We start from the raw sequence: 56,372 nt of genomic DNA on the forward strand, positions 1-56,372 counted from the left end.
GATGTTCGGACCGATGTCGGCCTTGGTCAGACGCCCGTCGTGCAGGCAGGCGCGCAGGTAGTTGTCGCGGCAGCTGTGCATGTAGCGTTTTTCCAGGGCGTAGCGCACGGTGTTGCTCTCTTGCGCGCATGCGCCACCGAGCGTGTCGTGGCGACCGCAGGTGTCATCGACAATGGTCAGCATCGGCTGACCGAGGTTGGAAAACAGCACGCTGCCGGTGGTCAGGTACACGCTGTTCTGGCGGCGCAAGGTGCGTTGTACGTCGTAGCGTTCACGCGGGTTGGCGAGGCTGAAAAACAGCGTATCGACAGCCTGGTTGCCTTGCAGATCGAGGATGCGCACGGTCTGTCCGGCCTTGACTTCGGCCAGGAACGGCTCGCCTGCCGGTATGGTTGCGTCGCAGCAAATGTGAGTGTGTGAATTCATGAAAGGGCTCCTCAGGCGAACAGGCGGTCGGTGTTGATGAAGCCGCGCTCGTTTTCCGGGCGCGAGGTGCGGCAGTGCTCGGCAACGCTGGCGTCGGCCTTCATCCAGCTGAGTCTGAGCGGTTGTGGGGCGTATTGCGGGTTAGGGTCCATCGGATGTTGCAAGGCGGTCAGCACCACCAGCGTGTCCATCGGTGCGTACAGCTCGATGTAGTCACCGGCTTTCGAGTTGTTCGCGGCGAAGTGCAGGATTCCTGCCTCGTCGACATCGACTCGGCTGAACAGGTTGAGGGTCATCAACAGGTCGGACAGCCCCAGCCCCCATTTGCCCAGCTCGACCAGCAGGTTGTCGACGCCATTGCGAAAGAAGCCGTTGCGCAGTTCCTGATAGCGGCCCTGACCGTATTTTTCAGCGACTTCCTGAGCATTGAGCACGCCGCCGATGCTGTCGCTCCAGCCGCAGGTGTCAGTGACGATGGCCGCCAGCACGCGGCCCATGTCCGAATACAGGCAATGGCCGTTGCTCAACCTGGCGGTGTGCTGGCATTTGAGGCTGTCGGGCAGGTTCAGCCGCTCGGTTTTTTCGTGAGCGTTGAGCAGGGTCAGGCTGACGTTGGCGTTGCCGTGCAGGTCGGTCAGGCGCAGCAGTTCGCCGCGCTTAAGGATGAACGAACGATGGCCGCCACCGGGCAGCATCTCTTCGGCGAAAACCGGGTACAGCGTGGTTGAGTCAGTCATTGAGCGAGCTCCTCTGAAACGTTGAGCAGCGAATCGATGGCGGCGCGTTCGGCGCGGCGTTCGCTGTTGAGGGGAATGTCGTAAGTGATGCGCGCGCCATACGCGCCGGGTTCGTGCGGGTCGTGGCGGACCTTGTCGAACACCAGCAGGCGGGTGCCGAGGTTGAAACCTTCGGACAGGTCGTGAGTGACCATGAACACGGTCAGCTTCGTTTCGCGCCACAGGTCCAGCAGCAAGTGGTGCATGTCTTTGCGAATGCCGGGGTCGAGCGCGCCGAAGGGCTCGTCCAGCAGCAGCACGCGGGGTTTCATGATCAGCGCCTGAGCAATGGCCAGACGCTGCTGCATGCCGCCGGACAATTGCGTGGGGTACTTATCCAGCGCATGCCCCAGGCCAACCTTGCCAAGCAGTTGCGCGGCGTGCTCGCGTGCCTCGCTTTTTGCCTGGCCGAACAGTCGGCCCAGCCACGCCGAGCGGGGCAGTTCCAGACCCAGCGCCACGTTGTCCAGCACCGACAGGTGCGGGAACACTGAATAGCGCTGAAACACCACGCCACGGCTGGCGTCTGGCTCATTGCGCAGGGTCTTGCCGTCCAGCGTGATCAGTCCACGGCTCGGAGTTTCCTGACCCAGCAGCAGGCGCAGAAAAGTCGACTTGCCGCAGCCCGATGCACCGACCAGCGTGCAGAACTCACCTTCGGCCACGTCCAGATTCAGGCCTTCAAGCACCACCTGATCATCGTATTGTTGCCAGACATTGCGCACACAGATAAAGCTCATGTCCGCACCCCTTCGTACCAAGGAAAGGCGCGTCGGGTCAGGGCTTTGAGGCCCCAGTCCATCAGCCAGGCAAGCAGGGTTATCCACACCACATACGGCAGAATCACGTCCATCGCCAGGTAGCGGCGGACCAGAAAGATCCGGTAACCCAGACCGTCAGTCGAGGCGATGGCCTCGGCGGCGATCAGGAACAGCCACGCCGAACCCAGCACCAGGCGCAGGGCAATCAATAGACGCGGCAGCAACTGCGGCAGGACTACCCGCAGGATCAGCGTCCAGGTCGAGGCGCCGAGGGTCTGCGCCTTGATCAGCAGCTCGACCGGAATTTCCCGGGCACGCTGTTCCAGATCACGGGCCAGAATCGGCGTGATGCCGATCACGATCAGCATCACTTTCGACAGCTCGCCCAGACCAAAGACGATGAACAGAATCGGCAGGATCGCCAGCGGCGGCACCATCGACATTACCGTCAGCAAGGGCGACAGCGGCGCACCGAACAGCGGCAGGATGCCCGCCGCAATGCCCAGGCACAGGCCCAACAGCGCGCTGATCCCCAGGCCGATGGCCAGACGTTGCAGACTCGATGCCGTGTCCTGCCACAGCAGGTAGTCGCCGCTGCGGGTATCGGCGGTGAACGCCATGCGTTTGACAGCATCGGCCATCTGTACGGCGCTGGGCAGCAGTTTGTCGGTGGGGTTTTCCGCAAGCCGGGTGGCCGAGCCCATGAAGTAGGCGAACAGCAACAGGGCGAACGGCAGGATCACCAGAATCAGGCGACCGGCACGGTCCGGATGGCGGTTTATCAAACGCATGGCAATGACCTTTCTACTGAACGTGATTTACAGCTTGCCGTCGACGGCCATCTGCACGTAGCTGGGGTCAAAGTGCAGCTTGACGTTGGCCTTGTCGCCGAGCATCACGCCATTGGCGAACGACATGCCGACCGCATTGGCATCGCGTGCGCCTTCACCGAGCAAACCGTGGGCGAACGAGAAGTCAGCCACCTTGCGCTGGGTGTCTGGCAATTGTTTGCTGGTCGCGAACTCAAGCGCTTCCCTGGGCGTGGCAAACAGCTTGGTGGTGTCCAGTTGCGCCTGGAAGCCGGCCAGATCGGTGCCCGATGCCTTGGCCATGTGTTCCAGCGCTGCCTTGCTCTGGGCGTTTTTGGCGTTAATCAGCGCGACCACTTCAAACCAGGCACCGGTCAGGGCTTTGCCCAGCGCCGGGTTGTCCTTCAGGGTCTGAGTGTTGACGACCATCATGTCCATGATCTCGCCAGGAATCTGACTGGAGTTGAACACTTCGGTCACGCCGGGTTTGGCTTTAATGTCCGACAGCATCGGGTTCCAGGTGGTAACGGCCTGCACATCATCGGTATTGAAGGCTGCCGAGATATCGGCATCCGAGGTGTTGACCACCTTGAGGTCTTTTTCGCTGAGCTTGACGCTGTCCAGCGCACGGGCCAGCAGGTAGTGAGACACCGACAGCTCGACCAGATTGACGTCCATACCTTTCAGGTCAGCGACTTTCTTGCCTTCGCCCTTGAGCACGATGCCGTCATTGCCATTGGAGAAATCGCTGACGATCAGTGCCGTGCTTTCCACACCGCCTGCAGCCGGAATGGTCAGTGCGTCCATGTTGGTCATGGTGCAGCCATCGAACTGGCCAGCGGTGTACTGGTTGATGGATTCGACGTAATCATTGAGCTGGGTGACATCGATCTTGATGCCGTATTTTTTCGCCCACTTGTCGACGATGCCCTGGCTACCTGCGTATTCCCACGGCATCCAGCCTGCGTAGATGGTCCAGCAGACATTGAAGTGATCTTTTTGGGCGGCATTCGCCGAGAGGCTCAACGCAGCAAGCAGGCCTGCCGTGAGCAGGCCGAAGAGACGAGACTTTTGCATGTTGAGAAATCTCCAGTAGTGAAAAAAGGCGGCCAGGAGCAACGTGACACCACTGGTGTCCCTGTCTCCCGGGCTTTTGTCCCGCCGTGTAACCTCTACTGGAGGTCGCCAACTCTCGGACCAGCCACTTGCCTGTCGGCAAGCCGGAACCCTAGTCGGCTATTGCAAATTGTGGTGCCGCGAACCTGTGTTGACTCCTGCACGCCATTCATCAAGCGAGACTTGTGCCAACTCGCCAAGGCCTTTGTTTTTCAAGGCCTGCCCGGACCATCGCAGGTCAGCCCTGAGGGAAACTGCCTTGTGCTGGTGCGTAACCGCACTGTGTTGATGCATGGGTGTTTTGAAATGTTTTGTAGCATCTTTGTAGGAAATCGAAACATGCCTGCATGCCCCGGCTTTAGAGCCCTTGAGTGAAGGATGGCCATCATCTTTCGTAGGGTTTACACGCTGCGCCAACGCACTAGATTCCCTTTTCGGTGTCTGAACTTCTGTCCGTCAACCGCTTTGGCGGACGCCGATCAGCGTCGCTGATTCGTGCCCAATCGCGGTCCAGGAGGCCGCCATGTATCGAAGACCCTTGCTTATCACGTTGCTGACCCTTTTCCTTGCCGGTTGCTACGCAGGCCCTGGTTACTACGAATCCGATGTGTACACGCAGCCGGCAACCGTCGTCGGTGGCGCTTACGCGTACGACAATGGCTACCGCTCCACCTACTATCAGGAGCAGCGCATCTATGTAGCGCCTCAGCCACGCTATTACACCCAACCACGCTACTACGCCCCGGCACCGCGTTATTACGCGCCGCCGCCAGTGCCACGCTACTACCAGCCGGGACGCCCACCGGGTTATGGCTGGAGAAACGACGGCTTTCGCGGCAATGGCGGTTTTGGGCGTAATGACGGCTTTCGAGGCAATGGTGGTTTCGGACGCAATGACGGCTTCCGCGGCGACCGAGGCAACCGCGGCTGGGAGGACCATGGCGGTCGAGGCGGACGCGATGGCCGTGATCATGGACGAGGCGGGCGCGGTGATGGTCGGGGCGGGCATCGGTAGCTGAAACCTGCGCTCACTGCCATGCCAGAGCGGTGAGCTGGCTGCTGCGAACTGACTATCGTGCCGACGCTCCGCGTCGGCACTTCTTTCTGGACGCTCTGCGTCCGATCGTAAAGGCGCATCTAGAAACCGGCATTGACTTTGCTGCCGGGCTTTTCTAGTGTCCGCGCATTGTTTTTACCGGATGTAACCATGACTAGCGACGACCGCATCAAGCTTGAGCCCAGCTGGAAGGAAGCGCTGCGCGATGAATTCGAGCAGCCCTATATGGCGCAGTTGCGCGAGTTTCTGCGCCAGGAGCATGCCGCGGGTAAAGAGATATATCCGCCTGGGCCGCTGATTTTCAATGCGCTGAATTCGACGCCGCTCAACAATGTGAAAGTGGTGATCCTCGGTCAGGACCCGTATCACGGTCCGAATCAGGCTCACGGCCTGTGTTTCTCGGTGCAGCCAGGCGTGCCGACGCCGCCGTCACTGGTCAATATCTATAAAGAACTCAAACGCGACCTGAATATCGACATTCCCAATCACGGCTGCCTGCAATCATGGGCTGATCAGGGCGTGCTGTTGCTTAACACGACTCTTACCGTCGAGCGCGCCAACGCAGCTTCGCATGCGGGAAAAGGCTGGCAGCACTTCACGGACCGGATCATTCAAGTGGTCAGCGAGCATCAGCCGCATCTGGTGTTCCTGCTGTGGGGCGCTCATGCGCAGAGCAAGCAGAAACTGGTCGATGCGACCAAGCACCTAGTGCTGACCTCCGTCCATCCTTCGCCGTTGTCAGCCTACAAAGGCTTCCTGGGTAACGGGCATTTCGGGCGGGCCAACAAGTACCTTGAGCAAAACGGCATCGAGCCAATCGACTGGCGCTTGCCCGTTCTCTGATCAAAGTGCTTCTGATTGGGCTCAGTCAGCGAACCGCTTGTTCCAGCGCCGGTACAGCGGCTCGGCAAGAAACAGCACGAACAGCAGGCGCATGACCTGCATGGCCGTCACCAGGGGGACCGACAGTTGCAGAACTTCTGCGGTCAGGCTCATTTCGGCAATGCCACCGGGCATCATGCCCAGCGTCAGTGAGCGCAGGTCCAGGTGGGTGAGGGCGCTCAGCCCCAGCGCAGCCAGTGCGGCAATCAACATGGTCAGCGCAGTGCCCAACAGCGTACGCGCCAGAAACGATGGCGCACGCCGAAAGAATGCCCGATTGAAATGACAACCCAGCCCGCTGCCGATCAGTAGCTGACCCAGCTGGCTGGCACCGTTGGGCAAGCCGATTTTCAGGTCCCAGACCACGCTCACTACGGCACTGAGCAACAGAGGGCCGAACAGCCACGGGTTGGGTTGCTTGAGACGTTGCCACAGCCAGGCCAGTGCTGCGCCGACCGGCAGCAGGAATGCCAGCCAGCGCCAATCGACCGCTGTGGCATGCAGCGAAGGCGTACCGTCACCCAGCAGGTATTTGAAGATCGCCGGCACGCACAATACTACTGCCAGCACCCGAAGACTTTGCGCGGCTGCGACGCTGCTTAGCGTTGCACCGTTACGTGCGCCAAGGTTGACCATCTCCCCGGAACCGCCCGGCATGCTCGAAAAGAACGCCGTAGGGCGATCTTCTCCGGTGCGCAGCATCAGCCAGACGCCAACCAGACACGACAGACTGGTGACCAGCGCGCCGATGAAAATCAGCCCGAAATGCGCGAGCACCTGCTCGATAACCACTGGCGTGAAATGCAGACCGATGCCGATACCGATGATCAGTTGCCCGCATTTACGACCACCCGGAATCTGCGCCAGTTGCCAGGGTGTCAGGCAGCGCACCAGGATGATTGCCAGCAACGAGCCAACCATCCACGGCAGCGGCCAGCCAACCTGGCTGGCGAGGTAGCCGCCGAGCAGACCGACCAGCGGCGTTGCCCACCATTGACGCAGTGACGAATCAGCCATGCGTTGCGGCAGCCTGCTGTTTTGCGCGCTTGCGCCAGATACGGATCAGCGGAAACAGCAGCATGAACACGGTCACCACCCAGACCCCGAGGGTGATCGGGCTGGCCCAGAGAATCCCCAGTTCGCCGTTGGAGATCGACAGGGCGCGCCGCAGGTTCTGCTCCATCAGACCACCAAGGATGAAACCGAGCAGAATCGGCGACAGCGGGAAATCCAGCTTGCGCAGGATGTAACCGAAGATGCCGATGCCGACCATCAGGAACAGGTCGAAGGTGGTAGCGTGCACTGCATACACGCCGATCCCGGTGATGATCGCAATCACCGGGACCAGCGCCCAGTTCGGCACGGCGAGGATGCGCGTGAAGATACGGATCATCGGGATGTTGAGGATCACCAGCATGATGTTGGCGATGAACAACGAAGCGATCAGGCCCCATACGATGTCCGGTTGCTGTTGAAACAGCATCGGACCGGGCGTGATGTTGTACAGCGACAACGCGCCGATCATCACCGCCGTGGTGCCCGAGCCCGGAACACCCAGCGTCAGCATCGGCACCAACGCGCCGCAAGCGGTTGCCCCGATGGCGGTCTCGGGAGCTGCCAGACCGCGCATGTCGCCCTGGCCAAACTTGCCGCCAGGGCCGGCGATGCGTTTTTCCGTCATGTAAGCGACTGCGCTGGCCAGTGTCGCACCGGCACCCGGCAGTACGCCAAGAATGAAGCCCAGCAGACCGCAGCGAATGTTCACCACGAACACGGCAGCGGCTTCCTTGACGTTGAACATCATGCGCCCAGTGGCCTTGACCGCCTCTTGGCCGCGATGGGTCTTTTCCAGCAGTAACAGGATTTCACTGATTGAAAACAGACCCAGGACCAGCACCACGAACTGAATGCCGTCGGTCAGATGAATGTTGTCGCCCGTAAAACGGTACACCCCGCTGTTGGCATCAATGCCTACCGCAGACAGGAAAAGCCCGATCAGCGCGGCAATGAATGTCTTCAATGGCCTGTCACCGGCCATGCCGCCCAGGCAGACGATGGCGAACACCATCAGTACGAAATATTCCGCCGGACCGAAGGCAATCGCCCACTTGGCGAGCAACGGCGCGAACAGCACCATGCCGCAAGTGGCGATGAATGCACCGATGAACGAACTCCATGCTGACAGCGACAGAGCGACGCCGGCCAGCCCCTGGCGTGCCATTGGATAGCCGTCCAGCGTGGTCATGACGGTGGACGCTTCGCCCGGAATGTTCAGCAGGATCGAACTGATACGTCCGCCGTATTCACAGCCCAGGTACACGGCCGCTAACAGAATCAGTGCCGATTCAGGCGGCAGGCCCAGCGCAAAGGCAATGGGGATCAGCAGCGCCACCCCGTTGATAGGCCCAAGCCCCGGCAGCAGGCCGACGACGGTACCAATCAATGTGCCGGACAGTGCGGTAATCAGGTTGTAAGGGGTGAGGGCGACGCCGAACCCCTGGCCCAGGTAGCTGAAAGTATCCATGTCAGTTCTCCAGAACGCTGAGCAGGCCTAAAGGCAAGGGAACGTCCATGGCCTTGTCGAATAACAGGTAAAGGCCGACGCTCATCAGAATCACCACCACCACGCTCGGCAGCCAGCGTCCGCCATACAGGCGTGCCATGGGAATGCCGATCAGGATGCTGCTGAGGATGAAGCCCAGGGGTTCGAACAGCCCGGCGAATATCAGCAGCAGAATGATGCATGCGCCAATCTTGATCAGGGTTTCACGGTCCAGTGCCGGTTCTTCCTCGGTGTGGACAATGGGTGTGGGCCGAATCAGCAGGTACAGCAGGGCGGCACCCATCAACCCGAGCATCAGCAGCGGGAAAGCGCGTGGTCCGACCGGTTCATAGGAGAACGGCGCTTGATAAGGCCAGGCCATAAGGGCCAGACCTGCGCATGCCAGTAGCAGTACGGCAGCAAAAATGCGTTGTATGACCATGAGAAGCTCCTGAGCCGCGCCCGCTGTGCGGGCGCAACTTAACGTCAGTCAATTGAGTTCAATTACTGAATCAGGCCGAATTCCTTGGCCATCAGTTTGTAGTCGGCAACCTGCTTCTTGACGTAGGTGTCCAGCTCCGCGCCGGTCATGGCGAAGGGGAACAGCTCGCGCTGATCACGCAGTTTGGCGAAGTCTTCAGAGGCCAGGATCTTGTCGAACGAGGCTTTCCACCAGTTGTAGTCTTCGTCGCTGACCTTCGGCCCGAGGTAGAAGCCACGCACCACAGGCCAGACGATGTCGTAGCCCTGCTCCTTGGCGGTGGGGATGTCTTTCATTTCGGGTTCGTCGATGCGCTTCTCGGCGAATACGGCGAGCAGGCGCATGTCGCCACTCAAAATGTGCGGCATGGAGTCGGAGATGTCGGTACTGCCCACCTGAATGTGGCCGCCAAGCAGGGCAGTAGCGATTTCCCCACCGCCCTCCAGCGCGACATAACGCAAGGCGCGCGGGTTGATGTCTGCAGCCTTGGCGATCAATGCGGTCTGCATCCAGTCCTGGCTGCCTACGGTGCCGCCTGAGCCGATGACTACCTTGCTCGGGTCGGCCTTGAGCGCTTTGACCAGATCGTCGAGGTTCTTGTATGGCGAGTCGCTCTTCACTGCAATGGCGCCATAGCTTGTGCCCACGGCGGCGAGCCAGCGTACTGCGTTTTCATCGAAACGGCCGAATTTGCCCTGCGCCAGATTGAGCAGCGAGCCGCTGGACCACGCGACCAGCGTGCCAGCATCTGCGGGGCGCTGAGCTACAACTGCGTTGTAGGCCACTGCGCCGACGCCCCCAGGCATGTAGGTCACGCGCATGGGCGAGGTCAGAATCTTTTCGTTGATCAGCGCGCTTTGCACCAGCTTGCAGGTCAAGTCGAATCCGCCACCCGGTGAAGCGGGTGCAATGCATTCCGGACGCTTTGGCTCGGCAGCAAACAACTGGCTGGCAACCAGCATGCAGGCGGCGGTGGCGGCTATCTGACGCAGAGGGAATTTCATGTTCAGTCTCCAGAGATATTTTTGTTTTTGGAAGAGAGAAGCTGTTCAGCAGATGCTTTTGTCTCGCGCACCACGAGACCTGTTGGCTGACACGCAAGTGCCATCGGTACAGCGGTGGGCGCTGATGTTTTGCAGGAAGGTGGAGCAGGGGCGCGACGGGTGCGGGGAAAACCGCGACGGGCTGTGCTCAATGGACTGGCAAGCCTGGGCTGGCATAGACATGACGTGACTCCGTTTAGCGATTTATTGTTTTTATTGTCCAGACGCATCCGGGCGCCTGTTTTGTACGTACCCTTTTGCCGGGTCGTCTGGCGATGCTAAATGACGAACCTTTCGCAAACCTTTCAGCTACCTTTCATGTCGCAATTGAAGGGCCGCGAATCGTTTCTGTCCTTCACAGGCGGCGGCCTGCCTGTAAACTCCACCGCCACAAGCCTCGATGCCCAGATCGATAACAACAGTGACAATCAGGAGACGGCGATGCGTGTTCTTCTTGTGGAAGATCATCTGCAATTGGCTGAAAGTGTCGCGCAGGCGCTCAAAAGCGCAGGTTTGACCGTTGATGTGCTGCATGATGGCGTTGCCGCCGACCTGGCGTTGAGCAGCGAGGAATACGCCGTCGCCATTCTCGACGTCGGCTTGCCGCGTATGGACGGCTTTGAAGTGCTGGCGCGTCTGCGGGCGCGCAGCAAAAACCTTCCGGTGTTGATGCTGACCGCGCGCAGCGACGTCAAGGATCGCGTCCATGGCCTGAACCTGGGGGCCGATGACTACCTGGCCAAGCCTTTCGAGCTCTCCGAGTTGGAAGCCAGGGTCAAGGCATTGCTGCGGCGTAGCGTGCTGGGTGGCGAGCGGCAACAGCGCTGCGGCGTACTGGCCTATGACTTGGACACGCGGCGTTTCACGCTCGGCGAGGAACTGCTGGCCCTGACGTCTCGCGAACAGGCGGTGCTGGAAGCGCTTATCGCCCGGCCAGGTCGGGTGATGAGCAAGGAGCAACTGGCCGCGCAGGTTTTCGGCCTCGACGAGGAGGCCAGCCCTGACGCCATCGAAATCTACGTCCATCGCCTGCGCAAGAAGCTCGACGGGCATTCTGTGGCCATCGTGACCTTTCGGGGTCTGGGGTATCTGCTTGAAAGCCGCGATGATTAACGACAGCCTGCGCTGGCGGTTATTGTGGAACCTGGCGTTGCTGCTGGTGGTGTTGATGCTGGCCAGCGGCATGAGCGCTTACTGGAATGGCCGCGAAGTGGCCGATACCGCTTACGACCGCACGTTGCTGGCTTCAGCGCGGACCATCGCTGCTGGTCTGACCCAGCGTGATGGCACGCTGAGCGCTGACATTCCCTACGTGGCGCTGGATACCTTTGCCTACGACAGCGAAGGACGAATCTATTATCAGGTCAATGACATCCATCAGAAGCTGATTTCCGGTTATGAAAATCTGCCTTCGCCGCCACCGGGCACCTTGCGTACCGATGATTACCCTGCGCTGGCGAAGTTTTATAACGGGATTTATCAAGGGCAGGATGTACGTGTGGTCAGCCTGCTCAAGCCAGTGACTGATCCGGGCATGAACGGCACGGCTGAAATTCGTGTTGCCGAAACCCAAGAGGCGCGCAAGGGTATGGCGCGCAGCCTGATGGCCGACACATTGCTGCGCCTGGGCATGCTCGGAGGGGGCGCGCTGCTGCTGGTCTGGTTCACGGTCAGTGCGGCACTGCGACCGCTGGAGCGCTTGCGCACCGCAGTCGAAGAGCGTCAGCCGGATGATCTGCGCTCGCTGCCAATGGTTGAGGTGCAGCATGAACTGCGTCCGCTGGTAGGGGCGCTGAACCACTTTACCGAGCGGCTGCGCCTGCAGTTCGAGCGCCAGGCGCAGTTCATCGCCGATGCTGCCCATGAACTGCGCACGCCGCTGGCCGCGCTCAAGGCGCGGGTTGAGCTGGGCCTGCGCGAGCGCGACCCGCAACACTGGCTCAGTACGCTGGAATCAGCCGCACTGGGCACGGATCGGCTCACGCATCTGGCCAATCAGTTGCTGTCACTGGCGCGGATCGAAAACGGTGCGCGGGCCATTGCCGAAGGTGGCGCGCAACAACTGGACCTCAGCCAGCTGGCAAGAGAGCTGGGCATGGCCATGGCGCCGTTGGCTCATTCACGCGGCGTCGCGCTGGCGCTGGAGGCTGACGAGCCGGTCTGGCTGCGTGGCGAGCCGACGTTGCTGAACGAACTATTGAGCAACCTGATCGACAATGCGCTGGCTCACACTTCACCGGGCGGTAACGTGGTGTTGCGGGTGTATGCGCCGGGTGTTCTGGAGGTCGAGGATGATGGCCCTGGCATTCCGGCAGATGAGCGGGAGCGGGTTTTTGAGCGTTTCTACCGTCGCAGTCAGCAGGGCAGCGGTGCCGGGCTCGGTCTGGCTATTGTGGGAGAGATATGCCGTGCGCATCTGGCCAGAATCACCTTGCACGATGGTGCCGAGCGGGGTTTGAAGGTTCGGGTCAGTTTCAGTGCGCCCTGATCCTAGTAAAGCATGCTCTTCGCTTCGTCCATCTGGGCGCTCAGCATGCCTTCAGCCCTGGCAAGCCTCAGTTGGCTGAACGCAGGCAGGTCGACCATCTCGATGAGGCTGAAGGGGTGGTCGGTGTTCCTGTGGATATGCACTGTGGCGATCTGCACCAGATCTGTGTAGTCCGGGCTTTTCGATACGCGCGCGAAGTTCTGGAACTGAATCGGCACGCAGGCCAGCGGCTCGGGAAAGTCCCATGAGCGCAGCAGGCGTTCGCCAATGACCGGGTGAATGCTGTCGATCACGTGGTTGAGGCTGATCGGATCAGCCAGCAGCTCGTAATGGTCTTCGGCATACGTCAGGATCGGCAGAATCCCGATCAAGTGGATCAGTCCGGCGAGCGTGGCCTGGTCGGGTTTGAGATTCGTGTAGTTCTGACACAGGGTGTAACTGATGCCGGCAACCTGCAGGCTCTGCTTCCAGATATCGCGCATCTTCTGCTCGATGACGGGAGACTTCGCGTGGAACATCTGCTCGACCACCAGGCCGATAGCCAGATTACAGGTGTAATTGACGCCCAGGCGCCGAACCGCGGTGGTGACGTCGCTGACTTCAAAATTCGGGCGCAGCAGAGGGCTGTTCGCGACCTTTATCAGGCGTGCGGAAAGGGCTGTATCGCTACCGATGACCTTGCTCAGGGCCGAAATGCTGATTTCGGTGTCTTCGGCGGCAAGGCGAATTCTCAGTGCTACTTCCGGCAGGGTAGGCAGAAACAAGGCATCTCTGTCGATGGCCTTGATCAAGTTTCTCTGCACCTCGTCAGCCATCTTGCTCATGTTGCATCTCGCAGCCGTTGGGGGTGTCCAGAGTTTTCCGCGCGCTCCGCAGAGCGCCAGCATGTGCACTGGAACGCTCTAAAGACACTAGGAACCTGAATGTGTTCGTCTGGCTTAGCGCTGAGTTTCGAGTTTGCTGTCCAGTATGTAGGGCAGATCACTCATTTGCAGCGCTGCGCCTTCTGGCGAGCCAAGATTTATATGGCCATTTTCTGCCGCATCGCCCTGCAATACGGCGAGCAGTTCAACATTCTGGCCGGACTGTGCGGCGATGACCACGTTGCCCACCGCGCTGGCGTGTACCGGCGAAAACAGTGCCGTACCTGGCTCGGGGATTTCTTCGCTGCTCAGCGTCAGGCGGTAGAGCCTGCGTTTGAGTTTGCCCAGGTATTGCATGCGCGCAACGATTTCCTGGCCGGTGTAGCAGCCCTTCTTGAAGCTGACGCCGCCGACCGCCTGCAGGTTGATCATCTGCGGGATGAACTCCTCGCGGGTGCTGCCAAATACCTGGCCGATGCCGGCCCGTATCTGACCCAGCAACCAGTCATTGAGCGGGCCTTCGCTCAACTGCGAAGCCAGCTGCGATTTGACGCTGTCTGCCTGCCCGGCGCGTACCCAGAGTTCGGCGCGGCCCGGGGAGACGCGGATTGCGATGAGCTCATTGGCTCGTACTACCGCATCGGTTTCCTGCGCCAGGTCCAGGCCCAGGCCGACCAGGGCACTGTCGCCATCCTGCAGGCCGAAGCGCACCCATTCTGCGCTTTCGTCAGTCAGTTTCGATTTGGAGAACACTGCGTATTTACGCAGGTCCAGCAGTTGCGGCTCGATCAGCTCGCTGGCCATCGCCAGCAGGCAACCGTCGCCTTCGAAAACGATGCGAAAACTCGACTGCATCCGGCCCTTCTGCGTGCAGCGGGCACCGAGGCTGGATTTGTCTTCATTAAGGTAATTTAGGTTGCACGTCAGCTGACCCTGAAGAAACTTGCTGGCATCCACGCCGCGAACGGCGAGAACGCCCTCATGGGATAGCGTGCAGAAAAAAGCTTTTTGGGTCATGGTCATCGCAGATTGGGAAAAAAGTCCGGGGGCACATCATAGTGCCGAGTCGAGGTTATGCATACGGGGTACGTGAAAACTGCTGCGACCATTGCAAGATTCGCGTGCCCGGCTCACGGCTGTATACTTGCCGCCTACTTTGAGGAGCGCTCCATGGTCGAAGACGTCGAACTCAACCGCCTTTACTGGCACAGCCGCCGTGGCATGCTTGAACTGGACGTGCTGCTGGTGCCGTTTGTCCGGGAGGTCTATCCGCATTTGAATGACGTGGACCGCGATCTGTATCGCCGTTTGCTCACTTGTGAAGATCAGGACATGTTCGGCTGGTTCATGCAGCGCGCCGAGTCCGAGGATGCTGAATTGCAACGTATGGTTCGCATGATTCTGGATCGTGTCCAGCCCAAGTGATCGATTTGAATGTCACTGGCAGGCCTCGCGCCTGCTATTGACGGCGTATCTCGCCGTTCAGCTGCTGGCGCTGATCGCGTTGTTCTGGCTGAACATCGCTTCGTTGGCGTTGGCACTGGGTGTGCTGTTCTGCCTGATGCATGCTGCCTGGACGTTGCCGCGCTCGATCCTGCTCAGTCATCCGGCAGCCTTCACCGCGCTGAAGCGCGATCATCAAGGCTGGCAATTGTGGAATCAACGCGACGGCTGGCAGCCCGTGCAGTTATGTCCGGACAGCCTCGCGTTACCGTTGGTCGTGATTCTGCGTTTTCGCCCGATTATCGCAGGCCGGCCGGGCCGCTCGATAAAAAGCTGCTGCATCCCGCTTGATGCGCTCACGCCGGACACGCACCGGCGTCTGCGTGTGCGCCTGAAGTTCAGCCGACGTAAGTGGGCGGTACCAGAATAGTGTCCAGCGCCTCCGGCAGCATGTCGGGATAGTCCAGCGTGTAATGCAGGCCACGGCTTTCCTTGCGCTGCATGGCCGAGCAGATCATCAGTTCCGCCACCTGCGCCAGGTTGCGCAACTCGATCAGGTCACGGCTGACCTTGTAGTTGCTGTAGAACTCGTCGATCTCATCCAGTAACAAACGCACACGGTGCTGAGCACGTTGCAGGCGCTTGTTGGTACGCACAATGCCGACGTAGTCCCACATGAATCGTCTCAGTTCATCCCAGTTGTGCGCGATGATCACGTCTTCGTCCGAATCAGTGACCTGGCTGGCGTCCCAGGCCGGAAGGTCGGTGGGCATCTGTACGTCGGCCAGTTGCTGCTCGATGTCTGCCGCTGCCGAGCGGGCATACACGAAGCACTCCAGCAGTGAGTTGCTGGCCATGCGGTTGGCACCGTGCAGGCCGGTGAAGCTGGTCTCGCCGATGGCGTACAGGCCAGGCACGTCGGTGTGGCCCTTGCTGTCTACCATGACACCACCACAGGTGTAATGCGCTGCCGGGACCACCGGAATAGGCTGGCGAGTGATGTCGATGGAGAACTCCAGGCAGCGTTCGTAGACGGTTGGAAAGTGGGTTTTGATGAAGGCTTCCGGTTTGTGGCTGATGTCCAGATAGACGCAGTCGATACCCAGTCGCTTCATTTCGTGGTCTATCGCACGGGCAACAATATCGCGAGGGGCCAGTTCTGCCCGTTCGTCGAACCGTGGCATAAAACGTTCGCCGCTGGGCAACTTGAGGTAAGCGCCTTCACCGCGAAGTGCTTCGGTGATCAGAAAACTCTTGGCCTGGGGGTGATACAGGCAGGTAGGGTGAAATTGGTTGAATTCCAGATTCGCCACCCGGCAACCGGAACGCCAGGCCATGGCGATGCCATCGCCGCAGGCACCGTCGGGGTTGCTGGTGTACAGATAAACCTTGGCAGCGCCACCTGACGCGAGGATGGTAAAGCGCGCGCCGTAGGTGTCCACTTCACCGCTGTTGCGATTGAGTACATAAGCGCCCAGGCAGCGCTGGCCTTCCAGCCCGAGACGGCGTTCGGTGATCAGGTCGATGGCGGCGCGCTGTTCGAGCAGTTCGATGTTCGGCCGTTTACGGGCTTGTTCAAGCAGGGTACGAAAGATCGCTGCGCCTGTGGCATCGGCGGCGTGGATGATCCGCCTGTGGCTGTGGCCGCCTTCGCGTGTCAGGTGGAATTCAAAGCCGCTTTCGTCGGTATCTGCGTCATCGCCTCGAGTGAAAGGCACGCCCTGATCGATCAGCCACTGAATGGCCTCGCGGCTGTGCTCGACGGTGAAACGCACTGCTTCTTCGTTACAAAGGCCGCCGCCGGCATTCAGCGTGTCTTCAACATGAGACTGTACGGTATCGGTGTCATCCAGTACTGCTGCCACACCGCCCTGGGCCCAGAATGTCGAGCCATTGGCCAGATCGCCTTTGCTCAGCACTGCGATGCTCAGGTGTCCGGGAAGCGTCAGTGCCAGGCTCAATCCGGCAGCGCCACTGCCAATTACCAGTACGTCATGCTGAAAATGTTGACTCATCTGCGAATTCTGCCCTTGGCGACCACTAGTATAAGTATTGGGGTAACGGCACAATAGCCACGCCTACATGGCAATGTGAGACCACAGCGGGTATGGATTGTGCTCCAGTCCCGGATGTCATGCATATTGTTTTCCCTGTTATCTGTTACTGGAAATGCTCCAGCGCACTGATTTCAAAGAACTTTGTGCAGTCTGCGGCTCACGCCTGTGATTGTGCCAATGGAACTTTTTGCCAGGATCCATGCTCAATAGCAGGTTGCCTACACAGGAACAGCGTCGTTTTCGCAGGGTTAGATAAGTGATCATCAACTGCGAAACCGGCGACAAGACTATTCACGCAGCCGACCGTGTCGCGCTGCGTTTTTCGTGCAGGCTTTACGATGGCCCGCAGGAAACTTGCTTGAAGGGGGAGAACTTTTGCGAAAAGCCCGAGTCTATGTTTGCGAGCCTGAACAATGTCAGTTGCAGCACTCCTTCATGCTTAACGAGGAGTGTTCATGCTAACCCAGGAAGAGGATCAGCAGCTTGTCGAGCGCGTACAGCGTGGCGATACGCGAGCATTTGATCTGTTGGTGCTGAAGTATCAGCACAAAATTCTAGGGTTGATCGTGCGATTCGTGCACGACACCCATGAGGCTCAGGACGTTGCACAGGAAGCCTTTATCAAGGCTTACCGTGCTCTCGGAAACTTTCGCGGTGACAGTGCTTTTTATACCTGGCTGTATCGCATCGCCATTAACACGGCGAAAAACTATTTGGTGTCGCGAGGTCGGCGTCCACCGGATAGCGATGTAAGGTCTGAAGACGCGGAGTTCTACGACGGCGATCATGGCCTCAAGGACATCGAGTCGCCGGAACGTGCATTGTTGAGAGATGAGATCGAGGGCACCGTCCATCGGACCATCCAGCTTCTCCCAGAAGATTTACGTACGGCGCTAACTTTACGTGAATTCGATGGTCTGAGTTATGAAGACATTGCGAGCGTCATGCAGTGTCCTGTTGGTACCGTGCGCTCTCGGATCTTCCGCGCTCGGGAAGCCATCGATAAAGCCCTGCAGCCGTTGTTGCAGGAATCCTGAGACAGCGGCGATAGCCCAAGAGAGGAACCCGCCATGAGTCGTGAAGCCCTGCAGGAATCGCTGTCCGCGGTACTGGATAACGAAGCGGACGAACTGGAATTACGTCGGGTATTGAATGCCATTGACGATGCCGACACTCGCGCTACCTGGTCGCGGTACCAAGTTGCCCGTGCAGCTATGCACAAAGAGCTGCTGATCCCGCATCTGGATATTTCGGCTGCTGTATCTGCCGCGATCGCCGATGAAGTCAGCCCGCTCAAAGCAGCACGTGGACCTTGGCGCACGCTGGGTCGTCTGGCTGTTGCAGCGTCGGTTACCGTAGCCGTTCTGGCCGGTGTCCGCCTGTACAACCAGGACGATATCGCCGGTGCACAACTGGCACAGCAGACCCAACAGCCTGCCAACCTGACTGTTCCACAAGTGAAAGGCCCTGCCGTACTGGCTGGCTACACTGAAAGTACCGAGCAGGCGCCTGGCCCTATGGCCAACGGCGTGTTGCAGGGTGCTGGTCAAGGTGATCAACGTCTGCCTGGCTACCTGCGTCAGCACGCCCAGGAAGCAGCGTTGAAAGGTACTGAAAGCGCGCTGCCTTACGCACGTGCTGCGAGTCTGGAAAACCGTTAAGGAGGATCATGCGAGCCGTCCCTCTACTGCCATTACTGCTTGGTGGATGGCTTGCCCTCCCGGTACAGGCTGATGATGCGCAAGACGCAATCAATCGTCTTGCCAAGGTTGATCAGCAGCAGAGCTATCAAGGCACCTTTGTATACGAACGCAATGGTAGTTTTTCTACCCATCGAATCTGGCACCGCATAGCGGATGGGCATGTTCAGGAGCGTTTGTTGCAGCTTGATGGCTCTGCTCAGGAAGTTCTGCGTGTTGACGGGCTTACACAGTGCGTCAGCGGCACGCTTGAAGCGGGTGTGGCCAATCCGGCCGACTCATCTGCCCGCGCATTCGATGTCAAAAGACTTTCCTCTTGGTACGACATAAAAATTGTTGGAAAATCCAGAGTGGCCGGTCGTCAGGCTACTATCGTTGCGCTGTCCCCCAAGGACCAGCATCGATACGGCCTTGAACTTCACCTGGATAACGAAACCGGTCTTGTGCTCAAGTCGCTTCTGTTGAGCGAGAAGGGGCAACTGCTCGAACGTTTCCAGTTTACCGATCTCGATACCGCCGGCGTTCTGTCCGAGCAAATGCTCAAGACTAGCGCCGACTGCAAGCCCGTGTCTGTGTTGAAAGCCAAGCCTGAGCCGTCCATAAGTGCTGTGGCATGGCATTCTGATTGGCTGCCGCCTGGTTTCGAAGTCAGCAGCAGTGGCGTGCGCAAGGACTCCTCCACGCAATCCTCCGTTACCCATCTGATGTATGGCGACGGTCTGGCGCGTTTTTCAGTGTTCATCGAGGCAGTGAAAGGCGGCGCATCTTCGGATATTCGCACTCAGCTAGGCCCGACAGTGGCGGTCTCGCGTCGTCTCACAACACCGCAGGGCGACATGATGGTGACGGTCGTCGGAGAAATACCGATGGGTACCGCCGAGCGTATAGCCTTGTCGATGCGTAACGACGAATCTCCAGCCAAAAAATAAACATTTGAAGTCACGAATTCCAGGATGTAAAAATTTTCATCCTGGGTTTCAAGAGTCGCCAGGGCGCATTCAACCTGGCCTGGGCGCAGGTACTGAAATGTTTGGTGAGGTTTGCACATTGCAAAAACTCTGGTTTTTTTCTATAGGTCACAGCCTCGCAGCTTTGGCCTTTTGTCGTTTCCAGAGGCCATGTCGCTGATCCAGAGATGAGCATCGCTGCTTGAGGTCTTTGAGTCAGTTGCTTGTACTGCTTAATTTTTTGCTCGTTACCAACGGGAGCTATATGTCGATACCACGCATGAAGTCCTACTTTTCACTGATTGCCGCTGTGCTCATGCTCGGCCAGGTTGCTACGGCTCAAGCCGAGAACCTGCCGGATTTTACCGGGCTGGTCGAGCAGGCCTCGCCAGCAGTGGTGAATATCAGTACGCGCCAGAAACTGCCTGATCGCGCCATAGCCAATCAGCAGATGCCTGACCTGGAAGGCTTGCCGCCCATGCTGCGCGAATTTCTCGAGCGCAGCATGCCGCCAGGGTCGCGTCCGCCGGGAGCCGGCAAGGGTGATCGTCAGCGCGAAGCCCAGTCACTGGGCTCGGGCTTTATCATTTCCCCCGATGGTTACATTCTGACCAATAACCATGTGATCGACGGTGCCGACGAGATTCTTGTGCGCCTTTCCGATCGCAGCGAGTTGAAAGCCAAGCTGATCGGTACCGACTCGCGCACCGACGTTGCGGTTCTGAAAATTGACGGCAAGGACCTCCCTACAGCGAAACTGGGCAACTCCAATACGCTCAAGGTGGGTGAGTGGGTGCTGGCGATCGGCTCGCCATTCGGCTTCGATCACTCCGTGACCAAAGGCATTGTCAGCGCCAAGGGTCGTAGTCTGCCAAACGACACGTATGTGCCGTTCATTCAGACGGACGTTGCCATCAACCCGGGTAATTCGGGTGGCCCGCTGTTCAACATGGCGGGTGAGGTAGTCGGGATCAACTCGCAGATATTTACCCGCTCCGGTGGTTTCATGGGGCTGTCGTTCGCGATTCCGATTGACGTCGCCATGGATGTGGCCAACCAGCTCAAGGCCAGCGGCAAAGTCAGCCGTGGCTGGTTGGGTGTGGTTATTCAGGAAGTGAACAAGGACCTTGCCGAATCGTTTGGTCTGGACAAGCCTGCCGGTGCGCTGGTTGCTCAGGTGCTTGAAGATGGCCCGGCTGCCAAGGGTGGCCTGCAGGTTGGCGACGTGATTCTGAGTGCCAACGGTCAGCCAATCATCATGTCGGCTGACCTGCCGCACTTGATAGGCAACCTCAAGGACGGCAGTAAGGCCGAACTTGAAGTGATTCGCGACGGCAAGCGTCAGAAGCTGACGGTCACTGTTGGCGCGCTGCCTGACGAAGGTCAGGAAATGGGCGATGTTGCTGGCACAGGCGCCGAACGCAGCAGCAACCGTCTGGGCGTGTCGGTGATCGAACTGACTGCCGAGCAGAAGAAATCCCTGGACCTCAAGGGCGGTGTGGCCATCAAGGAAGTCACAGGTGGTCCGGCTTCGCTGATTGGCCTGCAGCCGGGTGATGTGATCACTCATCTGAACAACCAGGCGATTACGTCCAGTAAGCAGTTCACTGAGGTGGCGAAAAGCCTGCCCAAGGATCGCTCTGTTTCGATGCGTGTTCTGCGTCAGGGCCGTGCGACCTTCATCACCTTCAAGCTGTCCGAGTAACAGGGCGGTTTGACCGGGAAGGGTGGCTGCGGCCACCCTTTTTTGTACCTGTTTGTTTACCTTGCGCCTATCCGGGTACCTGTAAGCGTGACGCCTCTTGCTTAGTTCAGGTACAATTCCCGGCTATTTTTCGGCGGGCAATCTGCCTGCAACCTTTTTGAGTGTTGATCCGTGAGTGATTTGAGTCATATCCGCAATTTCTCCATCATCGCCCACATTGACCATGGCAAGTCGACGCTGGCCGACCGCTTCATTCAAATGTGCGGCGGCCTGTCCGAGCGCGAAATGGAAGCCCAGGTGCTCGACTCCATGGATCTTGAGCGCGAGCGCGGGATCACCATCAAGGCCCATAGCGTTACCCTGTATTACAAGGCCAAAGACGGTATCACCTACCAGTTGAACTTCATTGACACCCCGGGGCACGTCGACTTCACCTATGAAGTCAGCCGTTCGCTGGCCGCGTGCGAAGGTGCATTGCTGGTGGTCGATGCAGGGCAGGGCGTCGAGGCTCAATCGGTCGCCAACTGCTACACCGCCATCGAGCAGGGCCTAGAGGTCATGCCGGTATTGAACAAGATGGACTTGCCGCAGGCCGATCCGGACCGCGTCAAGGAAGAGATCGAGAAGATCATCGGTATCGACGCCACCGATGCCGTGGCGTGCAGCGCCAAGAGCGGCATGGGCGTGGACGAGGTCCTCGAGCGTCTGGTAGCAACCATTCCCGCACCGACCGGCAACATCGAAGATCCGCTGCAAGCGTTGATCATCGATTCCTGGTTCGACAATTACCTGGGCGTCGTGTCTCTGGTGCGCGTGCGCCACGGTCGCGTCAAGAAAGGCGACAAGATCCTCGTCAAGTCCACCGGCAAGCTGCATCTGGTCGACAGCGTTGGCGTGTTCAACCCCAAGCACACGGCAACCGTTGATCTGAAAGCCGGCGAAGTGGGCTTTATCATTGCCGGCATCAAGGACATTCACGGCGCGCCGGTTGGTGACACCCTGACCCTGAGCAGCACGCCCGATGTAGACGTGCTGCCCGGTTTCAAGCGTATCCAGCCTCAGGTATACGCCGGCCTGTTCCCGGTCAGCTCGGACGATTTCGAAGACTTCCGTGAAGCCCTGCAAAAGCTGACGCTGAATGACTCTTCGCTGCAATACCTGCCGGAAAGCTCCGATGCACTGGGCTTCGGCTTCCGTTGTGGCTTCCTCGGCATGCTCCACATGGAGATCATCCAGGAGCGTCTTGAGCGTGAATACAATCTCGACCTGATCACCACCGCGCCAACCGTAATCTTCGAGCTGTTGCTGAAGACCGGCGAAACGATTTATGTCGATAACCCGTCCAAACTGCCTGACCTGTCGTCCATCGAAGACATGCGCGAGCCTATCGTTCGCGCAAATATTCTTGTGCCGCAGGAGCACTTGGGCAACGTCATTACGTTGTGCATCGAAAAACGTGGCGTACAGCACGACATGCTGTTCCTCGGCACCCAGGTTCAGGTGAGCTACGATTTGCCGATGAACGAAGTGGTTCTGGACTTCTTCGATCGTCTCAAGTCTGTCAGCCGCGGTTATGCTTCCCTGGATTATCATTTTGATCGTTACCAGTCGGCCAACCTGGTCAAGCTCGACGTTCTGATCAACGCCGAGAAGGTCGATGCCCTGGCATTGATCGTTCACCGCGACAACGCTCATTACAAAGGGCGTGCGTTGACCGAGAAGATGAAAGAGCTGATCCCTCGACAAATGTTCGACGTGGCAATTCAGGCCGCCATTGGCGGTCAGATCGTGGCCCGGACAACCGTCAAGGCGCTTAGAAAGAACGTACTGGCCAAATGCTACGGCGGCGACGTCAGCCGCAAGCGTAAATTGCTGGAGAAGCAAAAGGCCGGTAAGAAACGCATGAAGCAGGTCGGTAACGTGGAAATTCCACAGGAAGCCTTCCTCGCAGTGCTCAGGTTGGAATAGTCAGGTCCTATGTCACTAAATTTTCCGCTGTTGTTGGTCATCGCTGTGTTCGTCTGTGGCGTGCTTGCACTGATTGATCTGGTCATCCTGGCGCCTCGTCGCCGGGCTGCCATTTCGAACTATCAGGGAAGCGTCGGCGAACCTGACATTGCTGTCGTAGAGCGCTTGAACAAAGAGCCTTTGCTGGTTGAGTACGGCAAATCGTTCTTTCCAGTGTTGTTTATCGTGCTGGTGCTCCGTTCGTTTCTGGTAGAGCCGTTCCAGATTCCTTCGGGCTCCATGAAGCCGACGCTGGATGTGGGTGATTTCATTCTGGTCAACAAATTCGCGTATGGCATCCGCCTGCCGGTACTGGATCAGAAGGTCATCCAGCTCGGTGATCCGCAGCGTGGCGATGTGATGGTCTTCCGCTACCCAAGCGACCCAAGCGTCAACTACATCAAGCGTGTCGTCGGTCTGCCGGGTGATCGCATTCGCTATACCAGCGACAAGCGGTTGTTCATCAACGGTGAGCTGGTTGCCAAGAAACTGATCGGCACCGAGCCCGGTACATTGGGCAGTGCAGAACTGTACGAAGAACAACTGGGCGCAGTCGAACATCAGATCCGTCAGGAAATGAGCCGATACCGTGCGCCGCCTGACAGTGAATGGACAGTGCCTGCTGCGCACTACTTCATGATGGGCGACAACCGCGACAACTCGAATGACAGCCGTTACTGGGATGATCCCAATATTCCCAAGGACGAACTGGGCATGGTCCCGGACAAGAACATCGTAGGCAAGGCGTTCGCCGTCTGGATGAGCTGGCCGGAACCGAAATTGAGCCACTTCCCTAATTTTGCACGCGTAGGGTTGATCAAGTAATCGATGCGGCGCTGCCTGGAGCAGCGCCGTATGTCATTTGGGCTGACTGGAAACGCCTCTGAACCCTGAGTCGACCCGGTCGGGCAGGCAGTGAACTCTCGAGGTTGAAGTCGAACATGACGTTCTCTACTTCTCAAAAAGGTTTTTCGCTAGTGGGATGGCTGTTGGTGCTGGCGCTTGTCGCGTTCGCGACGAGCACGGCCTTCAAGCTGGTCCCGCATTACCTCGACTATATGACGATGAAGAAAATCATCGAAACGGTCGACACCAATCAGGCCCTGGACATTACCACGGTCGACGATTTCTACGGTTATGTCGGTAAGAACATGCAGGTCAACAGCATTCGGGATATAGATTTGAACAAGGCGTTGAAAGTGACGGTGGAGAACAATGCGTTCAAGGCTCATTTGAACTATGAGCAGCGTGAACCGTGGTTCCAGAACATCGATCTGGTGATGAAGTTCGACAAGCAATTCAGTGTGGGTAAACCGTGAGCGTATCCTTGAGCCGCCTTGAGCGTCAGCTCGGCTATACCTTCAAGGATCAGGAACTGATGGTCCTTGCCCTGACCCATCGCAGTTTTGCCGGTCGCAACAACGAGCGTCTGGAATTTCTCGGTGATGCCATTCTCAACTTCGTGGCGGGTGAGGCGTTGTTCGAACGCTTCCCTCAGGCCCGCGAAGGCCAGTTGTCGCGCTTGCGTGCGCGCCTGGTGAAGGGTGAAACCCTTGCGTTGCTGGCCCGTGGTTTCGATCTGGGCGAGTACCTTCGCCTGGGGTCCGGCGAGCTGAAAAGCGGTGGTTTCCGTCGCGAGTCGATTCTCGCCGACGCCCTTGAAGCGCTGATCGGGGCGATCTACCTGGACGCTGGCATGGAGGCTGCGCGCGAGCGCGTTCTGGCCTGGCTGACGACCGAGTTCGACAGCCTGACGCTGGTAGACACCAACAAGGACCCCAAGACCCGACTGCAGGAATTTCTCCAATCGCGGGCCTGCGAGCTGCCGCGTTACGAGGTGGTGGATATCCAGGGTGAACCGCATTGCCGGACGTTTTTCGTCGAATGCGAGATCAACCTATTGAATGAAAAAAGCCGAGGACAGGGTGTCAGCCGCCGGATTGCCGAACAGGTAGCCGCAGCAGCAGCACTTATTGCCCTGGGCGTGGAGAACGGTCATGAATGATACAACCGCAACACGCTGTGGCTATGTTGCCATTGTCGGCCGTCCCAACGTAGGCAAGTCCACGCTGCTCAACCATATTCTGGGTCAAAAGCTGGCGATCACCTCGCGCAAGCCGCAGACCACGCGTCACAACATGCTCGGGATCAAGACCGAGGGTGCCGTGCAGGCGATCTATGTCGACACTCCCGGCATGCACAAGAATGGCGAGAAAGCGCTCAACCGCTACATGAACAAGACTGCTTCGGCTGCGTTGAAAGACGTCGACGTGGTGATCTTCGTCGTGGATCGCACCCGCTGGACCGACGAAGACCAGATGGTTCTGGAGCGTGTTCAGTACGTGCAAGGCCCGGTCATTCTGGCGATCAACAAAACCGATCGCATTGAAGACAAGAGCGATCTGATGCCGCACCTGGAGTGGCTGCAAGGCCAACTGCCGAATGCGTCCATCGTGCCTATTTCCGCGCAGCATGGCCACAACCTGGAAGCGCTGGAAAGCCTGATTGCCTCGCACCTGCCCGAGAATGATCACTTCTTCCCGGAAGATCAGATCACTGATCGCAGCAGCCGCTTTCTGGCTGCCGAGCTGGTTCGCGAGAAGATCATGCGTCAGTTGGGTGCCGAGCTTCCATACCAGATCACCGTCGAGATCGAAGAGTTCAAGCAGCAGGGCCGCACCCTGCATATCCATGCGCTGATTCTTGTCGAGCGTGACGGGCAGAAGAAAATCATCATTGGCGACAAGGGCGACCGTATCAAGCGCATTGGCAGTGATGCGCGTCGCGACATGGAGCTGCTGTTCGACTCCAAAGTCATGCTTAACCTGTGGGTCAAGGTCAAAGGTGGCTGGTCCGATGACGAGCGCGCCCTTCGCTCGCTCGGCTACGGCGACCTCTAAGCTGCCCTTTCGCCTGACCCTCCTGCGGTTGGGCGAACACTTCTCTTTCGAGCCAGCCTGATGAGCGCGCCCACCGGCCAACCTGCTTATGTGCTCCATAGCCGTGCGTATCGCGAAAACAGCGCGCTGGTCGATTTCCTCACGCCCCAGGGGCGGCTACGTGCCGTGCTGCGCAGTGCCAAAGGCAAGGCAGGCTCGCTGGCACGTCCGTTCGTGCCGCTTGAAGTCGAGTTTCGTGGGCGTGGCGAACTCAAGAATGTCGGCCGCATGGAAAGCGCAGGCGTTGCTACCTGGATGACCGGCGAGGCGCTGTTCAGCGGCATGTACCTCAACGAACTGCTGATTCGCCTGTTGCCTGCCGAAGATCCGCATCCAGCCGTATTCGAACATTACGCCGCCACATTGCTGGCCCTCGCGCTGGGCCGTCCGCTGGAACCTTTGCTGCGTTCGTTCGAATGGCGGTTGCTGGATGATCTGGGCTACGGCTTTGCCATGGACGCCGACATCAACGGCGAGCCGCTGGCAATTGATGGCATGTACCGCCTGCAAGTGGATGCCGGGCTTGAGCGTGTTTACCTGCTTCAGCCCGGCCTGTTTCAAGGCGCAGAATTGCTGGCCATGTCCGAAGCGGACTGGAGCGTCCCCGGTGCGTTGTCTGCTGCCAAGCGTCTGATGCGTCAGGCGTTGGCGGTACACTTGGGCGGTCGCCCGTTAGTCAGTCGTGAACTGTTTCGCAAGCCTTGATCAGGCTTTATTCTCTACAGCCTGCTTCGACCAGCTCGCTCATTTTTCTGGAGACCACCGTGACCCAAAGCACTCGCATTCTTCTCGGCGTGAATATCGACCATGTAGCCACCTTGCGTCAGGCTCGTGGCACGCGCTATCCGGACCCGGTCAAGGCAGCACTGGATGCCGAAGAGGCAGGTGCCGACGGCATCACCGTTCACCTGCGTGAAGACCGTCGACATATTCAGGAACGTGACGTCTTGCTGCTCAAGGACGTGCTGCAGACCCGCATGAATTTCGAGATGGGCGTGACCGAAGAAATGCTCGCGTTTGCCGAGCGCATTCGTCCTGCGCATATCTGCCTGGTGCCGGAGACACGCCAGGAGCTGACTACCGAAGGCGGGCTGGACGTCGCGGGCCAGGAAGCGCGGATCAAGGCAGCGGTCGAGCGGCTGGCGAAAATCGGCTGCGAGGTCTCGTTGTTTATCGACGCCGATGAGCGCCAGATCGCCGCTTCAAAGCGCGTCGGTGCACCTGCCATTGAACTGCATACCGGTCGCTATGCCGATGCTCAGACCCCGACTGAAGTCGCCGAAGAACTGCAGCGGGTCGCCGACGGCGTAGCGTTTGGTCTCGCCCAGGGCCTGATCGTCAATGCCGGTCACGGCCTGCATTATCATAACGTCGAAGCAGTCGCCGCGATCAAGGGCATCAACGAACTGAACATCGGCCATGCGTTGGTGGCTCATGCTCTGTTCGTAGGGTTCAAGGCGGCAGTGGCCGAGATGAAAGCGTTGATCGTGGCGGCCGCTCGGTAGTCGTCCTGATCAAGGCTTGCGCCCCACAATCACAGCGCGCATCGGCGCTGGCAAGCCTTCGACGGTCTTGCTGTGATCGGCAGGGTCCAGATAGTCGCTCAGTGACTGGAAGCGCATCCATTCGGTGCTGCGCTGTTCTTCGATCGTCGTATGGCTGACGTCGACGCAGCGCACATCGGTGAAGCCTGCGCGGCGCATCCACAGTTCCAGCGCGGGCACCGACGGCAGGAACCAGACATTGCGCATCTGTGCGTAACGGTCCTCCGGCACCAGCACCTGATGAACATCGCCCGGCACTACCAAAGTTTCCATCACCAGCTCGCCGCCTTTTACCAGGCAGTCTTTCAAGGCCAGCAAATGGTCGATGGGCGATTTGCGGTGATACAGCACCCCCATTGAGAACACCGTATCGAAGCCTTCCAGGTTGGCTGGCAAGTCCTCAAGTGCGAAGGGCAGATGCCAGGCAGGAAGGTCAGGCAGGTAGCGCTGCATGGCCTGAAACTGGCAGAAGAACAGCCAGTTGGGGTCAACACCAATCACGCTGTCAGCCCCGGCACCGAGCATGCGCCACTGGTAATAGCCGTTGCCGCAACCAACATCCAGAACCCGTTTGCCCTTCAGGTCCAGATGCGGCGATACCCGTGACCACTTCCAGTCCGAGCGCCATTCGGTGTCGATATGTACGCCGAACACATTGAACGGCCCTTTGCGCCAAGGCGACAGGCCTAATAACGCCTTGCGCAGCACGGTTCGGGTTTCGCCGTTGCACTCGGCTTGCAGGGTAAAGCTATCGAGCAGATCGATTCGCTCGGGTTGCAGGTCTGGAAGCGCGTCCAGCGCACTTTGCCAGCGCTGCAAGTCACCATGACCCTTGGCCATTTTCGTATCAAGCTGGGCTTGCAAGCCGTTTGCCCAATCAGCCAGAGGTGTTCCCGCCAGACGGCGGACAAGAGGAGCGAGATCAATCATGGCAGGGCAATCAACGAGGTGAAGTTAAGGCATTGAAACCAGGGCACCACCTTGGAAAAACCGGCGGCGAGCAGACGTTGGCGATGTTCTTCCAGGCTGTCGGGCTTCATCACGTTTTCGATGGCACTGCGCTTCTGGGCAATTTCCAGATCGCTGTAGCCGTTGGCGCGCTTGAAAGCGATGTGCAGATCCGTCAGCAGCGCATGCTCCTGTTCGTCATCAAAACGCAGTTTCTCCGAAAGGATCAACGCGCCGCCTGGCACCAGCGCATCACGAATGCGCCCGAGCAATGTCAGACGCTGCTCGGGGGCAATGAATTGCAGGGTGAAGTTAAGCGCGACCACCGACGCGGGCTTGAACTCCAGCGCCAGAATGTCACCTTCGATGACCTGCACCGGCAACAGCTCCTGAAACATGGAGTTCTGCGCATTGAGGTACTCACGGCAGCGCTCGACCATCGCACTGGAGTTATCTATCGCAATGACTTCACAGCCTTCGCTGCGTACATGGCGACGCAAGGCTTGAGTCACGGCACCCAGCGAACTGCCAAGGTCGTAAAGTACGGTATCCGGCTGGGCGAACTGCGCGGCAAGTACGCCGAGGTTTTCGACAATCGTCGGATAGCCGGGCACCGAGCGTTTGATCATGTCCGGGAAGACCCGCACCACGTCTTCGTTGAAGGCGAAGTCAGGCACCTGGGCCAGTGGCTGGGCGAAAATGCGGTCGGTTTCTTTGCTCACGGCGGTTCCGGCGAAGGCTTTGAAAAGCGGGCATTCTAGCCAAGTTGTCGCCGTGATGCATGGTGCAGCGCGTGCCTTCGGACAAGCCGCGGGCAAACGGTCAGTTCACCGTGATTGCGCATTCGAAAGTCTGCTCCGGCGCCACTTCCGGAGCCCACGGCTGTTGGTAGGTCATCACCAGTCGTCCGGTGCCTGCGTCGGTTGCCTTGTAGCGCCAGACTGACTGCCCGCCGCTGCCGACCATCTCCTTGCTCTCGGCGTTGGCATACACCTCCGGCCCGAGGCTGCGCAGGATGTTCTGCGCCGGGTTTTGGGTCAGCCAGCGAAAGCCGGTTGTCGGGTTGCTGGGCAGGGTGAGGATCAGCGTCTGTCCGCTCTGGAGCGTCAGTGGGCAGTCGTTTTCAGCCTCAATGGACACGATGTTTTTCGGTGTTTGCGCGCACGCCGTCAGCAGCGCAAGGCTCAACGGTGCAAGGAAACGGGCAGGGGTCATGGCAAGTTCCGGTTTTGCGAGACGAGGCGCAAGGATAACCGATCAGGGTTTTAGGGGGGAGTACGGCAGGTATACCGCTCAGGATCGGAATCAGTTGATCAGATCAGATAGTCAAGGCCGTGGGAGCGGACTTGTCCGCGAAAGAGCCAGTATGATCGCCGAAAATACGTCGTCTGAAGCATCGTCTTCGCGGACAAGCCCGCTCCCACGCCCTGCGGGCAGAAGTCCCATTGTGGGTCAGATCATTCAGCGTTAAACACACGTCCGCTTTTGATTCTGCCCGAAGGGCGCGGGAGCGAGTCAGTGTGAGACGTGCCCCCGCATCAATCTTTAAAACAACACCTTCACCACATCTGCAAAGCGTTTGGCAAAGTGAACGGTGATACCTTCCTTGAGATAGTCCGGCAGTTCTTCGAAGTTGCCACGGTTAGGTTCCGGAAGGATCAGTTCGTGAATCTTCTGACGTCGCGCGGCAATGACTTTCTCGCGCACCCCGCCGATAGGCAATACGTGCCCGGTCAGGGTCAGTTCGCCGGTCATGGCCACGCCTTTTTTCGGCGGTTGGTTACGCGCCAGGGACAGCAGGGCGCTGGCCATGGTAACGCCCGCGCTAGGGCCATCTTTCGGGGTTGCACCTTCGGGAACGTGTACGTGTACAAACGCTTCATCGAAGAACTTCGCGTCGCCGCCAAACTTCGACAGGTTGGCGCTGACGTAGCTGTAGGCAATTTCAGCCGACTCTTTCATGACATCGCCCAGTTGCCCGGTCAGTTTGAAGCCGCGATTCAGGGTGTGAATGCGCGTTGCTTCAATCGGTAACGTCGCGCCGCCCATACTGGTCCAGGCCAGGCCTGTGATCACACCGGTGCCCGACAGCACCTGTTCGCTGCGAAACACCGGCATGCCCAATGACGCTTCAAGGTCTTTCGGGCCGATCTTGATCACCGAGTCAGGCGTATCCAGCAGTTTGACCACCGCTTTGCGCACCAGCTTGCCCAGTTGTTTTTCCAGATGCCGCACACCGGCTTCGCGAGCGTAGCCTTCGATGACGGCGCGCAGGGCGCTGTCGCTGATGCTCAGCTTGCTTTTGGCAACACCGGCTTTCTCCAATTGCTTTGGCCACAGGTGGCGTTTGGCAATCGCAAGCTTCTCTTCAGTGATATAGCCGGACAGGCGAATCACTTCCATGCGGTCAAGGAGCGGGCCGGGGATTGAGTCCAGGGTGTTGGCGGTGCACACGAACAGGACTTTGGAAAGGTCCAGACGCAGGTCCAGGTAGTGATCGAGGAATTCGACGTTCTGTTCCGGGTCCAGGGTTTCCAGCAGCGCAGACGCCGGGTCGCCCTGGTAGCTTTGGCCCATCTTGTCGATTTCATCGAGCATGATGACCGGGTTCATGACTTCTACATCCTTCAGCGCCTGCACCAGCTTGCCTGGCTGGGCGCCGATGTAGGTACGGCGGTGGCCCTTGATTTCGGCCTCGTCGCGCATGCCGCCCACGCTCAGTCGATAGAATGGTCGCCCCAGCGACTCGGCAATCGAGCGGCCGACGCTGGTCTTGCCGACACCCGGTGGGCCCACCAGCAGGACGATCGAGCCGCTGATCTCGCCTTTATAGGCACCCACTGCAAGAAACTCGAGAATGCGCGCCTTGATGTCATCCAGGCCGGCATGGTGTTGATCGAGCACTTTACGAGCGTGCTTGAGGTCCAGTTTGTCTTCGCCGTAGACACCCCACGGCAACGAACTGGTCCAGTCCAGATAATTACGCGTCACGGCGTATTCCGGCGAGCCGGTTTCCAGCACCTTGAGCTTGCCTATTTCTTCGTCGAACTTCTTGCGCGCCTGCGGTGGCAGGGTCTTGCCTTCCAGTCGCTGTTCGAACTGTTCGATGTCGGCACTACGGTCGTCCTTGCTCAGCCCCAGCTCCTGCTGAATAACCTTGAGCTGCTCCTTGAGGAAGAACTGACGCTGATGCTCGCCGATCTTGCGATTGACCTCGGCAGAAATTTCCTTCTGCAGGCGGGCGACCTCGACTTCCTTGCGCAGCATCGGCAGGACTTTCTCCATGCGCCTGAGCATCGGCACACAGTCGAGTACCTCTTGCAGCTCGACGCCGGTGGCCGAAGTAAGGGCCGCGGCGAAGTCGGTGAGCGGCGAAGGATCATTGGGGCTGAAGCGGTTGAGGTAATTCTTCAGCTCTTCGCTGTACAGCGGGTTGAGCGGCAGCAGCTCTTTGATCGCGTTGATCAAAGCCATGCCGTAAGCCTTCACCTCGTCAGTCGGATCGTTGGGTTGCTGCGGGTATTCAACTTCCACCAGATACGGTGGGCGGTGATGCTTGAGCCAGGTACGAATGCGCACACGGCTCAAGCCTTGCGCCACAAACTGCAACCGGCCATTTTCGCGGCTGGCGTGGTGAACCTTGACCAGAGTGCCGTACTCGGGAAGCGCATCGGTCTTGAAGTGGCGCGGGTCTTCCTGAGGAGTGTCCATAAAGAACAACGCCAGCGAATGGTGCTCGGACTTACTGACCAGTTCCAGCGTTTCGGCCCACGGTTCTTCGTTGACGATAACCGGCAAGACCTGCGCCGGAAAGAACGGACGGTTGTGGATCGGGATGATGTAAACCTTGTCGGGCAGGTTCTGGCCGGGCAAGGCAAGCGAGGTGCTGTCGGAGCTCAGAGACACGTCGTGCTCGTCTGCGTCATCGGGCAAATCTGGCGAGTCTGTCTGCTGGTCGCTCATGGGGCACCTGAGAAGTTGAACATGCTTCTTAGATGGGGCAGCAGCCCTCAGGTTTCAATAGTCTTGGTCGATAGTCTGTAAAGCGGTTGCAAAACTGTCATTTATTAGTTGTTGGTCCAGTCCGTGCTGGCCAGCGCTGGCTTATTTCATTTACGGCGCTGCCGTTACGGGTTGAATCAGGTATGACCAACGTATTTATTTCGGCATTACTGGCTGGACTATGGATGGCATCGGCTGCGAATGCATCGGCTTCTACCTTTACCGCGCAGGTACTCGACAAGCAGGGCAAGCCCCTCGCAGATGCAGTAGTGACGCTCAAAGGCCCGGCTGATCCGTCGCCCGCAGTGCTTAAGGCTGCCATGGACCAGCGCGACCAGGAGTTTGCACCGCATGTGCTGGCGGTACACACCGGCACGCAGGTCAAGTTTCCCAACAGCGACAACATCCGCCATCAGGTTTATTCCTTTTCCCCGGCCAAGCGTTTCGAGTTGCGACTTTACGAAGGCACCCCCTCGGAACCGCTGTTGTTCGACAAGCCTGGTGTGGTAGTGCTGGGCTGCAACATCCATGACTGGATGGTCGGCTACATCTATGTCACGGACGAACCCTGGTTCGGCGTGACGGACAGCAATGGCCTGCTCAAACTCGATCAGGTGCCAGCCGGACACTACGCTGCCACGCTCTGGCATCCGCAAATTGAAGACATGCAGCCTGTATCGGGCGGTGAATTCGATGTGCCCGCATCGGGCCTCACCCAGCGTTTCAACCTCGCGGTCGAAGTGAAAGCCGAGGATAAACCTGGCAAGCCGGCCCCCGGCGGTTTCGGCGACGCTTTTCACAAGGCCGCACATGAATGAAATTTAAAGCCAGCTTTCAGGCGCGCATCGCCGGGGTTCTGATTGCCCTGTTGCTGATTGTCGTGGGCGCAGTCTTTCTCGCGGTCAAGGTTGCGACCGACGACGCGGTGCGCACTCAGGCCCAGGCGCAGCTGGAAGTGGGTAGCCGTGTGTTCGAGCGGCTGATTGATCTGCGCGGCAAGCGTCTGCGTGACGCCGTGCAACTGTTGGCGGCCGACTTCGGGTTTCGTGATGCTGTAGCGAGTGCCGATTCATCGACCATTCGATCGGTATTGCTCAATCATGGCAAACGCATCAACGCCAGCGATATGTTCCTGCTGGGCATGGATGGCGTGGTGGTTGCCAGTACCGAGACAGCGGTGCCGGAGGGGTCCAGGTTTGTCTATGACCAGGCGCTGCGCAACGCCAAGCGTGCCGGTCAGTCAGTGCTTATTATTCCGGGTGGCGGAATACCTCATTTGCTGGTGGAAAGTACCGTGCTTGCGCCGTTGCCGATAGGCCGCGTGGTGATGGGCTTCACCATCGACAGTGGCATTGCCGAAGAGCTGCGTTCTCTCAGTGGGCTGGAAGTGTCGTTTCTCACGGTGGAAAACGGTCAGTCCGGGGAACTGATCAGCACCCAGCCGAAAGCCTTGTACGCTGGTCTGATCGAGCTGATGCGCAGTTCCTCTGAAGGGCAGATGCTGCTGACCGAGCAAGCGAACCTCAACTTTCTCAGTCAAACGCTGATGCTGGCCAAAAGCAGCAATGGCGACGACGGACAAGTGATCGCGCTGTTGCAGAGCCCGCTGGACAAGGCTTATCAAGCGTTTGCACCGCTGAATGAAAAGATTTTCTGGATTTCCATGATCGCATTGCTGGCGTCGCTGCTGGGTACGCTGGCGCTGGCCCGCAGCGTGTCGCTGCCGGTGCAGGAGTTGGCTATTGCGGCCAAACGTATTGGCGATGGTGACTATAAAACGCCGGTAACCCTGGTGCGCAGTGACGAATTGGGCATGCTCGCCGACGCGATCAACACCATGCAACAGGGCATCGCCGTGCGCGAAGGGCAGTTGGCTCACAACGCTCTGCACGACAACCTGACCGGCCTGCCCAATCGAGCGTTGGTGATGGAACGTCTTGGCAGTTTGATTGCGGCAAATCGCACGGTCGCCTTGCTGTACCTAGGCATCGAGAACCTGGCCACGATCAACGAAAGTGCGGGTGCCGAAGGCGTTGAGCAACTGTTACGCCAGTTGGGGCAGCGTTTGCAGGGCAATTTGCGGTCTGGCGACACGGTGGCACGGCTGAGTGCCAACGAGTTCTTGCTGTTGCTGGACAACACTGCCAGTGACGGCGCGGTGGGCATGGCCGACGCCGTGCAGCGTTTGCTCAGCGAGCCGCAACGTATCGACAACCATGATCTGATGCTTGAGTGCTGCATAGGCATCACGGTTTATCCGGAACACGGTGATTCGGCTCAGGAACTGGTCAACCGTGCGGCGATTGCACGCAAGGACGCAGCGTTCATTCCCGGTCGCCTGCAGATCTACCAGGACGGACGTGACCTCGCTCACCAGCGTCAGATATGTCTGATCCGCGACCTGCGCAAGGCTCCGCAGAATGGCGAACTGATGCTCCATTACCAACCCAAACTGGATATCCGTCAGGGCTATGTTCGTCAGGCGGAAGCCCTGCTGCGCTGGACTCACCCGCGCTTTGGCAATGTTTCGCCAGCCGAATTCATTGTGCTCGCCGAGCGCACCGGCAGTATCAACCTGCTGACTAACTGGGTTATCGAAGAGGCAATGCGTCAGTTGGCCGAATGGCGCCAGCGCGGTCTGGTGCTGCAGGTATCGGTCAACATTTCCGCCGACGACCTGCTGGGCGACGATCTGGCCGGTTATGTCATGAAACTGCTCAAGCAATACGCGGTGCCTGCCGAACAACTGGTATTTGAGATAACCGAGAGCGCGGTCATGAGCGAGCCGGAGAAAGCCCTGGTGGTTCTGCATCGTCTACGCGACTGCGGTATCAGCCTGTCGGTCGATGACTTCGGCACCGGTTACTCGTCACTGGCCCACTTGAAGCGTCTGCCAGTGCAGGAGTTGAAAATCGACCAGTCTTTCGTGCGCAACCTGGATGAAACCAGCGAAGACGCGGTGATCGTGCGGTCGACCATCGAAATGAGCCATAACCTCGGACTCAAGGTGGTGGCAGAGGGTGTCGAGTACCAACACAGTCTGGACCTGCTCCGGCGTTGGCATTGCGATACGGCCCAGGGTTACCTGATCAGTCGGCCGCTGACGGCGTCAGCATTTGAGGCATGGATTGCTACGTATCAGGCATCACCCAGTCTTATGGTGAATTAATCCATGTCCTACAAGACATCATTACTGTTGAGTTATCTTTTGGCGGGTGTGGCAGGGGTTGCCCCGACGCTCGCGCTGGGCGACAACGGCCGACTTATCGCCACAGGTGGCGCAACCAGTATTGAGGGCAGCGCCGGTGGCGGTATCACCCCATGGGCGGTGATCACCGGTTACAGCGAGCAAGGCGAGTGGGGGGCGACAGCCTTCGCCACGCACATCAATCTGCCGGACTACAACCTTGATGTGGCAGGCCTCGCCGTCGCCTATGGCAACCGCGTCGAGTTTTCCTATGCTCACCAACGTTTCGATATCAGCAACCTGCAGCACAGGCTCAGCCTGCCGGACGACAACCTCAGCCAGGACGTGTTCGGCGTCAAAGTGCGCCTGTTCGGCGACCTGATCTATGAAAGCCTGCCGCAGGTTTCCCTGGGCGTGCAGTACAAGCATCAGAACGATTTCCTGATCCCGAGTCTGGTGGGGGCCAAGCGTGATTCGGATGTCGAAGGGTATCTGACGGCCAGTCGGCTGTTCATGGGCGCGGCGTTTGGCTACAACGTCGTGGTCAACGGTGGCATGCGTTATAGCCGCGCCAACGAAACCGGTCTGCTCGGGTTTGGCGGGGACCGGCGTGACAGTCGCAGTCTGCTCAAGGAGGGCTCGGTAGCGGTGCTGTTCAATCCGCGCTGGGCGCTTGGCGTCGAATATCGCGAAAAGCCGGATAATCTTTCGTTTGCTGGCGAGAGCGACTGGGCAGATGTGTTTCTCGGTTATTTCCCCAACAAGCATCTGTCCGTTGTATTGGCCTACGCCCGTCTGGGCGAAATCGCCACGCTGGATAACCAGAACGGCACTTATCTGTCTGTGCAGGGGAGTTTCTGATGAGACGCTTGCTGATCTGTCTGATGCTGACGGTGCTGGCCGGTTGCGCCCAACAGCAACAGCCCCCCAAGGATGACAGTCTTTATCGAGACCTTGGCCAGCGTGCCGGCATCCAGCGCATCGTCGAAGGCATGCTCATGAACGTGGCCAGGGATGACCGGATTGTCGAGCGCTTCAAGAAAGTCGACATCGTGCGTCTGCGCGACAAACTGGTCGAGCAACTCTGTGTCGAAGCGGGCGGCCCGTGCCGTTACACCGGTGACAGCATGGCCGAGTCGCACAAGGGCCAGAACCTTACCCCCAGCGATTTCAACGCGCTGGTTGAAAACCTGATCGCAGCGATGGACACCGAGAACGTCCCGGTTCCGGTCCAGAACCGTTTGATCGCCCGGTTGGCGCCAATGCGTGGCGACGTGGTCGGTAAGTAATTCGTAGCCTTTAAGTGCAGTCTGACTATCGTGTCAATGCTCCGCGTCCAGGATCGGACGCAGAGCGTCCAGAACGGCGTTCCCACGCTGGAGCGTGCGGAACGATAATCTTCAGGGAGAGCACTTGCGCGAGAACACTATCGTGCCAATGCTCCGCGTTGGCATGCCGTTCGTGACGCTCCGCGTCACAAATCGACGCCGCGCCGCGTGTTCAGGATCGGACGCAGAGCGTCCAGAACAGCGTTGCCACGCTGGAGCGTGGTAACGATAGTCTCTGTCGCGTTAACTCCAACTTTGCCCCATCTCAACTCAATCGCGTCAGGTACCCCGGCACTTCCTGCTCCGGCAGTACCGATAGCACTTTCAGGCGCTGGAGCATGCGCTGCCGGGCGCGTTGCAGGTGCTCCTTGAGGTTCAAGGCCGCGGCGTCGAAAGCACCGTGCAGCAGCAACTCAATGATTAGCCGGTGCTCGGCCAGCATCGCTTCATCCGCGCCAATTTCCAGCAACCGGTAGAAAATCCGGTTGATGATCATTGGGCTCTGCGCCTGACTGATCAAAGTGGCGATCTTGCGGTTTTGCAGGCCGCCCAGACACTGCTGATGCAGGTCGTCCTCAAGGCGCTCTATTTCCTCCAGGCTGCACTGTTCGGCATTTTGCGCTTGAATGACTCTGGCCAGCATGGCCTCCAGAGTTTCGCGACTCAGCTGCGGCGCGGTCTGGCGCAGGGCTTCGGGCTCAAGGCAGGCGCGCAGTTCGTAGTCTTCGGTGATCTCCCGGGCCGTCAGCGGCCCTGCCAGCCACTGTGAGTAAGGCTCTTTTTCCACCAGGCCGCGATCACGCAAACGCATCAGCGCCTCGCGAACCACCGCGCGGCTGACGCCGTAGTGCTGCGCGGCGCTTTGTTCATCCAGCCGATAATGACCAAAGGCGATACAGGCCGACAGCGCCGCGCCGATCTCGTCATGAATACGTTCGCCGAGTGGGCGGGTGTCGACCAGCTCTTCGCTGCTGTCCAGCCCGAACTGCTTGTGGCTCAGGCTTAACCGCAACGGCTCGACTTCCCCGGCGTCAGGATTGACCAGGTAACCCCGGCCATCGAAACGGCTGATCAAGCCTTCTTCATGCAGCAGATTGAGCGCCTTGCGCACTGGCACCCGGCTGGTGCCGAACAGTTCTGCCAACGGTGCTTCAAGCAGCACCAGTCCATTGGCAGCCGCACCCGAGACGATTGCGTTACGCAACACCTCACGGATCGTGGCGTAACGCGACGCGGTGCGCGTGTCCTCTTCTGACATCGGTTTCATACACTTCTGGCGGTTGACGGACGATTCTCGCACAGAAGCGCCGTTGTCACCCTGGGCCACGTCCTGATGCTCGCTCATGGGGCCACCGTTACTTTTTTGCACTAAAATGTATCTTTTGTAAAAGATACATTATTTCTTTATGACGATCCTGTTCGTCCACGACGCCTTATCGCAACTGATTGATGCCTTTGCAGAAAGGTTTCTAGTACGGCGTTTCCAGCGCGAAAGGGCCGTCAGCTCTATCGGGTCAGGGCGTCGCGACATGCAGATTGGCATGGAACCTGCCTTTGTTAAATGTACATTTTATTAATAAGTACATTTTTGAGGGTGTGATGTCCATGACCGATACCGGGAGTCACAGCGTTACCGGTGATGCCTGCGCACTGGCCGAGGATTTTGCCCAGGGGCGCAGTGACCCTGTGCAGGCTCTGGACAAGGCGCTGCAACAGGCGGCACGCGCCGATCATGTGTTCATTTCCATGAGTATCGAACGGGCACGCAGGGAAGCCGAAGCGTCTGCGGCCCGCTGGCAGCAAGGGCAGCCATTGAGCCCCTTCGACGGCGTGCCCATCGCCTGGAAGGATCTTTTCGACGTGGCAGGCAGCGTCACAACCGCCGGTGCTGCGGTGCGCAACAACCTGTCGCCCGCGCTGCTGGATGCGCCGAGTGTCGGGCTGCTGGCACGGTCCGGGATGGTCAGCCTGGGCAAGACCAATCTCAGTGAATTCGCTTATTCAGGGCTGGGCCTGAACCCGCATTTCGGTACGCCGATCAACCCCAACAGCGACGGCTCGCCACGCATTCCTGGCGGTTCGTCTTCGGGTTCGGCAGTCGCCGTCGCCAACAGAACCGTACCGATCGCCATGGGCACCGATACCGCCGGTTCTATTCGTGTGCCGGCAGCGCTCAACGGTCTGGTGGGGTTTCGCAGCACCAGCCGCCGCTATAGCCGCGACGGCGTTTTCCCGCTGGCGCTGACGCTGGACAGCGTCGGGCCACTGACCCGCAGTGTGCGCGACGCTCTAGTGATCGATGATCTGCTCTGTGCGCGCAGCAAACCTTCATCGTTGATACCACGCAGCCTGGCCGGTCAACGTTTCCTGCTCGATCAGGCGGTGCTGGAAGACGAACGAGTCACGCCGGCCGTTCGCGACAACCTGTTGCGTGCTGTTGAAGCCTTGCGTGCAAGCGGTGCGCTGATCGAGGTCAAGCCTTGCCAGGCATTTCAGGCCACGTTGCTGTTAACCCAGCAACAGGGCTGGCTTGGTGCAGCCGAGGCATTCGCGCTGCATCAGCCGTTGCTCGACAGCGACGCAGCCAGCCAGCTCGACCCCAGAGTGCGCAAGCGCCTGGAGGCCGCACGGCATATGCCCGCCAGCCTGCTGGTCAATCTGTACGCCGCGCGCGAACGTTTGCAGGAGCAATTGACCCTCGAACTCGATGGCGCGCTGCTGATTACTCCAACTGTTGCTCATGTGGCGCCGCCGCTCGTGCCCCTGTTGAACGACGAAGAGCTGTTCATTCAAACCAACCTCGCCACGCTGCGCCTGACCATGCCGGGCAGCCTGCTGAACATGCCCGGCGTGTCGCTGCCCAGCGGCAGTGATGCCTCGGGCCTGCCCACCGCAGTGTTGCTTAGCGCTCCGGCGGGGGAAGACGCACGGTTGCTACGCGCAGCGCTGGCAGTGGAAGCACTGATCGCAGCCCCTTGAACAACCTGTGAATTTTGAAACCGGCCCGCGTGCGGTACATCGCGAAGCCGTTCTGATTAACCCGTGGGAGAACAAAGATGGCCAAAGAAATTCTGTGTGCGTTTGGTGTGGATGTAGATGCGGTAGCGGGTTGGTTGGGCTCCTATGGCGGCGAAGATTCGCCGGACGATATTTCTCGCGGCCTGTTCGCCGGTGAAGTCGGCGCTCCGCGTCTGCTCAAGCTGTTCGAGCGTTACGGTCTGCGCACCACCTGGTTCATTCCGGGGCACTCCATGGAGACCTTCCCCGAGCAGATGAAAGCCGTGGCGGATGCCGGGCATGAAATCGGTGTGCATGGTTACAGCCATGAAAACCCGATTGCGATGACCCCGGAGCAGGAAGAGATCGTCCTCGACAAGTCCATCGAACTGATCACGCAAATGACCGGCAAACGCCCGACCGGCTATGTCGCGCCATGGTGGGAGTTCAGCAACGTCACCAACGAGCTGCTGCTCAAGAAAGGCATCAAGTACGACCACAGCCTGATGCACAACGACTTCCACCCTTACTACGTTCGGGTGGGCGACAAGTGGACCAAAATCGATTACAGCCAGCATCCGGATACCTGGATGAAGCCGCTGGTACGTGGCGAAGAAACCGATCTGGTGGAAATTCCGGCCAACTGGTACCTGGACGATCTGCCGCCAATGATGTTCATCAAGAAGGCACCGAACAGCCACGGTTTCGTCAACCCTCGACATCTGGAAGAGATGTGGCGCGACCAGTTCGACTGGGTCTATCGCGAACACGAACACGCTGTATTCACCATGACCATTCACCCGGACGTGTCTGGTCGCCCGCAAGTGCTGCTGATGCTGGAGCGCTTGATCGAGCACATTCAGAGCCATGCTGGCGTCAAGTTCGTCACTTTCGACGAGATTGCCGACGATTTCGTGCGTCGCAATCCCCGTACCCGCTGATTCATTGCCCTGTCCGAGGCGTCACTCATGTCCATTTACAACAAGCTCGACCTGACCGGCTGGAAACCTGAGCAATTGACTCCGGAGCAAGTACGGTTCGCCACATGGATTGCGTTTTTCGCGTGGGTGTTTGCGGTATATGACTTCATTCTGTTTGGCACGCTGTTACCGGAAATCGGTCGGCACTTCAGCTGGAGTGAGGTCGAACAGGCCGAAATCGCGACCTGGGTCGCGGTCGGCACCGCGGTGGTGGCACTGGCCATCGGTCCGCTGGTAGATCGCCTGGGACGGCGCGTGGGTATCATTTTCACCGTGAGCGGTTCGGCGATCTGCTCGGCGCTCACGGCCATCGGCGGATCATGGGGCAAGTCGCCGCTGATCCTGATTCGTTCGCTGGGCGGTCTGGGTTATGCCGAAGAAACGGTCAACGCGACCTACCTGAGCGAAATCTACGCGGCATCCGACGACCCGCGTCTGGCCAAGCGCCGTGGCTTCATCTACAGCCTGGTGCAGGGCGGCTGGCCGGTCGGCGCTTTGATCGCAGCAGGGCTGACCGCCGTGCTGCTGCCGATCATTGGCTGGCAGGGTTGCTTCGTGTTCGCGGCCATCCCGGCCATCGTCATCGCGATCCTGGCGCGAAAGCTCAAAGAGAGCCCGCAGTTCCAGATCCATCAACGTATTACTCAGTTGCGCAAGAAGGGCGACGTGAGCCAGGCACAGGCTGTGGCGCAAACCTACGGGGTCGATTACGACGAGCACAGCAAAGCGGGGATCGGTGCTGCCTTCCGCGGTTCTTCGTGCCGCGCCACGCTGGTGATCGGTGCTGCGATCCTGCTCAACTGGGCGGCGATTCAGGTGTTCAGTGTGCTGGGCACAACGGTGATCGTCAGCGTTCACCACATCTCGTTCGAGAACTCGCTGATCATTCTGGTGCTGTCCAACCTGGTGGGTTATTGCGGTTACCTGTGTCACGGCTGGATGGGTGACCGGATCGGTCGTCGTAACGTGATCGGTCTTGGCTGGATGCTGGGTGGTCTGGCGTTCGCCGGCATGCTCTACGGGCCTAGCAACATGGTGACGGTCGTTGGCTTGTACAGCCTTGGGCTGTTCTTTCTGATCGGCCCTTACTCGGCGGCCTTGTTCTTCATCAGCGAAAGCTTCCCGACCAGCATTCGTGCAACGGGCGGCGCAATCATCCACGCCATGGGCCCGCTCGGTGCAGTGGTCGCAGGCTTCGGTGCCACGTCGGTATTGAGTGCAGGCGGAGACTGGCAGACCTCGGCGCTGTATTTCGGCGCGCTGCCTTGCTTCCTGTCGGGTGCACTGATGTTTGCGGCCAGGCATGTGCGACCTGAAACGGTGAAATGAGGAGCAACACATGATTCGTAAAGTTGCAGTAGTAACCGGTGCCGCCAGCGGCATCGGCCAGGCGCTGGCAGTGGCTTTTGCCCGGCACGATGTGGCGGTGGCAGGCGGATTCTATCCGGCTGACCCGCATGATCCGAATGAAACCCGCAGGCTGGTGGAGGCGGCGGGTGGCGAATGCCTGATGCTGCCGCTGGATGTGACCAGCACCGAGTCGGTCGACGATCTGGCTGCGGCTGCGATCAAGGCCTATGGCCGAATCGATTACGCTGTGGCCAATGCCGGACTGTTGCGTCGTGCGCCGTTGCTGGAAATGACCGACGAGCGCTGGAACGAGATGCTCGACGTGGACCTGACCGGGGTGATGCGTACTTTCCGCGCCGCCGCCCGGCATATGGGCGAGGGCGGTTCGCTGGTGGCGATCTCATCGATTGCCGGTGGTGTCTACGGCTGGCAGGACCATTCCCATTACGCCGCCGCCAAGGCGGGTGTGCCAGGGCTGTGTCGCTCGCTGGCAGTGGAGCTGGCGCCCAAGGGCATCCGCTGCAATGCGGTGATTCCCGGTTTGATCGAAACGCCACAGTCGCTGGACAGCAAGAACTCGCTGGGCCCTGAGGGTCTGGCGCAGGCGGCCAAGGCCATTCCGCTGGGTAGAGTAGGCCGAGCGGACGAAGTCGCTGCGCTGGTACGTTTTCTGTGCAGCGACGAAGCCAGTTACCTGACCGGGCAAAGCATCGTGATCGACGGCGGCCTGACCGTGCGCTGGCCGGGGTAGATCGCGCAAATTCAACCAAGGAACCCGACCCATGCAACAGCTCAAACAAAAACGTGCGGTGATCACCGGTGCAGGCAGCGGCATTGGTGCTGCCATCGCGCTTGCCTACGCGAGTGAAGGTGCGCATCTGGTGCTGGGCGATCGTGATTCGGTCACTCTGGCCAAGGTTGCCGAACACTGCCGTCAGCTCGGCGCGCAGGTGCACGAATGCGTGGCCGACGTCGGCAGCGTCGAGGGCGCGCAGGCCAGTGTCGATGCCTGTGTCGAGCATTTTGGCGGCATCGACATTCTGGTCAATAACGCCGGCATGCTGACCCAGGCACGTTGCGTCGACCTGAGCATCGAGATGTGGAACGACATGCTGCGCGTCGACCTGACCAGCGTATTTGTGGCCAGCCAGCGCGCCTTGCCGCACATGATTGCCCAGCGTTGGGGACGCATCATCAATGTTGCTTCGCAACTGGGCATCAAGGGCGGTGCCGAACTGACCCATTACGCCGCCGCCAAGGCCGGGGTGATCGGTTTCAGCAAATCCCTTGCGCTGGAAGTCGCCAAGGACAACGTGCTGGTCAATGCCATCGCTCCCGGCCCTATCGAAACACCGCTGGTCGCCGGGATCAGCAGCGCGTGGAAAACCGCCAAGGCTGCCGAGTTGCCGCTGGGGCGTTTCGGTCTGGCCGAGGAAGTTGCGCCGGTGGCGGTGCTCTTGGCCAGCGAGCCGGGTGGCAACCTGTTCGTCGGCCAGACGCTAGGTCCCAATTCCGGCGACGTCATGCCATGAGCAAACTGCTGGAGAACACCTGATGTGTGGATTGTGCGGGCTGTTGGGCGAAGATGTGCACTGGAGCGACCCACTGGCTGCCGAACTGCCCCGGCGGCGTGAGCGTTTGCGGCGTATTGCCGCGATCAACAAGGTGGTGGCTCCTTTTCGCCTTAAGGTCGAGGACTTTCAGGGCGTTTCCTACCTTCTGCTGGGGGCCACCGGCAAGCAGGAACTGGCGACCGGCCTGGAGCAGCTCTGGCAGAAAGCCGAGTTACTGATTGGTCGCCCGCTCGACCCGCTGGATTCCCGTTTGCTCGACCATCTGCAGAGGTCATCATGAGCATTGCTCTCAATGTGATTACCGGCTTTCTCGGCAGCGGCAAGACCACGTTGCTCAAACGCCTGCTGGCCGATGAAGACATGGGCGAAACTGCGCTGTTGATCAACGAATTCGGCGATGTCGGTATCGATCATCTGCTGGTTGAAGAGGTTGCTCCGGATACCGTTCTGCTGCCCAGCGGTTGTGTCTGCTGCACCGTCAGGGGGGAGCTGAAAGATGCGTTGCTCGGCCTTCTGGAGCGACGTAATCGTGGCGAGATTCCAGCGTTTCGCCGGGTGATCCTGGAGACCACCGGCCTTGCGGATCCCGCACCGATTCTCACCACGCTGAGCAATGACCCGCAACTGCGCGGGCGTTTTCATATCGGCCTGATCGTCACGTTGGTGGACGCCTGCCACGCAACACTGCAAGAGCGTCTGCATCCGGAGTGGCTGGCTCAGATCGCGGCGGCGGACCGGCTGTTGTTGAGCAAGACCGATCTGGTCGATCAGCCCGCACTGGATGCGCTTCGTCAGCACCTGCAAGCGCTGAATTTCTCTGCACCGCTGCGGGATACTGCGCAGATCCACAGTGGCGATCAACTGTTGCTGGGCGAGGGCATGCGCAGCGACGAACCGGCCGCTGAAGTGACGCGTTGGCAACTGCATCGGGTGCTGTCGACTTCCGCGCGGCATGGTGATGCGCAGGTCTGTTGCCTGACGTTCGAGCGGCCTCTGGACTGGGTCGGTTTCGGGGTGTGGCTGTCGATGCTGTTAAGATGCCACGGTGAACGAATCCTCCGTGTCAAAGGACTGCTCAACGTGAACGACAACCAGGCTCCCATCGTGATTCATGGTGTGCAGCATTGCCTGCATGCGCCGGTGCATCTTGCAGCCTGGCCAGGAGAGGATCGCACTTCCCGGCTGGTGTTCATCCTGCGCGGTCTTGATCCCGAGTTGCTGCGTCGTTCATTCGAAGTGTTTTCCAGTAGCTTCGCGCCATCACTCAGCGAGTCTGCGGCATGACCATTACCTTGCGTGTGCTGGGTACGTCTGTGACCTTGCTGGAGTCCTTGCGTGAGCGGGCCGAGCAGGAACTGGGCATCAAGCTGATCTATCAGATCCATGACGTGCAGACCGCGCAACGCATCGCGGTCATGCAGCCCGACAGCTACGACCTTTACGATCAGTGGTTTCATAATGTTGATTTCGTCTGGCCTGCGCGGGCCATTCAACCCATCGACACGCGGCGCATCGCGCTTTGGCACGAAATCAACGACCTGCCCAAACAGGGGCGACTAAGACCCACCGATCAACCGGGCAGCGGCAGTGTGCCCAGCGAACGTCTGTTCGTGCAGCACGATGGCAGCCTGGGCAGTGCGGTGACTGAGCGCATCAGTATGTTGCCGCTGACTCACAACGCCGACAGTTTTGCCTATCGCCCCGAGCGTTTGCCGGATGGGCTGAGTCCTGCTGACGAAAGTTGGGGCTGGTTGCTCGACCCTGTGTGGGGTGGGCGCATCGCCTTGCAGAGCGACGCTGCTATCGGCGCACTGGATGCCGCATTGGCTGTGCAGGGCGCTGGGCTGGCGGCGTTCAAGGACATCGGCAACATGAGCATCGAAGAAATCGACGTGTTGGCCGACGTGCTGGTGCGCAAACAGCAGCAAGGGCATTTTGGCGCGTTCTGGTCAGACGACGAAGAAGCCGCCGAACTGATGCTCAGCCCGACCATCGACATTCAGAGCCTCTGGTCACCCACCTTGGTCAGGTTGCACCGCGCGGGTGTGAAGTACCGCGTGGCAGTGCCCAAAGAGGGTTATCGCGGCTGGTTCGGCGGGCTGTCTTTATCGCGCCACGCCAAAGGCCCGGTGCTGGATGCAGCCTACGCCTACCTGAACTGGTGGCTGTCCGGCTGGCCGGGCGCAGTGATGGCGCGGCAGGGGTATTACATCGGTAATCCGGCGCGCAGTCGTGATTATCTGAGTGCCGCAGAATGGGATTACTGGTACGCCGGTCTGCCCGCCCGCGAGCAACTGCTCGGCAGCGACGGCCTGCCACTGATCGACGCCGGAGAGATCCGCGACGGTGGTTCCTACGAGGAACGCATGGGCCACATTGCGGTGTGGAACTCGGTCATGAACGAACACAACTACCTGGTCCGCCGCTGGAACGATATCCTCCGCGCCAGTGGCAAAAGCAGCGCCAAAGCGCGTTAGGCACGCATTCAAAAGCGGACGCACAGCGTCCCGAATGGCATTCCCACGCTGGAGCGTGCGGAACGATAATCGTCAGAGCACCATCGTGCCAATGCTCTGCGTTGGCATGCAGTTCGTGACGCTCCGCGTCACAGGTCTGCGCCGCACCGCACATTCAAGAGCTGACGCAGAGCGTCCAGAACGGCATTCCCACGCTGGAGCGTGCGGAACGATAATCGTCAGAACACCATCGTGCCAATGCTCCGCGTTGGCATACATTTCGTGACGCTCCGCGTCACAGTTCTACGCCGCGGCGCACATTCAAGAGAGGACGCAGAGCGTCCAGAACGGCATTCCCACGCTGGAGCGTGCGGAACGATAATCGTCAGAGCACCATCGTGCCAATGCTCCGCGTTGGCATGCATTTCGTGACGCTCCGCGTCACAGGTCTACGCCGCACCGCACATTCAAGAGCTGACGCAGAGCGTCCAGAATGGCATTCCCACGCTGGAGCGTGCGGAACGATAATCGTCAGAACACCATCGTGCCAATGCTCCGCGTTGGCATGCAGTTCGTGACGCTCTGCGTCACAGGTCTGCGCCGCACCGCACATTCAAGAGCTGACGCAGAGCGTCCAGAATGGCATTCCCACGCTGGAGCGTGCGGAACGATAATCGTCAGAGCACCATCGTGCCAATGCTCTGCGTTGGCATGCAGTTCGTGACGCTCCGCGTCATAGATCTACAGCCTTGTCCGGTAGCAAATGCAGCCGAGACAAGGTTTCAGTAGCAAAAAAAAGCGGCTACCTCTCGATAGCCGCTTTCCATTTACCGCACTAATGCATCACTTCGGCAGTTTGAATGCCATCACGTAGTCACCCTGTTTGGTGCCCAGTGAACCGTGACCGCCCGCCACGACCAGCACGTATTGCTGACCGTCCTTGCCGGTGTAGGTCATCGGTGTGGTTTGGGCGCCTGCTGGCAGGCGACCTTCCCACAGCTGTTTGCCATTACGTACATCGTAGGCGCGCAGGTATTGGTCAAGCGTACCGCTCAGGAAGGCCAGACCGCTCGCCGTTGTGATCGGGCCACCCAGGCTTGGAACGCCCATGGTCAGCGGGATCGGGATTGGCGAACTGTCACGCACGGTACCGTTCTTGTGCATCCAGATGGTTTTGTGGGTGGTCAGATCGACCGCCGCCACGTAACCCCACGCCGGTGCCTGGCACGGCAGGCCCATTGGCGACAGCAGTGCTTCCAGGATCACGCCATATGGTGCGCCCTTGTTCGGCTGCACGCCTTCGGTTTCGCTCTTGCGGCCAGGGCCGCCTTCGACTTCGGCAGCAGGCACCAGCTTTGAACGGAACGCCATGTAGCTCGGGTTGACGAAGGCAATCTGACGAACCGGGTCGACGGAAATACCGCCCCAGTCGAACACACCGAAGTTACCTGGATAAACAATCGAACCCTGCAGCGATGGCGGCGTGAACGGGCCGTCGTAGCGCAGCGACTTGAAGTCGATCCGGCACATCATCTGGTCAAATGGCGTCACGCCCCACATGTCGCGCTCTTTAAGCGGCGGCGGCATGAAGTTCAGGTCGGACTTGGGCTGGGTCGGCGAGGTGTGATCGCCTGCAACAGCACCTTGCGGAACCGGTATTTCGTTGATCGGCACAATGGGCTGACCGGTGCTGCGGTCCAGCACGTAGATGCTGCCCTGCTTGGTCGATGCCAATACCGCCGGCTTCACGCCATCAGCCGTTTTCATGTCCAGCAGGGTCGGTTGACCACCCACGTCCATGTCCCACAGGTCATGGTGGGTGAACTGGTAATTCCAACGTACGCGACCCGTCGCGATGTCCAGTGCAACCAGGCCCGCGCTGTATTTCTCGGAATCCGGCGTACGATCGCCGCCCCATTGGTCAGGCGTCTGGTTACCCATTGGTAGGTAGATCATGCCGAGCTTTTCATCGACGCTGAACATGGACCACATGTTCGGCGAGTTGCGCGTGTAGATCTTGCCTTCGGCAATCGGCGCAGTCTCTTCCGGGTTGCCGCTGTCCCAGTTCCAGACCAGACGGCCAGTGTGCACGTCGTAGGCACGGATCACGCCGGACGGTTCGTCCATAGAGACGTTATCGGTAACGTGGCCGCCGATGATCACCAGGTCTTTGGTCACTGCCGGTGGCGACGTGGAGTAATAGCCGCCCGGAGCAAACGTACCCATATTGGCAGTCAGGTCAACCGAACCCTTGTTGCCGAAGTCTTCACACATTTTGCCGGTATCGGCGTTCAGCGCGATCAGACGGGTGTCGGCAGTCGGCAGGAAGATTCTGCGTGGGCATGCATTTGAAGTGGCGCTGGCTGCGCCCGGTGCTGCCGGGCTTTGTGCCGGGGCGCTGGCTGCATAGGCTGCGTCGTCATGATAAGTGACGCCACGGCAGGTCATGTGCGCCCAGCCTTTGAAGTTTTTCGCATTCTGGGTGCTGAGTTTCGGGTCGAAGCGCCAGATTTCCTTGCCCGAATCCGGATCAAGTGCGATCACCTGGCTGTGCGGCGTACACACGTAGAGCATGCCGTTGACCTTGAGTGGTGTGTTCTCGGCAGTGGTTTCACCCGGGTCGTTCGGCCCAGGGATGTCGCCAGTGCGGAAGGTCCAGGCCGGTTCCAGTTTGTTGACGTTTTCCGGCGTGATCTGCGCCAGAGGCGAGTAGCGGTCACCGAATGCGGTACGGCCGTAGGACTGCCAGTCGCCGTCAGGCATGGCCGGAGCGGTGTTGGTGGTGCCGGCAGTTTCGCGGTCCAGCTGGCCTTCGATACGGCCAGGGTTGGTGAACTGGCTCGCCAGCGCGGTCAGACCGGCCAGCACGACAGCAACGCTCAGTGCGCCAGTGCCCATGCGCGCCGGGCCATTGCGCAGCAGTGGCTTGCGGAACCACGGCAGCAGCAGGACGATGCCCAGTGCGAACCACAGCGCCAGGCGTGGCACCAGTTGCCACCAATCGAGTCCGACTTCCCACAACGACCATACAGTGCTCGCGAACAGCAGCAGTGCATAAAGGCCCAGCGCAGCCGCGCGACCAGTGATCAGCAACACGCCGGTCACGGCGAAGCCGATACCGGCCAACAGGTAATACAACGAGCCATCCAGTTGCAGCAGTCGGGCACCACCGACCAGCAAGGCCAGCCCCATCAACAGGATCACCAGCCCGAGCAGGGTCGGCAACAGGCGATTTCTATTTGAAGCACCGTCAGTGCTCATAATGCGAATCTCCGCGAGAAGTAAGTAGTTGATATATTGTTTTCATGTACGCCGCCGACCCTGGCAGCATTCCTTGAGGCTGTTTATTGAAACGAATCACCGACGTTCGAATTCAACATCACACAGAACACGGTTGCCCATTCAGCGCGGCCCGGTCATTGATTCGTAGACCATTGCCGCCCGAATTCGTGCATAGGTGTTTATTCAACGGAGTCTCTTCAGAAAGGAAACCTGCAATCCTTAAACGCGCAATGATAGGACGCTAACGATTTTTCTAAAAGCGATAAACCTGACATGGATCATTGCAAGGTCGGCAACAGTGGCTCAAGTCGACTGTGTTTTATGAAAGCGCGGCGCTTACAATGGCAAACTTTTCGGGAAGACCTGCGCGCTCCAGGAAGCTGTTCAGGCTGCTATCCCTCTTCATCAGCTTCAAGGCTCATCATGACAACACCCAATTCCGATCCGCTGCACGGCGTCACGCTGGAGCAGATTCTCAGGGCTCTGGTCGAACATTACGAATGGTCCGGCCTGGCCGAGCGCATCGACATTCGCTGCTTCAAAAGCGATCCGAGCATCAAATCCAGTCTGACTTTTCTGCGCAAGACGCCCTGGGCGCGTGAAAAGGTTGAAGCGTTGTATGTGAAGTTGCATCGCGGCAAAGGCTGGTAACAGGCCCGCCAGAAAAGCCCGGCATGGACGCTGGAACTCAAGGATAACGATTGATGCACCGCGAACACTCAACTGCGCAGGGACAGCGCTACTACACCCTTGTTGCAGCCTGCCTCGGCTGGTCGGGGCTGGTCATCCAGCTGTACCTGATCTTCATTGGCCGTTATGCCGATCACGCCAGTCTGCTGGGCGGGCTAGTGCGGTTTTTAAGTTTCTTTACCGTACTGACCAACACCCTGGCAGCCGTCGCGCTGAGTTGTGCCCTGACGTCGCGGCAGTCGGCAGGCCACCGTTTTTTCCGGCACCCGGTGGTATGCGGCGGCATTGCGGTGAGCATTGCGCTGGTGGGCATCGCTTACAATATTCTGTTGCGCCATCTGTGGCACCCGCAAGGCTGGCAGTGGGTGGCCGATGAGTTGCTGCACGACATAATGCCGCTGGCGTTCGTACTGTACTGGTGGCTGTACGTGCCCAAAGGCGTGTTGCGCTTGAGCCATGTGCCGCTGTGGGCGATCTACCCGGTCATCTACTTCGCCTACGTCCTGCTGCGTGGCCACATGCTTGGTGACTACCTGTATCCATTCATCGATGTCGGCACGATCGGTTTTCCAAAGGCATTCATCAACGCGCTCGGCGTGCTGCTCGGGTTCTTGCTGGTTGCACTGTTGCTGCTTGGGGTCGACAGATGGGCGGCTCGTCGCACGATGTGAGTCGCCCAGGCTTGCCTATTCTTCAGTGCCGTCCAGCTTCCAGTAGCCAGCGGCCTTGACGAAATCCTCTTGCAGGCCGAACTCATCGAGCAGCACGCGACGCAGCTTGCGTGACAGCGCGGATTCAGTCGCGACCCACGCGTACAGCTTGCCCTCTGGCATCTCCAGGCGACGCGTGACATCCACCAGATTCTGCTCACCGCGTACGATCCAGATCACGTCGACCTGTGCGGCGCTGTCGAACACCTGCTGTTCCTGCGGGTTGGCCACTTCGACCACCACCAGCGCTGCACGGTTGGCGGGCAGCGATTCCAGGCGTCGAGCGATGGCGGGAATCGCCGTTTCATCGCCGATCAGCAGGTAGCTGTCGAACATGTCCGGCACCACCATCGAACCCTTTGGCCCTGCGATGTGCAGAAATTGCCCCGGTTCAGCCTGAGCCGCCCAGGTGGCAGCCGGGCCTTCGCCATGCAGAACGAAGTCGATATCCAGCTCACCGCTGCTTTCGTCATAGCGACGCGGGGTGTAATCGCGCATCGGTGGACGTGGTGCGTCCTTGTCGCTGGTAGCGGTCAGGTCTTCCAGGGCTGCCTGTTCTTGCGCTGTCTGCGGGAAAAACAGTTTAACGTGGTCGTCTGTGCCCAGACTGATGAAGCCTGCCAGTTCCGGGCCCTGCAAGGTAATGCGGCGCATCAGCGGAGTCAGCTCTGTGACTCGCAACACTTTTAGTTTGCGACGCTTGATTTCATGCATGACGCGATGGATTGACTGGGGCGAATTCATGCCGACTCCTCCGAGGTAGGTTGAGGCCCATCGACGACAGCCTTGGCCGTGCTGTTGAGCAGTTCGCTGACCCGCAGAATCTCTTCCGGGGTCCAGCGGCCGTGGTGCATCTGCAGCGCGTGGCGCAGGTTGTGCACCGCTTCGTGGATTTCCGGCGGACGATCGTGGCCGCGCAGTGAGCGCTTGCTGACATCGATGCGCATGCGCACACCTTCCAGCGCCACGGCCTGATCTTCCAGGGATTGGCGACCCGCATCGGTGATGGTGTAGAGCTTCTTGCCAGCCTGGGCATCGCCGACCACCATTTCGCTTTCTTCAAGAAACGTCAGGGTGGGGTAGATAACGCCGGGGCTGGGGCAGTACGCACCCTCGAACAGACCTTCGATCTTGCGGATCAGGTCATAGCCGTGTGCGGGCTGTTCGGCGATCAGTGCCAACAGCAGTAATTTCAGATCGCCAGGGGCGAAAACCCGAGGGCCACGTCCACCGCGTTCACGGCCTGGGCGTTTTTCAAAACCGTCGCGATCTTCACCTGGTTCACGAAGATGCGGCGGACGATGGTGGGGAGGGTGTTTATCTTCACGCATGTTTTTGATCTCTGGTTACAAGTTAGATATACCTTAAGATATATCTTATTGTAATCACAGAGCTGGCAGACGAGCGGTCATTGCCGGTCAAACACCCTTGGGCGGGTCGGCAAGCGGGGCATTGCACATCGCCTGTCCGTGGTTCTCCAGATAAGGCGTCAGGATCGGAGCCATACCTTTGAGTACCTGTACCGGCAATGCCGAGGTGAAGCGAAAGCCTTCGGCGGCGCGTCCCGGTACGAACGCGGTCAATGCGCCGAAGTGGTTGTCGCCGATATAAAACACAAAGGTCGCCGTGCGATTGATCGCCCTGGAACTGAGAATGCGTCCGCCTGCGCCGATGCTCTCGATCCTGTTATCACCCGTGCCAGTCTTGCCGCCCATCGCCAGCACGCTGCCGTCCTGCATCTTGAAGGTGCCTTGCACACGCTTGGCGGTGCCGCCATCCACCACCTGCGACAAGGCTTCGCGCATTGCCGCGGCAACTTCTGCTGGCAGCACGCGCTGGCCCAGCTCCGGGTTGATGGTCAGTTCGGTGTCGTAAGGTGTACCAGCTGCAAAATGCAGACTGTCGATACGCACGGGCGGCAAACGGATGCCGTCGTTCTGGATAATGCCGATCAGCTCGGCCAGCGCCGCCGGGCGATCACCCGAGCTGCCGATAGCTGTTGCCAGCGATGGCACCAGATGGTCGAACGGATAGCCCACGCGCTGCCAGCGCTGTTCGATATCCAGAAACGCTTCGACCTCCATCATGGTCCTTACGCGACTGTCGCGAGCGCTTTTGTGGCGACTCTTGAACAGCCAGCCGTAGACTTCCTGACGCTCGTAACGACTGGCGGCCACGGCGTCCTTGAATTGTGCTTCAGGTTGTTTGAGCAGGTAGCCCACCAGCCACAGTTCCAGCGGGTGGACGCGGGCGATGTAGCCTTGATCGGGCAAGTCGTAAGTGCCCGGCCCATAGCCCTTGTACAAGTCGGCAAGACGCTTGTCGGTCAGCTTCGAGGTTGCTTTCGGCTCATCCAGATGCGCACGGATGAACGCGTTGAACGTCGCTTGATCAGCCCCAGGCAGCAAGTAGCGATGTACGGCAGCCAAGCGGATGGCCGTGGGATGGATACCGTCCAGAAAAGTATCGAGGCGTTCCTGAGTGGTCTTTTCCTTGTAGCGTTTCCAGAAGCGCAGCAGGAAAACCGTGCCCTCGCGGTCGGCAAACTGCGTGAGGTATTCCTGACGGCGCGGGTTGTCGTCATCCTTGAGCAACTCGGCGCTGTTGTTGGGCGCCTGATACGTGCTGTAGCGCACCACATCGCGCATCAGGCGAATGAACGGCAGGTTGATCGACTCACGCAGCGACTCGCGCAGGGTGGGAATCCGCTCGTTGTCTTCGCGCCTGAAGTTATTGAAACGGTGCATGCCGCCACCGGTGAAGAACGCCTCTGCCGGGCTGGCCGAATAGGTGCGATCCAGCGCGGCCGAGAGCATTTTCGCCAGATCACGGTCCTTGTTCATCAGCAGGTAATCCACTGCCCAGCGAGTCAGCCGGTCAGGTTCTTCGACAGGCACCTTGCGCAGTTGCGCGGTACTCAGATTCCCATACCGCCCGTGCAGCTCGGCGATGATCTCCAGGTAAGTGGTCAGCACACGCATCTTCGCGGTCGAACCCAGTTCCAGCTTGCTGCCTTCGTTGATGTCGAACGGCTGATCAGTGCTGTCGGTCTGCACCCTGACCCGCGAGCCATCCACGCCGCGTTCGAACAGCGTGAAGCTATAGCGTACCTGGGTGGTACTGGCCGGGGTCAGCAGCCGCTCTCCCATCAAACCGGTTTTTGCAGCGAACTCAGGGTTGGCCAGGTCACGCAGGTACTGGCTGACGCTGCGCTGCAATTCGCCATGCAGGGTACTGGTGGCCGACAGATCAAGACGGTCCAGGTCGTAAAGCGGGCGATTGAGCAGGTTCGACAAACGAGTGCGCGCGACACTGATGCCTTTATTGGTTTCGATAGGCTGAATGGTCGGCTGCTGCGCCCAGTCGCGGTAGGTGACCTGGGCTGCCAACGCGGCATCGGCCAGCGGTTGATCAATGACATTGGCTTGGGCCAGCAGACGTAGATGGCTGTCGGTCAGGTCCGCCAGTTCCAGGCGGCCCTTGGCCAGATAGTGCGACGGACGACGCTGGGCAATGACCAGTGACAGCACTTCGCGCAGGGCGAGCGCCTTATCGGCCAGCCGCTGTTTGTCTGTGGGGCTGGAGGCCAGTAAGTCATTGGTTTTGGCAAAATCCGCACCGAACCACACCCGCAACCCTTCGGCCAGCCCATGCACTTCACCGTGCCCCGGCACCGCGGACAACGGCACACTGTTCAGATAATCACGCACCACCCGCTGGCGTACCGCGAGGGTCTCGGTGCCCGGTTGATAGGCGCGAACGCTGGCGGAAATCATCTGCCGCAACTTCTCGGAACCCGACAGCGTCAGCCCGTCGGGTGAATGGCGATATTTTTCCAATTGAGTGGCAAGCGTACTGCCGCCAGCCGACTGGCCGGGGAGGGCGAACATCTTCGCCAGTTGCGACCACGCGGCCTTCACGAAGCGTGGCCAGTCCACTGCCGGGTTGGCCAAGGGTTGCTGCGGGTCCAGCAAGTCGCGGTTTTCGATAAACAGCAGGCTGTTCACCAGCAGTGGCGGAATAGCGGTAAAGGTCGGATAAAACTGCTGCGGGTATCTGAACTCATACAACGGTTCGTTTCGGCAATCAGTGATCGACAGGCCAGCCTGGGTCTTTTCCTCGTAAGGCACGAAGAAGCCATGCTGAACGTAGCGCATCAGCTCTGGTGAGAAACGGGTCTGGCGAGTAATCACATAATCGCGCTTGAGCAGACGCTGCAGGAACTCATCCAGCGACGAATAGCCCAGGCGCCTGTCGAACGGCCCGTCACCGGGATACACCACGTCATGGCTCGGCCCAGGCTGCATCGAATAACTCAGGCTCGCGGCAAAGCGGCTGAACTCCCGCGCCTGCAGCCTTGAACTGCGGCTCTCCACCGTTATTGCAACACCCAGCGCAATGCAGGCCAGCACCACAATCACCCAAAACACCCGCCACCCGTATCGCTTGCGACGCGGACGCTTTGGCGCGCGTGGGTCATCCTGGCGGTCAGCTGACAGCGCTTCATGCTTGCTATCGGAATGCCGAAATACGCCCATAGTCGATTGTCCGGTCATCCTTTCAACGCACCTGACCCAAGCTTAGACGCTGGATGGGAATGTGGGGGGAATTGTGTGGTGGTTTTCGAGATTGGCTGAGACGATGCCTGGACTGGCATGGCTTGTATGCATTTTCGTCTAAGCACAGGGTTTGACTGAAAAAATATCAGTCATAGATAAGCGCCTGAAAAGCATTCTTTATAAATCAAGGCGTTGGACTTATAAAATATTATTGGTTATTTGTAGGACGTTTCCGATAATTGTTTCCAACGCTTGATCTCGAATTAAACAGGTGATTACGTCCGGTTTTGTCAGTGGCAATGATGCCCTGATTAGCTAATCCCTATCGAGATCAACAAAATGAAAAACAAGAAAAACAAGGCAGGTCGTGCGTTTGTGTCTGGATTGCTCTTGGCAATGTCTTATCACGCCATGGGTCAAGTAGAAGGAGCTCCTGTCGTCAGTCAACAACCAATGTTGCAGGAACAGGCTGTACAAAACCCAAGCCATTCGAATCCTGTGGTGCTGTCGGACAAGATTCATCAGATCAGTCATATTCTGGAGAATACTTCGGCAGTTCATCAGTATAATTTCACCGCTGCGCGCGGCCAGAACGTACTGATTACAACGCCGGATTCGGATTACGACCAGAAATGGAGGTTGGAGTATCAGGTTGATGGCGGCCGGTGGCAGCCCAAGCGTCATTCATCGGCGCAGAGAATCGAAGGGCTTAATCCTGGTTCA

53 protein-coding genes and 1 riboswitch (2 of these 54 cut by a window edge) are annotated in these 56,372 nt (G+C 59.1%); of the genes, 32 read left to right on the forward strand and 21 right to left on the reverse strand.

Annotation, left to right across the window (positions count from 1 at the left end; translation table 11 throughout):
• The 5 genes in view from RYB66_RS09580 to RYB66_RS09600 are tightly spaced (at most 27 nt apart) and all read right to left on the reverse strand, a layout consistent with a single transcriptional unit that may run on beyond the window.
• Window positions 1-426: the 5' portion of an urea amidolyase associated protein UAAP2 gene (locus RYB66_RS09580; protein WP_005735135.1), read on the reverse strand. 192 nt of this gene lie to the left of the window's left edge; only the first 426 of its 618 coding nucleotides appear in the window; the start codon lies at window positions 424-426; its stop codon lies beyond the left edge, outside the window.
• 11 nt (window positions 427-437) lie between these two features.
• Window positions 438-1,163: an urea amidolyase associated protein UAAP1 gene (locus RYB66_RS09585; RefSeq protein WP_057423180.1), complete on the reverse strand. Its 726-nt coding sequence runs from the start codon at window positions 1,161-1,163 to the stop codon at window positions 438-440.
• Window positions 1,160-1,942, reverse strand: coding sequence for an ABC transporter ATP-binding protein (locus RYB66_RS09590; protein ID WP_005746613.1), 783 nt, complete (start codon window positions 1,940-1,942; stop codon window positions 1,160-1,162). Before RYB66_RS09590 ends, RYB66_RS09585 begins: the two co-directional genes overlap by 4 nt.
• Window positions 1,939-2,754 carry an ABC transporter permease gene (locus RYB66_RS09595; RefSeq protein ID WP_005746611.1) on the reverse strand — a complete coding sequence of 272 codons (816 nt, stop codon included), beginning with the start codon at window positions 2,752-2,754 and terminating at the stop codon, window positions 1,939-1,941. Before RYB66_RS09595 ends, RYB66_RS09590 begins: the two co-directional genes overlap by 4 nt.
• Window positions 2,755-2,781: 27 nt before the next feature.
• A complete protein-coding gene (locus RYB66_RS09600) occupies window positions 2,782-3,849 on the reverse strand; it encodes a putative urea ABC transporter substrate-binding protein (protein ID WP_005746610.1) in 1,068 nt (355 codons plus the stop codon).
• A gap of 63 nt (window positions 3,850-3,912) precedes the next feature.
• Window positions 3,913-4,015: riboswitch (guanidine-I (ykkC/yxkD leader) on the reverse strand.
• Between the two features lie 396 nt (window positions 4,016-4,411).
• Here RYB66_RS09600 and RYB66_RS09605 point away from each other — a divergent pair.
• Together RYB66_RS09605 and ung are read left to right on the forward strand one after the other, a co-directional pair.
• Window positions 4,412-4,903, forward strand: coding sequence for a hypothetical protein (locus tag RYB66_RS09605; protein ID WP_005746609.1), 492 nt, complete (start codon window positions 4,412-4,414; stop codon window positions 4,901-4,903).
• A 192-nt stretch (window positions 4,904-5,095) separates the two neighbouring features.
• Window positions 5,096-5,788, forward strand: coding sequence for a uracil-DNA glycosylase (gene ung / locus RYB66_RS09610; RefSeq protein ID WP_002554923.1), 693 nt, complete (start codon window positions 5,096-5,098; stop codon window positions 5,786-5,788).
• A 21-nt stretch (window positions 5,789-5,809) separates the two neighbouring features.
• Here ung and RYB66_RS09615 read toward each other — a convergent pair whose 3' ends face one another.
• The 4 genes from RYB66_RS09615 to RYB66_RS09630 form a co-directional block, all read right to left on the reverse strand.
• Complete coding sequence (locus RYB66_RS09615) at window positions 5,810-6,844, reverse strand: AbrB family transcriptional regulator (RefSeq protein WP_005746608.1); 1,035 nt, start codon at window positions 6,842-6,844, stop codon at window positions 5,810-5,812.
• The gene (locus RYB66_RS09620) at window positions 6,837-8,351 is read right to left on the reverse strand and encodes a tripartite tricarboxylate transporter permease (RefSeq protein ID WP_002554921.1); all 1,515 of its coding nucleotides are present in this window, start codon (window positions 8,349-8,351) and stop codon (window positions 6,837-6,839) included. Before RYB66_RS09620 ends, RYB66_RS09615 begins: the two co-directional genes overlap by 8 nt.
• A gap of 1 nt (window position 8,352) precedes the next feature.
• Window positions 8,353-8,811, reverse strand: a complete 459-nt coding sequence (locus RYB66_RS09625; protein ID WP_005746607.1) for a tripartite tricarboxylate transporter TctB family protein — start codon at window positions 8,809-8,811, stop codon at window positions 8,353-8,355.
• Window positions 8,812-8,873: 62 nt separating this feature from the next.
• On the reverse strand, window positions 8,874-9,854 hold the full coding sequence (locus tag RYB66_RS09630; protein ID WP_005746605.1) for a Bug family tripartite tricarboxylate transporter substrate binding protein: 981 nt from the start codon (window positions 9,852-9,854) through the stop codon (window positions 8,874-8,876).
• A gap of 480 nt (window positions 9,855-10,334) precedes the next feature.
• On the opposite strand from RYB66_RS09630, the gene RYB66_RS09635 reads away from it, so the two are divergent.
• Both RYB66_RS09635 and RYB66_RS09640 read left to right on the forward strand, forming a co-directional pair.
• The gene (locus RYB66_RS09635) at window positions 10,335-11,006 is read left to right on the forward strand and encodes a response regulator (RefSeq protein WP_002554918.1); all 672 of its coding nucleotides are present in this window, start codon (window positions 10,335-10,337) and stop codon (window positions 11,004-11,006) included.
• Window positions 10,999-12,381, forward strand: a complete 1,383-nt coding sequence (locus tag RYB66_RS09640; RefSeq protein WP_005746604.1) for a sensor histidine kinase — start codon at window positions 10,999-11,001, stop codon at window positions 12,379-12,381. Before RYB66_RS09635 ends, RYB66_RS09640 begins: the two co-directional genes overlap by 8 nt.
• A gap of 2 nt (window positions 12,382-12,383) precedes the next feature.
• Here RYB66_RS09640 and RYB66_RS09645 read toward each other — a convergent pair whose 3' ends face one another.
• Together RYB66_RS09645 and RYB66_RS09650 are read right to left on the reverse strand one after the other, a co-directional pair.
• The gene (locus RYB66_RS09645) at window positions 12,384-13,205 is read right to left on the reverse strand and encodes an HDOD domain-containing protein (protein ID WP_002554917.1); all 822 of its coding nucleotides are present in this window, start codon (window positions 13,203-13,205) and stop codon (window positions 12,384-12,386) included.
• A gap of 114 nt (window positions 13,206-13,319) precedes the next feature.
• Window positions 13,320-14,261 (reverse strand): YgfZ/GcvT domain-containing protein, encoded by a 942-nt coding sequence (locus RYB66_RS09650; RefSeq protein ID WP_038820211.1) that lies wholly within the window; start codon window positions 14,259-14,261, stop codon window positions 13,320-13,322.
• Between the two features lie 153 nt (window positions 14,262-14,414).
• Between RYB66_RS09650 and RYB66_RS09655 the strand changes: the two genes are divergently transcribed.
• Window positions 14,415-14,669, forward strand: coding sequence for a succinate dehydrogenase assembly factor 2 (locus tag RYB66_RS09655; protein WP_003378499.1), 255 nt, complete (start codon window positions 14,415-14,417; stop codon window positions 14,667-14,669).
• Entirely contained in the window at window positions 14,653-15,117 is a 465-nt protein-coding gene (locus RYB66_RS09660; RefSeq protein ID WP_005746600.1) for a protein YgfX, read from the forward strand. The genes RYB66_RS09655 and RYB66_RS09660 overlap by 17 nt, the downstream gene beginning before the upstream one ends.
• Here the strand turns inward: RYB66_RS09660 and nadB are convergent.
• A complete protein-coding gene (gene nadB, locus RYB66_RS09665) occupies window positions 15,086-16,702 on the reverse strand; it encodes an L-aspartate oxidase (protein WP_002554913.1) in 1,617 nt (538 codons plus the stop codon). The genes RYB66_RS09660 and nadB overlap by 32 nt on opposite strands.
• Window positions 16,703-17,199: 497 nt before the next feature.
• On the opposite strand from nadB, the gene rpoE reads away from it, so the two are divergent.
• From rpoE to pdxJ, 11 genes are all read left to right on the forward strand, one after another.
• On the forward strand, window positions 17,200-17,781 hold the full coding sequence (gene rpoE, locus RYB66_RS09670) for an RNA polymerase sigma factor RpoE (RefSeq protein ID WP_002554912.1): 582 nt from the start codon (window positions 17,200-17,202) through the stop codon (window positions 17,779-17,781).
• Between the two features lie 33 nt (window positions 17,782-17,814).
• Window positions 17,815-18,405: an anti sigma-E factor RseA C-terminal domain-containing protein gene (locus RYB66_RS09675; protein WP_004658251.1), complete on the forward strand. Its 591-nt coding sequence runs from the start codon at window positions 17,815-17,817 to the stop codon at window positions 18,403-18,405.
• 8 nt (window positions 18,406-18,413) lie between these two features.
• The gene (locus RYB66_RS09680) at window positions 18,414-19,373 is read left to right on the forward strand and encodes a MucB/RseB C-terminal domain-containing protein (protein ID WP_005746598.1); all 960 of its coding nucleotides are present in this window, start codon (window positions 18,414-18,416) and stop codon (window positions 19,371-19,373) included.
• A gap of 298 nt (window positions 19,374-19,671) precedes the next feature.
• The gene (locus RYB66_RS09685; RefSeq protein WP_223216152.1) at window positions 19,672-21,096 is read left to right on the forward strand and encodes a DegQ family serine endoprotease; all 1,425 of its coding nucleotides are present in this window, start codon (window positions 19,672-19,674) and stop codon (window positions 21,094-21,096) included.
• A 171-nt stretch (window positions 21,097-21,267) separates the two neighbouring features.
• The gene (gene lepA / locus RYB66_RS09690; RefSeq protein ID WP_044299832.1) at window positions 21,268-23,064 is read left to right on the forward strand and encodes a translation elongation factor 4; all 1,797 of its coding nucleotides are present in this window, start codon (window positions 21,268-21,270) and stop codon (window positions 23,062-23,064) included.
• Between the two features lie 9 nt (window positions 23,065-23,073).
• The gene (gene lepB, locus RYB66_RS09695; protein ID WP_002554908.1) at window positions 23,074-23,928 is read left to right on the forward strand and encodes a signal peptidase I; all 855 of its coding nucleotides are present in this window, start codon (window positions 23,074-23,076) and stop codon (window positions 23,926-23,928) included.
• Window positions 23,929-24,044: 116 nt separating this feature from the next.
• Complete coding sequence (locus RYB66_RS09700) at window positions 24,045-24,422, forward strand: DUF4845 domain-containing protein (RefSeq protein ID WP_002554907.1); 378 nt, start codon at window positions 24,045-24,047, stop codon at window positions 24,420-24,422.
• The gene (gene rnc, locus RYB66_RS09705) at window positions 24,419-25,108 is read left to right on the forward strand and encodes a ribonuclease III (protein WP_002554906.1); all 690 of its coding nucleotides are present in this window, start codon (window positions 24,419-24,421) and stop codon (window positions 25,106-25,108) included. Before RYB66_RS09700 ends, rnc begins: the two co-directional genes overlap by 4 nt.
• On the forward strand, window positions 25,101-26,003 hold the full coding sequence (gene era, locus RYB66_RS09710) for a GTPase Era (protein WP_003363707.1): 903 nt from the start codon (window positions 25,101-25,103) through the stop codon (window positions 26,001-26,003). Before rnc ends, era begins: the two co-directional genes overlap by 8 nt.
• Window positions 26,004-26,063: 60 nt before the next feature.
• Entirely contained in the window at window positions 26,064-26,747 is a 684-nt protein-coding gene (recO, locus tag RYB66_RS09715) for a DNA repair protein RecO (protein WP_002554904.1), read from the forward strand.
• Between the two features lie 59 nt (window positions 26,748-26,806).
• On the forward strand, window positions 26,807-27,547 hold the full coding sequence (gene pdxJ, locus RYB66_RS09720; RefSeq protein WP_005746594.1) for a pyridoxine 5'-phosphate synthase: 741 nt from the start codon (window positions 26,807-26,809) through the stop codon (window positions 27,545-27,547).
• Window positions 27,548-27,556: 9 nt separating this feature from the next.
• On the opposite strand, the gene cmoB is transcribed toward pdxJ, so the two are convergent.
• From cmoB to lon, 4 genes are all read right to left on the reverse strand, one after another.
• Window positions 27,557-28,516 carry a tRNA 5-methoxyuridine(34)/uridine 5-oxyacetic acid(34) synthase CmoB gene (gene cmoB, locus RYB66_RS09725; RefSeq protein ID WP_002554902.1) on the reverse strand — a complete coding sequence of 320 codons (960 nt, stop codon included), beginning with the start codon at window positions 28,514-28,516 and terminating at the stop codon, window positions 27,557-27,559.
• Entirely contained in the window at window positions 28,513-29,256 is a 744-nt protein-coding gene (gene cmoA, locus RYB66_RS09730) for a carboxy-S-adenosyl-L-methionine synthase CmoA (protein WP_005735111.1), read from the reverse strand. Before cmoA ends, cmoB begins: the two co-directional genes overlap by 4 nt.
• Window positions 29,257-29,356: 100 nt before the next feature.
• Entirely contained in the window at window positions 29,357-29,749 is a 393-nt protein-coding gene (locus RYB66_RS09735) for a protease inhibitor I42 family protein (protein ID WP_002554900.1), read from the reverse strand.
• A 330-nt stretch (window positions 29,750-30,079) separates the two neighbouring features.
• Window positions 30,080-32,497 (reverse strand): endopeptidase La, encoded by a 2,418-nt coding sequence (lon, locus tag RYB66_RS09740; protein ID WP_005746592.1) that lies wholly within the window; start codon window positions 32,495-32,497, stop codon window positions 30,080-30,082.
• A gap of 182 nt (window positions 32,498-32,679) precedes the next feature.
• Here lon and RYB66_RS09745 point away from each other — a divergent pair, with 182 nt between their 5' ends.
• The 4 genes from RYB66_RS09745 to RYB66_RS09760 are packed head-to-tail and all read left to right on the forward strand — an operon-like array spanning window position 32,680 to window position 37,012.
• On the forward strand, window positions 32,680-33,354 hold the full coding sequence (locus tag RYB66_RS09745; protein WP_316894310.1) for a methylamine utilization protein: 675 nt from the start codon (window positions 32,680-32,682) through the stop codon (window positions 33,352-33,354).
• On the forward strand, window positions 33,351-35,705 hold the full coding sequence (locus RYB66_RS09750; RefSeq protein WP_005779241.1) for an EAL domain-containing protein: 2,355 nt from the start codon (window positions 33,351-33,353) through the stop codon (window positions 35,703-35,705). The genes RYB66_RS09745 and RYB66_RS09750 overlap by 4 nt, the downstream gene beginning before the upstream one ends.
• A gap of 3 nt (window positions 35,706-35,708) precedes the next feature.
• A complete protein-coding gene (locus tag RYB66_RS09755) occupies window positions 35,709-36,584 on the forward strand; it encodes a DUF3034 family protein (protein WP_005779243.1) in 876 nt (291 codons plus the stop codon).
• Window positions 36,584-37,012 (forward strand): group I truncated hemoglobin, encoded by a 429-nt coding sequence (locus tag RYB66_RS09760; RefSeq protein WP_004658235.1) that lies wholly within the window; start codon window positions 36,584-36,586, stop codon window positions 37,010-37,012. Before RYB66_RS09755 ends, RYB66_RS09760 begins: the two co-directional genes overlap by 1 nt.
• Before the next feature lie 304 nt (window positions 37,013-37,316).
• Here the strand turns inward: RYB66_RS09760 and RYB66_RS09765 are convergent, their stop codons facing one another.
• Window positions 37,317-38,309 carry a GntR family transcriptional regulator gene (locus RYB66_RS09765; protein WP_371217845.1) on the reverse strand — a complete coding sequence of 331 codons (993 nt, stop codon included), beginning with the start codon at window positions 38,307-38,309 and terminating at the stop codon, window positions 37,317-37,319.
• Between the two features lie 347 nt (window positions 38,310-38,656).
• On the opposite strand from RYB66_RS09765, the gene RYB66_RS09770 reads away from it, so the two are divergent.
• From RYB66_RS09770 to RYB66_RS09805, 8 genes are all read left to right on the forward strand, one after another.
• Window positions 38,657-40,030: an amidase gene (locus RYB66_RS09770; protein ID WP_002554893.1), complete on the forward strand. Its 1,374-nt coding sequence runs from the start codon at window positions 38,657-38,659 to the stop codon at window positions 40,028-40,030.
• A 77-nt stretch (window positions 40,031-40,107) separates the two neighbouring features.
• Complete coding sequence (locus RYB66_RS09775; protein WP_004658231.1) at window positions 40,108-40,989, forward strand: polysaccharide deacetylase family protein; 882 nt, start codon at window positions 40,108-40,110, stop codon at window positions 40,987-40,989.
• Between the two features lie 27 nt (window positions 40,990-41,016).
• Window positions 41,017-42,357, forward strand: a complete 1,341-nt coding sequence (locus RYB66_RS09780) for an MFS transporter (protein ID WP_004664063.1) — start codon at window positions 41,017-41,019, stop codon at window positions 42,355-42,357.
• Between the two features lie 10 nt (window positions 42,358-42,367).
• Window positions 42,368-43,129, forward strand: coding sequence for an SDR family NAD(P)-dependent oxidoreductase (locus tag RYB66_RS09785; protein ID WP_005779249.1), 762 nt, complete (start codon window positions 42,368-42,370; stop codon window positions 43,127-43,129).
• A gap of 31 nt (window positions 43,130-43,160) precedes the next feature.
• Entirely contained in the window at window positions 43,161-43,910 is a 750-nt protein-coding gene (locus tag RYB66_RS09790) for an SDR family NAD(P)-dependent oxidoreductase (RefSeq protein ID WP_316894312.1), read from the forward strand.
• 22 nt (window positions 43,911-43,932) lie between these two features.
• The gene (locus RYB66_RS09795) at window positions 43,933-44,232 is read left to right on the forward strand and encodes a hypothetical protein (RefSeq protein ID WP_003431302.1); all 300 of its coding nucleotides are present in this window, start codon (window positions 43,933-43,935) and stop codon (window positions 44,230-44,232) included.
• Complete coding sequence (locus RYB66_RS09800) at window positions 44,229-45,236, forward strand: CobW family GTP-binding protein (RefSeq protein WP_005746582.1); 1,008 nt, start codon at window positions 44,229-44,231, stop codon at window positions 45,234-45,236. The genes RYB66_RS09795 and RYB66_RS09800 overlap by 4 nt, the downstream gene beginning before the upstream one ends.
• Window positions 45,233-46,429 (forward strand): PotD/PotF family extracellular solute-binding protein, encoded by a 1,197-nt coding sequence (locus RYB66_RS09805; protein ID WP_005779254.1) that lies wholly within the window; start codon window positions 45,233-45,235, stop codon window positions 46,427-46,429. The genes RYB66_RS09800 and RYB66_RS09805 overlap by 4 nt, the downstream gene beginning before the upstream one ends.
• 822 nt (window positions 46,430-47,251) lie before the next feature.
• Here RYB66_RS09805 and RYB66_RS09810 read toward each other — a convergent pair.
• Window positions 47,252-49,669 carry a glucose/quinate/shikimate family membrane-bound PQQ-dependent dehydrogenase gene (locus RYB66_RS09810; RefSeq protein ID WP_005779256.1) on the reverse strand — a complete coding sequence of 806 codons (2,418 nt, stop codon included), beginning with the start codon at window positions 49,667-49,669 and terminating at the stop codon, window positions 47,252-47,254.
• Between the two features lie 444 nt (window positions 49,670-50,113).
• Here RYB66_RS09810 and RYB66_RS09815 point away from each other — a divergent pair, with 444 nt between their 5' ends.
• On the forward strand, window positions 50,114-50,341 hold the full coding sequence (locus RYB66_RS09815) for a VF530 family DNA-binding protein (protein ID WP_004658220.1): 228 nt from the start codon (window positions 50,114-50,116) through the stop codon (window positions 50,339-50,341).
• 53 nt (window positions 50,342-50,394) lie between these two features.
• Window positions 50,395-51,051, forward strand: coding sequence for a Pr6Pr family membrane protein (locus RYB66_RS09820; protein ID WP_005746579.1), 657 nt, complete (start codon window positions 50,395-50,397; stop codon window positions 51,049-51,051).
• A 15-nt stretch (window positions 51,052-51,066) separates the two neighbouring features.
• On the opposite strand, the gene RYB66_RS09825 is transcribed toward RYB66_RS09820, so the two are convergent.
• From RYB66_RS09825 to RYB66_RS09835, 3 genes are all read right to left on the reverse strand, one after another.
• Window positions 51,067-51,834: a siderophore-interacting protein gene (locus RYB66_RS09825; protein ID WP_005779257.1), complete on the reverse strand. Its 768-nt coding sequence runs from the start codon at window positions 51,832-51,834 to the stop codon at window positions 51,067-51,069.
• On the reverse strand, window positions 51,831-52,421 hold the full coding sequence (locus RYB66_RS09830) for a PadR family transcriptional regulator (protein ID WP_004658215.1): 591 nt from the start codon (window positions 52,419-52,421) through the stop codon (window positions 51,831-51,833). The genes RYB66_RS09825 and RYB66_RS09830 overlap by 4 nt, the downstream gene beginning before the upstream one ends.
• Before the next feature lie 87 nt (window positions 52,422-52,508).
• On the reverse strand, window positions 52,509-55,628 hold the full coding sequence (locus RYB66_RS09835; RefSeq protein WP_005746575.1) for a transglycosylase domain-containing protein: 3,120 nt from the start codon (window positions 55,626-55,628) through the stop codon (window positions 52,509-52,511).
• Between the two features lie 360 nt (window positions 55,629-55,988).
• On the opposite strand from RYB66_RS09835, the gene RYB66_RS09840 reads away from it, so the two are divergent.
• On the forward strand, window positions 55,989-56,372 hold the 5' portion of the coding sequence (locus RYB66_RS09840; RefSeq protein ID WP_005746573.1) for a hypothetical protein. Its footprint extends 522 nt past the window's final position; 384 of the gene's 906 nt are visible here — the first part of the coding sequence; it begins with the start codon at window positions 55,989-55,991; the stop codon falls past the right edge of the window.

It is taken from the genome of Pseudomonas syringae group sp. 243L2, assembly GCF_032587875.1.
GTDB lineage: Bacteria > Pseudomonadota > Gammaproteobacteria > Pseudomonadales > Pseudomonadaceae > Aquipseudomonas > Aquipseudomonas amygdali.

What these genes read in the sequence shown, in the direction of transcription:
- RYB66_RS09585 (WP_057423180.1), bottom strand. Translation starts at nt 1,163, where the DNA reads ATGACTGACTCAACCACGCTGTACCCGGTTTTCGCCGAAGAGATGCTG.
- RYB66_RS09590 (WP_005746613.1), bottom strand. Translation starts at nt 1,942, where the DNA reads ATGAGCTTTATCTGTGTGCGCAATGTCTGGCAACAATACGATGATCAG.
- RYB66_RS09595 (WP_005746611.1), bottom strand. Translation starts at nt 2,754, where the DNA reads ATGCGTTTGATAAACCGCCATCCGGACCGTGCCGGTCGCCTGATTCTG.
- RYB66_RS09600 (WP_005746610.1), bottom strand. Translation starts at nt 3,849, where the DNA reads ATGCAAAAGTCTCGTCTCTTCGGCCTGCTCACGGCAGGCCTGCTTGCT.
- RYB66_RS09605 (WP_005746609.1), top strand. Translation starts at nt 4,412, where the DNA reads ATGTATCGAAGACCCTTGCTTATCACGTTGCTGACCCTTTTCCTTGCC.
- ung (WP_002554923.1), top strand. Translation starts at nt 5,096, where the DNA reads ATGACTAGCGACGACCGCATCAAGCTTGAGCCCAGCTGGAAGGAAGCG.
- RYB66_RS09615 (WP_005746608.1), bottom strand. Translation starts at nt 6,844, where the DNA reads ATGGCTGATTCGTCACTGCGTCAATGGTGGGCAACGCCGCTGGTCGGT.
- RYB66_RS09620 (WP_002554921.1), bottom strand. Translation starts at nt 8,351, where the DNA reads ATGGATACTTTCAGCTACCTGGGCCAGGGGTTCGGCGTCGCCCTCACC.
- RYB66_RS09625 (WP_005746607.1), bottom strand. Translation starts at nt 8,811, where the DNA reads ATGGTCATACAACGCATTTTTGCTGCCGTACTGCTACTGGCATGCGCA.
- RYB66_RS09630 (WP_005746605.1), bottom strand. Translation starts at nt 9,854, where the DNA reads ATGAAATTCCCTCTGCGTCAGATAGCCGCCACCGCCGCCTGCATGCTG.
- RYB66_RS09635 (WP_002554918.1), top strand. Translation starts at nt 10,335, where the DNA reads ATGCGTGTTCTTCTTGTGGAAGATCATCTGCAATTGGCTGAAAGTGTC.
- RYB66_RS09640 (WP_005746604.1), top strand. Translation starts at nt 10,999, where the DNA reads ATGATTAACGACAGCCTGCGCTGGCGGTTATTGTGGAACCTGGCGTTG.
- RYB66_RS09645 (WP_002554917.1), bottom strand. Translation starts at nt 13,205, where the DNA reads ATGAGCAAGATGGCTGACGAGGTGCAGAGAAACTTGATCAAGGCCATC.
- RYB66_RS09650 (WP_038820211.1), bottom strand. Translation starts at nt 14,261, where the DNA reads ATGACCCAAAAAGCTTTTTTCTGCACGCTATCCCATGAGGGCGTTCTC.
- RYB66_RS09655 (WP_003378499.1), top strand. Translation starts at nt 14,415, where the DNA reads ATGGTCGAAGACGTCGAACTCAACCGCCTTTACTGGCACAGCCGCCGT.
- nadB (WP_002554913.1), bottom strand. Translation starts at nt 16,702, where the DNA reads ATGAGTCAACATTTTCAGCATGACGTACTGGTAATTGGCAGTGGCGCT.
- rpoE (WP_002554912.1), top strand. Translation starts at nt 17,200, where the DNA reads ATGCTAACCCAGGAAGAGGATCAGCAGCTTGTCGAGCGCGTACAGCGT.
- RYB66_RS09675 (WP_004658251.1), top strand. Translation starts at nt 17,815, where the DNA reads ATGAGTCGTGAAGCCCTGCAGGAATCGCTGTCCGCGGTACTGGATAAC.
- RYB66_RS09680 (WP_005746598.1), top strand. Translation starts at nt 18,414, where the DNA reads ATGCGAGCCGTCCCTCTACTGCCATTACTGCTTGGTGGATGGCTTGCC.
- RYB66_RS09685 (WP_223216152.1), top strand. Translation starts at nt 19,672, where the DNA reads ATGAAGTCCTACTTTTCACTGATTGCCGCTGTGCTCATGCTCGGCCAG.
- lepB (WP_002554908.1), top strand. Translation starts at nt 23,074, where the DNA reads ATGTCACTAAATTTTCCGCTGTTGTTGGTCATCGCTGTGTTCGTCTGT.
- RYB66_RS09700 (WP_002554907.1), top strand. Translation starts at nt 24,045, where the DNA reads ATGACGTTCTCTACTTCTCAAAAAGGTTTTTCGCTAGTGGGATGGCTG.
- era (WP_003363707.1), top strand. Translation starts at nt 25,101, where the DNA reads ATGAATGATACAACCGCAACACGCTGTGGCTATGTTGCCATTGTCGGC.
- recO (WP_002554904.1), top strand. Translation starts at nt 26,064, where the DNA reads ATGAGCGCGCCCACCGGCCAACCTGCTTATGTGCTCCATAGCCGTGCG.
- cmoB (WP_002554902.1), bottom strand. Translation starts at nt 28,516, where the DNA reads ATGATTGATCTCGCTCCTCTTGTCCGCCGTCTGGCGGGAACACCTCTG.
- RYB66_RS09735 (WP_002554900.1), bottom strand. Translation starts at nt 29,749, where the DNA reads ATGACCCCTGCCCGTTTCCTTGCACCGTTGAGCCTTGCGCTGCTGACG.
- lon (WP_005746592.1), bottom strand. Translation starts at nt 32,497, where the DNA reads ATGAGCGACCAGCAGACAGACTCGCCAGATTTGCCCGATGACGCAGAC.
- RYB66_RS09745 (WP_316894310.1), top strand. Translation starts at nt 32,680, where the DNA reads ATGACCAACGTATTTATTTCGGCATTACTGGCTGGACTATGGATGGCA.
- RYB66_RS09750 (WP_005779241.1), top strand. Translation starts at nt 33,351, where the DNA reads ATGAAATTTAAAGCCAGCTTTCAGGCGCGCATCGCCGGGGTTCTGATT.
- RYB66_RS09755 (WP_005779243.1), top strand. Translation starts at nt 35,709, where the DNA reads ATGTCCTACAAGACATCATTACTGTTGAGTTATCTTTTGGCGGGTGTG.
- RYB66_RS09760 (WP_004658235.1), top strand. Translation starts at nt 36,584, where the DNA reads ATGAGACGCTTGCTGATCTGTCTGATGCTGACGGTGCTGGCCGGTTGC.
- RYB66_RS09765 (WP_371217845.1), bottom strand. Translation starts at nt 38,309, where the DNA reads ATGTCAGAAGAGGACACGCGCACCGCGTCGCGTTACGCCACGATCCGT.
- RYB66_RS09770 (WP_002554893.1), top strand. Translation starts at nt 38,657, where the DNA reads ATGACCGATACCGGGAGTCACAGCGTTACCGGTGATGCCTGCGCACTG.
- RYB66_RS09775 (WP_004658231.1), top strand. Translation starts at nt 40,108, where the DNA reads ATGGCCAAAGAAATTCTGTGTGCGTTTGGTGTGGATGTAGATGCGGTA.
- RYB66_RS09780 (WP_004664063.1), top strand. Translation starts at nt 41,017, where the DNA reads ATGTCCATTTACAACAAGCTCGACCTGACCGGCTGGAAACCTGAGCAA.
- RYB66_RS09785 (WP_005779249.1), top strand. Translation starts at nt 42,368, where the DNA reads ATGATTCGTAAAGTTGCAGTAGTAACCGGTGCCGCCAGCGGCATCGGC.
- RYB66_RS09790 (WP_316894312.1), top strand. Translation starts at nt 43,161, where the DNA reads ATGCAACAGCTCAAACAAAAACGTGCGGTGATCACCGGTGCAGGCAGC.
- RYB66_RS09795 (WP_003431302.1), top strand. Translation starts at nt 43,933, where the DNA reads ATGTGTGGATTGTGCGGGCTGTTGGGCGAAGATGTGCACTGGAGCGAC.
- RYB66_RS09800 (WP_005746582.1), top strand. Translation starts at nt 44,229, where the DNA reads ATGAGCATTGCTCTCAATGTGATTACCGGCTTTCTCGGCAGCGGCAAG.
- RYB66_RS09805 (WP_005779254.1), top strand. Translation starts at nt 45,233, where the DNA reads ATGACCATTACCTTGCGTGTGCTGGGTACGTCTGTGACCTTGCTGGAG.
- RYB66_RS09810 (WP_005779256.1), bottom strand. Translation starts at nt 49,669, where the DNA reads ATGAGCACTGACGGTGCTTCAAATAGAAATCGCCTGTTGCCGACCCTG.
- RYB66_RS09815 (WP_004658220.1), top strand. Translation starts at nt 50,114, where the DNA reads ATGACAACACCCAATTCCGATCCGCTGCACGGCGTCACGCTGGAGCAG.
- RYB66_RS09820 (WP_005746579.1), top strand. Translation starts at nt 50,395, where the DNA reads ATGCACCGCGAACACTCAACTGCGCAGGGACAGCGCTACTACACCCTT.
- RYB66_RS09825 (WP_005779257.1), bottom strand. Translation starts at nt 51,834, where the DNA reads ATGAATTCGCCCCAGTCAATCCATCGCGTCATGCATGAAATCAAGCGT.
- RYB66_RS09830 (WP_004658215.1), bottom strand. Translation starts at nt 52,421, where the DNA reads ATGCGTGAAGATAAACACCCTCCCCACCATCGTCCGCCGCATCTTCGT.
- RYB66_RS09835 (WP_005746575.1), bottom strand. Translation starts at nt 55,628, where the DNA reads ATGGGCGTATTTCGGCATTCCGATAGCAAGCATGAAGCGCTGTCAGCT.